The organism is Rhizobium leguminosarum, assembly GCF_019798305.1.
GTDB classification, from domain to species: domain Bacteria; phylum Pseudomonadota; class Alphaproteobacteria; order Rhizobiales; family Rhizobiaceae; genus Rhizobium; species Rhizobium leguminosarum_U.
Genome location: NZ_JAAXDD010000015.1, coordinates 162,964 through 216,886 on the forward strand (window position 1 = coordinate 162,964; position 53,923 = coordinate 216,886).

The 53,923-nt window shown below is 60.2% G+C and carries 62 protein-coding genes, 1 tRNA gene and 2 pseudogenes (2 of these 65 running past the window's edge); 33 read left to right on the forward strand and 32 right to left on the reverse strand.

All coding sequences use genetic code 11. The features are described from left to right. On the forward strand, window positions 1-544 hold the 3' portion of the coding sequence (locus HFO99_RS25570) for an SDR family oxidoreductase (RefSeq protein ID WP_222364374.1). 335 nt of this gene lie to the left of the window's left edge; only the last 544 of its 879 coding nucleotides appear in the window; its start codon lies off the left edge, out of view; it ends in the stop codon at window positions 542-544. A 223-nt stretch (window positions 545-767) separates the two neighbouring features. After that, entirely contained in the window at window positions 768-1,568 is an 801-nt protein-coding gene (locus HFO99_RS25575) for an SMP-30/gluconolactonase/LRE family protein (RefSeq protein WP_222364375.1), read from the forward strand. Between the two features lie 193 nt (window positions 1,569-1,761). On the opposite strand, the gene HFO99_RS25580 is transcribed toward HFO99_RS25575, so the two are convergent. Further along, window positions 1,762-2,130 (reverse strand): hypothetical protein, encoded by a 369-nt coding sequence (locus HFO99_RS25580; protein ID WP_222364378.1) that lies wholly within the window; start codon window positions 2,128-2,130, stop codon window positions 1,762-1,764. 145 nt (window positions 2,131-2,275) lie between these two features. On the opposite strand from HFO99_RS25580, the gene HFO99_RS25585 reads away from it, so the two are divergent. Beyond that, window positions 2,276-3,343, forward strand: a complete 1,068-nt coding sequence (locus tag HFO99_RS25585) for a cyclic nucleotide-gated ion channel (protein WP_222364380.1) — start codon at window positions 2,276-2,278, stop codon at window positions 3,341-3,343. Window positions 3,344-3,787: 444 nt separating this feature from the next. On the opposite strand, the gene HFO99_RS25595 is transcribed toward HFO99_RS25585, so the two are convergent. Further along, window positions 3,788-4,312 (reverse strand): hypothetical protein, encoded by a 525-nt coding sequence (locus HFO99_RS25595; RefSeq protein ID WP_222364383.1) that lies wholly within the window; start codon window positions 4,310-4,312, stop codon window positions 3,788-3,790. A gap of 518 nt (window positions 4,313-4,830) precedes the next feature. Here HFO99_RS25595 and HFO99_RS33995 point away from each other — a divergent pair. Then, window positions 4,831-5,138, forward strand: a pseudogene (locus HFO99_RS33995) (adenylate cyclase); the annotation flags it as partial. Between the two features lie 824 nt (window positions 5,139-5,962). Here the strand turns inward: HFO99_RS33995 and HFO99_RS25600 are convergent. Together HFO99_RS25600 and HFO99_RS25605 are read right to left on the reverse strand one after the other, a co-directional pair. After that, window positions 5,963-8,107 carry a mechanosensitive ion channel family protein gene (locus HFO99_RS25600; RefSeq protein ID WP_222364385.1) on the reverse strand — a complete coding sequence of 715 codons (2,145 nt, stop codon included), beginning with the start codon at window positions 8,105-8,107 and terminating at the stop codon, window positions 5,963-5,965. A 649-nt stretch (window positions 8,108-8,756) separates the two neighbouring features. After that, window positions 8,757-9,266, reverse strand: coding sequence for an AAA family ATPase (locus HFO99_RS25605; protein WP_222364388.1), 510 nt, complete (start codon window positions 9,264-9,266; stop codon window positions 8,757-8,759). A gap of 555 nt (window positions 9,267-9,821) precedes the next feature. Between HFO99_RS25605 and HFO99_RS25610 the strand changes: the two genes are divergently transcribed. The 4 genes from HFO99_RS25610 (at window position 9,822) to HFO99_RS25620 (ending at window position 12,942) form a co-directional block, all read left to right on the forward strand. Next, window positions 9,822-11,345 carry a winged helix-turn-helix domain-containing tetratricopeptide repeat protein gene (locus tag HFO99_RS25610; RefSeq protein ID WP_222364391.1) on the forward strand — a complete coding sequence of 508 codons (1,524 nt, stop codon included), beginning with the start codon at window positions 9,822-9,824 and terminating at the stop codon, window positions 11,343-11,345. A 336-nt stretch (window positions 11,346-11,681) separates the two neighbouring features. Continuing rightward, complete coding sequence (locus HFO99_RS33650) at window positions 11,682-12,026, forward strand: hypothetical protein (RefSeq protein ID WP_261323325.1); 345 nt, start codon at window positions 11,682-11,684, stop codon at window positions 12,024-12,026. 177 nt (window positions 12,027-12,203) lie between these two features. Then, window positions 12,204-12,440 (forward strand): hypothetical protein, encoded by a 237-nt coding sequence (locus tag HFO99_RS25615; RefSeq protein WP_222307798.1) that lies wholly within the window; start codon window positions 12,204-12,206, stop codon window positions 12,438-12,440. A gap of 286 nt (window positions 12,441-12,726) precedes the next feature. After that, complete coding sequence (locus HFO99_RS25620) at window positions 12,727-12,942, forward strand: hypothetical protein (protein ID WP_261323326.1); 216 nt, start codon at window positions 12,727-12,729, stop codon at window positions 12,940-12,942. 17 nt (window positions 12,943-12,959) lie between these two features. On the opposite strand, the gene HFO99_RS25625 is transcribed toward HFO99_RS25620, so the two are convergent. Next, window positions 12,960-13,775 (reverse strand): methyltransferase domain-containing protein, encoded by an 816-nt coding sequence (locus HFO99_RS25625; protein ID WP_222364397.1) that lies wholly within the window; start codon window positions 13,773-13,775, stop codon window positions 12,960-12,962. Window positions 13,776-14,109: 334 nt separating this feature from the next. Between HFO99_RS25625 and HFO99_RS25630 the strand changes: the two genes are divergently transcribed. From HFO99_RS25630 to HFO99_RS25645, 4 genes are read left to right on the forward strand one after another with little or no spacing between them, the layout of a single operon-like run. Further along, on the forward strand, window positions 14,110-14,415 hold the full coding sequence (locus tag HFO99_RS25630; protein ID WP_222364398.1) for a DUF2282 domain-containing protein: 306 nt from the start codon (window positions 14,110-14,112) through the stop codon (window positions 14,413-14,415). A 42-nt stretch (window positions 14,416-14,457) separates the two neighbouring features. After that, window positions 14,458-15,384: a DUF692 domain-containing protein gene (locus tag HFO99_RS25635; RefSeq protein ID WP_222364400.1), complete on the forward strand. Its 927-nt coding sequence runs from the start codon at window positions 14,458-14,460 to the stop codon at window positions 15,382-15,384. Next, on the forward strand, window positions 15,371-16,171 hold the full coding sequence (locus HFO99_RS25640; protein WP_222364402.1) for a DUF2063 domain-containing protein: 801 nt from the start codon (window positions 15,371-15,373) through the stop codon (window positions 16,169-16,171). Before HFO99_RS25635 ends, HFO99_RS25640 begins: the two co-directional genes overlap by 14 nt. Further along, window positions 16,171-16,689 carry a DoxX family protein gene (locus HFO99_RS25645; RefSeq protein ID WP_222364403.1) on the forward strand — a complete coding sequence of 173 codons (519 nt, stop codon included), beginning with the start codon at window positions 16,171-16,173 and terminating at the stop codon, window positions 16,687-16,689. Before HFO99_RS25640 ends, HFO99_RS25645 begins: the two co-directional genes overlap by 1 nt. 208 nt (window positions 16,690-16,897) lie before the next feature. Here the strand turns inward: HFO99_RS25645 and HFO99_RS25650 are convergent, their stop codons facing one another. Then, window positions 16,898-17,653, reverse strand: a complete 756-nt coding sequence (locus tag HFO99_RS25650) for an AraC family transcriptional regulator (RefSeq protein WP_222364406.1) — start codon at window positions 17,651-17,653, stop codon at window positions 16,898-16,900. 92 nt (window positions 17,654-17,745) lie between these two features. Here HFO99_RS25650 and HFO99_RS25655 point away from each other — a divergent pair, with 92 nt between their 5' ends. Then, window positions 17,746-18,282: a peroxiredoxin-like family protein gene (locus HFO99_RS25655; protein ID WP_222364408.1), complete on the forward strand. Its 537-nt coding sequence runs from the start codon at window positions 17,746-17,748 to the stop codon at window positions 18,280-18,282. Here HFO99_RS25655 and HFO99_RS25660 read toward each other — a convergent pair. The 4 genes from HFO99_RS25660 to HFO99_RS25675 all read right to left on the reverse strand — a co-directional run bounded on the left by HFO99_RS25660 (window position 18,279) and on the right by HFO99_RS25675 (window position 20,877). After that, window positions 18,279-18,902 carry a DNA-3-methyladenine glycosylase I gene (locus tag HFO99_RS25660; protein WP_222364410.1) on the reverse strand — a complete coding sequence of 208 codons (624 nt, stop codon included), beginning with the start codon at window positions 18,900-18,902 and terminating at the stop codon, window positions 18,279-18,281. The genes HFO99_RS25655 and HFO99_RS25660 overlap by 4 nt on opposite strands. A gap of 4 nt (window positions 18,903-18,906) precedes the next feature. Next, window positions 18,907-19,194: a YciI family protein gene (locus tag HFO99_RS33655; RefSeq protein ID WP_131666216.1), complete on the reverse strand. Its 288-nt coding sequence runs from the start codon at window positions 19,192-19,194 to the stop codon at window positions 18,907-18,909. 11 nt (window positions 19,195-19,205) lie between these two features. Next, on the reverse strand, window positions 19,206-19,814 hold the full coding sequence (locus tag HFO99_RS25670) for a TetR/AcrR family transcriptional regulator (RefSeq protein ID WP_222364412.1): 609 nt from the start codon (window positions 19,812-19,814) through the stop codon (window positions 19,206-19,208). A gap of 148 nt (window positions 19,815-19,962) precedes the next feature. Continuing rightward, the gene (locus tag HFO99_RS25675) at window positions 19,963-20,877 is read right to left on the reverse strand and encodes a sterol desaturase family protein (protein WP_222364414.1); all 915 of its coding nucleotides are present in this window, start codon (window positions 20,875-20,877) and stop codon (window positions 19,963-19,965) included. 76 nt (window positions 20,878-20,953) lie between these two features. Here HFO99_RS25675 and HFO99_RS25680 point away from each other — a divergent pair, with 76 nt between their 5' ends. Next, a complete protein-coding gene (locus HFO99_RS25680; protein WP_222364416.1) occupies window positions 20,954-21,493 on the forward strand; it encodes a TetR/AcrR family transcriptional regulator in 540 nt (179 codons plus the stop codon). A gap of 214 nt (window positions 21,494-21,707) precedes the next feature. Here the strand turns inward: HFO99_RS25680 and HFO99_RS25685 are convergent, their stop codons facing one another. Further along, a complete protein-coding gene (locus tag HFO99_RS25685) occupies window positions 21,708-23,480 on the reverse strand; it encodes an adenylate/guanylate cyclase domain-containing protein (protein ID WP_222364417.1) in 1,773 nt (590 codons plus the stop codon). A 400-nt stretch (window positions 23,481-23,880) separates the two neighbouring features. Between HFO99_RS25685 and HFO99_RS25690 the strand changes: the two genes are divergently transcribed. Both HFO99_RS25690 and HFO99_RS25695 read left to right on the forward strand, forming a co-directional pair. Next, on the forward strand, window positions 23,881-24,384 hold the full coding sequence (locus tag HFO99_RS25690) for an AAA family ATPase (protein WP_222364418.1): 504 nt from the start codon (window positions 23,881-23,883) through the stop codon (window positions 24,382-24,384). Between the two features lie 407 nt (window positions 24,385-24,791). Then, entirely contained in the window at window positions 24,792-26,219 is a 1,428-nt protein-coding gene (locus HFO99_RS25695) for a DUF1254 domain-containing protein (protein WP_222364419.1), read from the forward strand. On the opposite strand, the gene HFO99_RS25700 is transcribed toward HFO99_RS25695, so the two are convergent. Further along, window positions 26,213-27,787 (reverse strand): carboxylesterase/lipase family protein, encoded by a 1,575-nt coding sequence (locus HFO99_RS25700; protein ID WP_222364420.1) that lies wholly within the window; start codon window positions 27,785-27,787, stop codon window positions 26,213-26,215. The two genes, HFO99_RS25695 and HFO99_RS25700, sit on opposite strands and share 7 nt — an antisense overlap. Window positions 27,788-28,243: 456 nt before the next feature. Between HFO99_RS25700 and HFO99_RS25705 the strand changes: the two genes are divergently transcribed. Continuing rightward, the gene (locus HFO99_RS25705; RefSeq protein WP_222364486.1) at window positions 28,244-28,801 is read left to right on the forward strand and encodes a dihydrofolate reductase family protein; all 558 of its coding nucleotides are present in this window, start codon (window positions 28,244-28,246) and stop codon (window positions 28,799-28,801) included. 224 nt (window positions 28,802-29,025) lie between these two features. Next, window positions 29,026-29,847, forward strand: a complete 822-nt coding sequence (locus HFO99_RS25710) for an aminoglycoside phosphotransferase family protein (protein WP_222364421.1) — start codon at window positions 29,026-29,028, stop codon at window positions 29,845-29,847. Between the two features lie 408 nt (window positions 29,848-30,255). Here HFO99_RS25710 and HFO99_RS25715 read toward each other — a convergent pair whose 3' ends face one another. Continuing rightward, window positions 30,256-30,582 carry an NIPSNAP family protein gene (locus tag HFO99_RS25715; RefSeq protein WP_222336388.1) on the reverse strand — a complete coding sequence of 109 codons (327 nt, stop codon included), beginning with the start codon at window positions 30,580-30,582 and terminating at the stop codon, window positions 30,256-30,258. 250 nt (window positions 30,583-30,832) lie between these two features. On the opposite strand from HFO99_RS25715, the gene HFO99_RS33660 reads away from it, so the two are divergent. Further along, window positions 30,833-30,955: a hypothetical protein gene (locus tag HFO99_RS33660; protein WP_261323328.1), complete on the forward strand. Its 123-nt coding sequence runs from the start codon at window positions 30,833-30,835 to the stop codon at window positions 30,953-30,955. Window positions 30,956-31,102: 147 nt separating this feature from the next. On the opposite strand, the gene HFO99_RS33665 is transcribed toward HFO99_RS33660, so the two are convergent. The 10 genes and pseudogenes from HFO99_RS33665 to HFO99_RS25765 all read right to left on the reverse strand — a co-directional run bounded on the left by HFO99_RS33665 (window position 31,103) and on the right by HFO99_RS25765 (window position 35,297). Next, window positions 31,103-31,264, reverse strand: a complete 162-nt coding sequence (locus HFO99_RS33665) for a hypothetical protein (protein WP_261323329.1) — start codon at window positions 31,262-31,264, stop codon at window positions 31,103-31,105. Between the two features lie 343 nt (window positions 31,265-31,607). Continuing rightward, window positions 31,608-32,426 (reverse strand): hypothetical protein, encoded by an 819-nt coding sequence (locus HFO99_RS25725; RefSeq protein ID WP_315860502.1) that lies wholly within the window; start codon window positions 32,424-32,426, stop codon window positions 31,608-31,610. Window positions 32,427-32,486: 60 nt separating this feature from the next. Next, the gene (locus tag HFO99_RS25730; RefSeq protein ID WP_222364422.1) at window positions 32,487-33,080 is read right to left on the reverse strand and encodes a hypothetical protein; all 594 of its coding nucleotides are present in this window, start codon (window positions 33,078-33,080) and stop codon (window positions 32,487-32,489) included. A gap of 13 nt (window positions 33,081-33,093) precedes the next feature. After that, window positions 33,094-33,291: a response regulator transcription factor gene (locus HFO99_RS25735; RefSeq protein ID WP_162118238.1), complete on the reverse strand. Its 198-nt coding sequence runs from the start codon at window positions 33,289-33,291 to the stop codon at window positions 33,094-33,096. Next, a complete protein-coding gene (locus HFO99_RS25740; RefSeq protein ID WP_222364423.1) occupies window positions 33,288-33,587 on the reverse strand; it encodes a GcrA family cell cycle regulator in 300 nt (99 codons plus the stop codon). Before HFO99_RS25740 ends, HFO99_RS25735 begins: the two co-directional genes overlap by 4 nt. Continuing rightward, on the reverse strand, window positions 33,584-33,982 hold the full coding sequence (locus tag HFO99_RS25745) for a hypothetical protein (RefSeq protein ID WP_180694243.1): 399 nt from the start codon (window positions 33,980-33,982) through the stop codon (window positions 33,584-33,586). The genes HFO99_RS25740 and HFO99_RS25745 overlap by 4 nt, the downstream gene beginning before the upstream one ends. After that, window positions 33,948-34,313 (reverse strand): hypothetical protein, encoded by a 366-nt coding sequence (locus HFO99_RS25750; protein ID WP_222364424.1) that lies wholly within the window; start codon window positions 34,311-34,313, stop codon window positions 33,948-33,950. Before HFO99_RS25750 ends, HFO99_RS25745 begins: the two co-directional genes overlap by 35 nt. 51 nt (window positions 34,314-34,364) lie before the next feature. After that, window positions 34,365-34,641 (reverse strand): annotated as a pseudogene (locus tag HFO99_RS25755) (sigma-70 family RNA polymerase sigma factor). Between the two features lie 273 nt (window positions 34,642-34,914). After that, window positions 34,915-35,109, reverse strand: coding sequence for a hypothetical protein (locus HFO99_RS25760; protein ID WP_222364425.1), 195 nt, complete (start codon window positions 35,107-35,109; stop codon window positions 34,915-34,917). Continuing rightward, the gene (locus HFO99_RS25765; protein ID WP_222364426.1) at window positions 35,106-35,297 is read right to left on the reverse strand and encodes a hypothetical protein; all 192 of its coding nucleotides are present in this window, start codon (window positions 35,295-35,297) and stop codon (window positions 35,106-35,108) included. Before HFO99_RS25765 ends, HFO99_RS25760 begins: the two co-directional genes overlap by 4 nt. A gap of 142 nt (window positions 35,298-35,439) precedes the next feature. On the opposite strand from HFO99_RS25765, the gene HFO99_RS25770 reads away from it, so the two are divergent. From HFO99_RS25770 to HFO99_RS25790, 5 genes are all read left to right on the forward strand, one after another. After that, complete coding sequence (locus HFO99_RS25770) at window positions 35,440-36,087, forward strand: S24 family peptidase (protein WP_222364427.1); 648 nt, start codon at window positions 35,440-35,442, stop codon at window positions 36,085-36,087. A 116-nt stretch (window positions 36,088-36,203) separates the two neighbouring features. Beyond that, window positions 36,204-36,671, forward strand: coding sequence for a hypothetical protein (locus tag HFO99_RS25775; RefSeq protein WP_222298862.1), 468 nt, complete (start codon window positions 36,204-36,206; stop codon window positions 36,669-36,671). 682 nt (window positions 36,672-37,353) lie between these two features. Next, complete coding sequence (locus HFO99_RS25780) at window positions 37,354-37,617, forward strand: hypothetical protein (protein WP_168257994.1); 264 nt, start codon at window positions 37,354-37,356, stop codon at window positions 37,615-37,617. Window positions 37,618-37,628: 11 nt separating this feature from the next. Beyond that, window positions 37,629-37,865 (forward strand): hypothetical protein, encoded by a 237-nt coding sequence (locus HFO99_RS25785; RefSeq protein ID WP_222364428.1) that lies wholly within the window; start codon window positions 37,629-37,631, stop codon window positions 37,863-37,865. After that, the gene (locus tag HFO99_RS25790; protein WP_222336396.1) at window positions 37,862-38,086 is read left to right on the forward strand and encodes a hypothetical protein; all 225 of its coding nucleotides are present in this window, start codon (window positions 37,862-37,864) and stop codon (window positions 38,084-38,086) included. The genes HFO99_RS25785 and HFO99_RS25790 overlap by 4 nt, the downstream gene beginning before the upstream one ends. A 26-nt stretch (window positions 38,087-38,112) precedes the next feature. Here the strand turns inward: HFO99_RS25790 and HFO99_RS25795 are convergent, their stop codons facing one another. After that, window positions 38,113-38,352: a DUF982 domain-containing protein gene (locus HFO99_RS25795; protein WP_222295577.1), complete on the reverse strand. Its 240-nt coding sequence runs from the start codon at window positions 38,350-38,352 to the stop codon at window positions 38,113-38,115. Between the two features lie 181 nt (window positions 38,353-38,533). On the opposite strand from HFO99_RS25795, the gene HFO99_RS25800 reads away from it, so the two are divergent. The 3 genes from HFO99_RS25800 to HFO99_RS25810 all read left to right on the forward strand — a co-directional run bounded on the left by HFO99_RS25800 (window position 38,534) and on the right by HFO99_RS25810 (window position 41,551). Beyond that, window positions 38,534-38,722: a hypothetical protein gene (locus tag HFO99_RS25800; protein ID WP_222364431.1), complete on the forward strand. Its 189-nt coding sequence runs from the start codon at window positions 38,534-38,536 to the stop codon at window positions 38,720-38,722. 9 nt (window positions 38,723-38,731) lie between these two features. Further along, a complete protein-coding gene (locus HFO99_RS25805) occupies window positions 38,732-39,754 on the forward strand; it encodes a helix-turn-helix domain-containing protein (RefSeq protein ID WP_222364433.1) in 1,023 nt (340 codons plus the stop codon). Window positions 39,755-39,964: 210 nt separating this feature from the next. Further along, the gene (locus tag HFO99_RS25810; protein WP_222364434.1) at window positions 39,965-41,551 is read left to right on the forward strand and encodes a hypothetical protein; all 1,587 of its coding nucleotides are present in this window, start codon (window positions 39,965-39,967) and stop codon (window positions 41,549-41,551) included. A gap of 267 nt (window positions 41,552-41,818) precedes the next feature. Here the strand turns inward: HFO99_RS25810 and HFO99_RS25815 are convergent, their stop codons facing one another. The 3 genes from HFO99_RS25815 to HFO99_RS25825 all read right to left on the reverse strand — a co-directional run bounded on the left by HFO99_RS25815 (window position 41,819) and on the right by HFO99_RS25825 (window position 42,917). Beyond that, window positions 41,819-42,190, reverse strand: a complete 372-nt coding sequence (locus tag HFO99_RS25815) for a hypothetical protein (protein WP_222298868.1) — start codon at window positions 42,188-42,190, stop codon at window positions 41,819-41,821. 184 nt (window positions 42,191-42,374) lie between these two features. Further along, window positions 42,375-42,611, reverse strand: coding sequence for a hypothetical protein (locus tag HFO99_RS25820; RefSeq protein WP_222364435.1), 237 nt, complete (start codon window positions 42,609-42,611; stop codon window positions 42,375-42,377). 57 nt (window positions 42,612-42,668) lie between these two features. After that, window positions 42,669-42,917: a hypothetical protein gene (locus HFO99_RS25825; RefSeq protein WP_222364436.1), complete on the reverse strand. Its 249-nt coding sequence runs from the start codon at window positions 42,915-42,917 to the stop codon at window positions 42,669-42,671. Between the two features lie 220 nt (window positions 42,918-43,137). Here HFO99_RS25825 and HFO99_RS25830 point away from each other — a divergent pair, with 220 nt between their 5' ends. Beyond that, window positions 43,138-43,377 (forward strand): DUF6894 family protein, encoded by a 240-nt coding sequence (locus tag HFO99_RS25830; protein WP_222364437.1) that lies wholly within the window; start codon window positions 43,138-43,140, stop codon window positions 43,375-43,377. A gap of 1 nt (window position 43,378) precedes the next feature. Here the strand turns inward: HFO99_RS25830 and HFO99_RS25835 are convergent, their stop codons facing one another. Continuing rightward, on the reverse strand, window positions 43,379-44,104 hold the full coding sequence (locus HFO99_RS25835; RefSeq protein WP_222336420.1) for a Crp/Fnr family transcriptional regulator: 726 nt from the start codon (window positions 44,102-44,104) through the stop codon (window positions 43,379-43,381). 292 nt (window positions 44,105-44,396) lie between these two features. Then, window positions 44,397-44,561 (reverse strand): hypothetical protein, encoded by a 165-nt coding sequence (locus HFO99_RS25840; protein WP_222364438.1) that lies wholly within the window; start codon window positions 44,559-44,561, stop codon window positions 44,397-44,399. A 537-nt stretch (window positions 44,562-45,098) separates the two neighbouring features. Between HFO99_RS25840 and HFO99_RS25845 the strand changes: the two genes are divergently transcribed. Then, complete coding sequence (locus HFO99_RS25845; protein WP_315860503.1) at window positions 45,099-46,244, forward strand: GSU2403 family nucleotidyltransferase fold protein; 1,146 nt, start codon at window positions 45,099-45,101, stop codon at window positions 46,242-46,244. A 76-nt stretch (window positions 46,245-46,320) separates the two neighbouring features. Here the strand turns inward: HFO99_RS25845 and HFO99_RS25850 are convergent. Then, window positions 46,321-46,397 (reverse strand) — tRNA-Pro (locus HFO99_RS25850). Between the two features lie 262 nt (window positions 46,398-46,659). Here HFO99_RS25850 and HFO99_RS25855 point away from each other — a divergent pair. Further along, window positions 46,660-47,067: a hypothetical protein gene (locus HFO99_RS25855; RefSeq protein WP_222364490.1), complete on the forward strand. Its 408-nt coding sequence runs from the start codon at window positions 46,660-46,662 to the stop codon at window positions 47,065-47,067. 786 nt (window positions 47,068-47,853) lie between these two features. Further along, window positions 47,854-48,189 carry a DUF982 domain-containing protein gene (locus tag HFO99_RS25860; protein ID WP_170263667.1) on the forward strand — a complete coding sequence of 112 codons (336 nt, stop codon included), beginning with the start codon at window positions 47,854-47,856 and terminating at the stop codon, window positions 48,187-48,189. Window positions 48,190-48,276: 87 nt separating this feature from the next. Here the strand turns inward: HFO99_RS25860 and dinB are convergent, their stop codons facing one another. Further along, on the reverse strand, window positions 48,277-49,365 hold the full coding sequence (dinB, locus tag HFO99_RS25865; RefSeq protein WP_222364442.1) for a DNA polymerase IV: 1,089 nt from the start codon (window positions 49,363-49,365) through the stop codon (window positions 48,277-48,279). 180 nt (window positions 49,366-49,545) lie between these two features. On the opposite strand from dinB, the gene HFO99_RS25870 reads away from it, so the two are divergent. Both HFO99_RS25870 and HFO99_RS25875 read left to right on the forward strand, forming a co-directional pair. Then, on the forward strand, window positions 49,546-49,854 hold the full coding sequence (locus HFO99_RS25870; RefSeq protein ID WP_222253740.1) for a hypothetical protein: 309 nt from the start codon (window positions 49,546-49,548) through the stop codon (window positions 49,852-49,854). Between the two features lie 179 nt (window positions 49,855-50,033). Continuing rightward, window positions 50,034-50,297 (forward strand): hypothetical protein, encoded by a 264-nt coding sequence (locus tag HFO99_RS25875; RefSeq protein ID WP_222364444.1) that lies wholly within the window; start codon window positions 50,034-50,036, stop codon window positions 50,295-50,297. 604 nt (window positions 50,298-50,901) lie between these two features. Here the strand turns inward: HFO99_RS25875 and HFO99_RS25880 are convergent. Continuing rightward, window positions 50,902-53,923, reverse strand: the 3' portion of a protein-coding gene (locus HFO99_RS25880) for an acyl-[ACP]--phospholipid O-acyltransferase (protein ID WP_222364446.1). The gene runs 374 nt beyond the window's last position; only the last 3,022 of its 3,396 coding nucleotides appear in the window; its start codon lies beyond the right edge, outside the window; it ends in the stop codon at window positions 50,902-50,904.

Here is a 53,923-nt window from a genome sequence, read left to right on the forward strand (position 1 = left end):
ATTTGCGGTCAACTTCTTCGGCGCCGTGCGGGCCGACCGCGCCGTTCTGCCGCATATGCGTGCCACCGGCAGCGGGTTGCTCGTTCATGTGACATCGCTGATGGGTCGGGTGGTCTTTCCGTTCTTCGGCACCTACTCCGCGAGCAAGTTCGCGCTCGAAGCGCTTGCCGAAGCCTATCGGTACGAACTGAAGGGATTTGGAATCGATTCCGTCATCGTCGAGCCGGGGCCGTTCCCCAGCAACCTCATCTCGTCGAGCCCGGAGCCCTCCGACCAGACCGTGCTTGCATCCTACGGCGAGGTTGCGGCGATACCGGGTCAGATCAAGGCCCACGCCAACGACGAACATGACGAGGCTAATCCGCCGCGGCCCCAGCGCGTGGCCGATGCCATCGCACGACTGGTCGAGGCCACGGAACGACGTCCATTGCGCACGGTCGTCATGCCTGAGGGCATGGACCTCGGTGTCCAGCGGCTGAACGAGGCGGTAGGCCCAATTCAGAACGACCTGCTCAGCGCCCTCGGCATGTCGAGCATGATCTGACACTCTGGGGTGGGCGGGTGGTGCCACCTGCCGCCCTTTGAGGGGGCACTCCGGACCCGTTTGCGACGCCGCATACCGGTAAGGCTTGTGGCACTTTCTGCGTAACCAGTCGCGGCCGTGATTGCCCTTTTCGCCAGACACGTGTCGGCATTGGCTTTGCTTGTTCGTCTTTACACCGTGGCTCCGTTCGACGGGCCAAGGCGCGGAACGACAGGAGGCCGAAATGAACAGGGCAATGGTTCGGTTGGAAGACCGGGGGCTGGTCGAATGCCCAAGATGGCATGACGGCGAGCTGTGGTTCGCGGATTGGACAAGCGGCGAAATCCTCGCCTTCAGCGAGCACGGAACTGTCAGAGTGGCGACAGCGGCGAAGGCCCCGCCCCTGTCATTCGACTTCGGACCACAGGGCGACATGTACGTCGTCGCGTCCGGGGCATCGCATTTGCTGCGGTTCAACGGCTCCAGACTGGAAGAGTTCGCCGAGTTGGGAGCGAATGGCTGGAACGAGATCGTGATCGGTCCGCAAGGCCGGATCTACGTCAACGGCCCGGCGATCCTGCTGATACGTCCAGACGGGACGGTCGAAACACAAGCGGAAGGCTTTCAGTTTCCGAACGGAATGGCTCTCTCTCCGGACGGGCGCACACTGGTTTGCGCCGAAAGCTGGGCGAAACGGCTGACATCGTTTGATGTCGCCGCCAACGGGCAACTTTCCCATCGACGAGTTTGGGCCGATCTTCCCGGGCCGCCCGATGGCATATGCTTCGACGCTGAAGGCGCGATCTGGTACGCCGACGTCCCCAATGCCTACTGCCGCAGGGTTCGTGAGGGCGGCGCGCTCCTTGACGAAGTGAAGCTCGATCGCGGCGCCTTCGCCTGCATGCTGGGTGGACCTGATCGCACCACCCTATACATAACTGCCGCCAGATGGTTCGGGATGGACAAGATGGGCCAGATAGGCGGAACTGGCCAGCTCTTGTCCGTCGAGGTCGAGACAGCCGGGGCGGGTTGGCCTCACGGCTAGAGCAATTCCAGCAAAAGTGCGGAGCGGATTTGCGTCGGGAAATTGCCTGAAACAAAGAGATAGAGCATTTCCGTGATTCGGAGAAAACGGAAATGCTCTGGTCGGCATCTAGCCGCATCGGGACACAAGATCGGATCGTCGCGCGCTCCAGAAGAGCCTTGCGATGGAGTTTGTGAAAGCTCTCACTGCGGGGTCAAATGGCCCTCGTCCGGTAGGCACGGATTGATTCCGCCAAGGCTTTCTCCTTAGCGTTCGCGGCCGTGAAGCGACCCAACATCAGACCGGCTGCAATATCATACCAGCCAGAGAACCATGGTAAGGCGAACCCCAGCACCACAAGAGCCGGGATTGAAAAGAGAGCCAACATCAATTCGCCGAGCTTGCCGAGGTTCTGGAGCAATAAAATCGGGAAAAGAATCGGCAACGGAGCAATCACCCACCAGAACAAGACGACTATTCCGATCGGAAGCATAGCCAGGCAAGGCGCCCGCTTCGCCAAAGCGAGTGCCCAGAGTTCGCTGCGATGACGGCAGTAGGTGATCCGCTGCCAAAGTTTACCCATCTCATCAAACCCATATCGCGTTGTGCGGACGGACATAACAAATCTACGCTGCTTTTATCTTGCACATTGCATCAGTCCCCCGTTCCGTTGCGTATGGCCCGAAGGGATCTATTGTCGACGAATGCCGGGCAGTTGGGAGTATGTAATGTCGGCAGTGCCTTTCTCAAAGATTTCGACGCCGCTCAACGCGCTGTTCGCTACAATCGGTCTCTTGGTCGTCGCCACACTGACGACCCAGGGCCTTACTGGACAGGAAAGGCTTGTCTTTGAGCTGCTACTTGCGGCAATTTGGCTGGCCTATGTCCTCCAATTGAGCGGCACATTGCTTTCACGGCGACACCGCTTTTCGGGCGGGATCCCGGCCCTCGTGATCGATTTGCTCGCGGTTCTGGTTCCGGCTGCTGCATTCTTGATCGTTGGGTCCCGTGATCGAAACCTCTATTGCGCCATTTGGCTTCTCAAGCCGTTGCGCGACTCGACCTTCTTCAGGCTGCTGGCAAAGGTGGTCGCGAATGAATCGCGCAATCTGCTTGGCGTGACATCGGTGTTCGGCATCGTTCTTTTTGGCGCTGCGTTGGCCGGTTATATCATCGAGCGAGACGTCCAGCCCGATAAGTTCGGCAGCATTCCGCAGGCGATGTGGTGGGCGGTCGTGACGCTGTCGACGACCGGCTACGGTGACGAGATCCCGCAGAGCCTTGCAGGTCGAGTTCTGGCGGGTTTGGTGATGATGAGCGGGATCGGTATTTTTGCACTTTGGGCCGGCATCCTCGCCACCGGCTTTTACGAGGAGGTTCGCCGCCAAGACTTCGTTCGCAACTGGCAACTGGTCGCTGCGGTACCCTTGTTTCAGAAGCTTGGTTCCGCTGCACTGATCGAGATCGTTCGGGCGTTGCGACCGCGCATTGTCCCCGCCGGTGCCGTGATCTGCCGCAAGGGCGATGTTGGCGATCAGATGTTCTTCATTGTCGAGGGGCAGGTCACCGTGGCTATACCCGATCATCCAGTGGAACTCGGTGCCGGAAATTTCTTTGGCGAGATGGCGCTGATCAGCGGCGAACCGCGCTCAGCCACGGTCAGCGCAGCAACGGAGGTATCGCTGCTGTCGCTCTACGCCGTGGATTTCCAGATGTTGTCGAGCAGTAGTCCGGAGATCGCGGAGACCATCCGCAAAACGGCGCTGGAGCGGCGGGGCGGGCCGCCGAAGGAATAATCCAAGCCTGATGGCTGCGGCATTGCCGCAGCCGGTGGGGGTTACGCGACCTGCCACGGGTAATTTCCTCCGCAATGAATTGGGATCCGGCCTATTGAAGGACGGACGCATGAAGAAGCAGCGATTTACGGATTGGAGGCGAGACCGGCGGCTCGCCGGAACCAGATTATTGCGGTGCTGAAGGAACAGGAGTCGAAGGCGGCTGGTCTGTACCGCGAGCATGCCGCCGCACTCCGCGAGCTTCTTGCAAATAAATGGTAGAGCCCGCCAAGTGTGAAGCCGTCGCGCATCTGAAGGCCGTCATGGGCCTCTCGGAGCGGCGGGCCTGCTACGCCCGCCAGCTCTGCCAAAACTCAATGACGACGACAGACTCCGTTCCGTCCCGCCCCACAAATCCTCATGCTCCCCATGAAAGGCAAATGAGTGATCAGAGCGAGTGGGTCACTAGGAGAGGCACTTGCGGCCCATTGCCATCGCCTTGTAAGTCCCTTTCAGATCGACGACGAAGGTCCCCTTGGTTTCCGGAAACACGATCATTTCATATTGCTTCGCCACGTCGCGCTTGAAATTCGGGTCGTCTGTCAGGATGTAGCCGCCGGAATATCCGCCCTTGAGTACGCCGCTCGTGCTAGTGGCCACACCACTATAAAGATGGCCGGCGATGGAGACAAAGATTTGCGATTGGTTCCCGTTCTGAAGGCCGATATCCGCTTTCGTGAACACGCCAAGATATCCGACCTCCTGATTTGCGGTAACGCCCATTTGCACCGAATTTGGGCCATCTGAGCGCACGATCAAGCAATCTCCGCGGGTTCGATTTGCATAGACCGTCCAGCCCTCGACGTCGTCTCCGTATCGGACAAGCACATCGCTAGCCTTGGGAAGGGGACTTTGGTCTTGTGCGTAGGCTGCCATCGCAGACGAAAGTGCTACAGACGTTGCCGCGATGAGTCTCATGAAGTTTCGCATTGATAGTCTCCTCTGGTGTGCTGGGTTGAATTGTTTTGTGGATTTTTCGTGCCACCGACGCGTTATGCGGGGGCTGACCGCATGGGAGTGCGCCATGGTTACCGAGTCGTTCCAATCATGTTGGCCGGTTCGACTTTGAGAGCTTGGATCATTCCCGCCACATCGTCCGCCATCGTCTGTAGTGGGACCCCGTTGTTTGAACCGGTACTCTTGCCCGAACGCCGGACGTTGATGCCGACCATCCACCTCAGGCGGTCGGGGCAAAACGCTCATTCGGAGCCGCGATGATACCGGGCGGCTGCCACGTCCCTTGGCCGGAGCGAAGTAGATCTCGCTTCGTCAACATTTGCCGTACTCTTGTATTATTCGATGAGTTAGAGAAATTCCCCTCGGCAGCACTTCCCGCCCTATCCAACCAGGAGACACGGGAGTTGCCTTCGACCGCGATCCTGACCGGGCACTGTAAAAGCGCAAGTATGTAACGGTAACATACGAGTATCGCGCCGGGCGTTTCGGACATGATGCCATCCGGTCTTGGAGCTGGCATCATCCTCGGCGTGGTCATGGTGGCGCTGGCCGTTTCTGCCTATTTGCTATCCATAAGGTTGGACTCTAAATCTCAGGAATCCATCGAGGATGGTCCGACGCTCTCGTCGCCCCGTTCGCCGATCTCGGAGACGGGCCGCAGGCTGCCCTTTATACGGCGGGACTGACCGAGGAGCCTCTGACCGCCCTTCCTCGCTTCAAGGAAATCAGGGTTTTTGGTCGTGAGACATCGAAGTCCTTGCCCTCCGGCGTCGAGGCGTCCCAGGTCCGTGGCGAGCTGGTGACCCTTGGCAACGGAGTCCTGGGGATCCGGCCAAGACAGCCCCAATCTCCGTCATTCCAGGCCTTGAGCCTGGAATCCATGCTCACGGCTGACGGCGGCGAGAGTGGATCCTCGGGTCAAGCCCGAGGAGGACTGAGCGGGGGGTGAGCTTTGGAGCAAGGACAGCGACGCATCGGCGCCTGCCCCTCATCCGGCTGCCGCCAGAGACCGGGGTCGAGCCACGGGTCTCGCCCCGTCCTTCGGACCCCCGCTTGCGGGGCGAAGGGACATGCCGCGACCTCCGCGTTCCCCACCCGACCTATGCATTGCACGTCCGCTCGCGCCGTTTACGCTGGTCCGACGCGGCGTTTGGCACGTCCCCTCTCCCCGTTTTTACGGGGAGAGGGTTAGGGTGAGGGGCAGTTTTCGGCGTGAACCGAATAGCGCGGGAGTCCGGGCTTTCGCGGCACTTGCTTGCTGCGATCGTCGAGGTCGATGCGTGAAGGTCGGCGACACGCACCATGATGAGCTGTTAATGCGGTTGAGAATTGGTCCGAAGTCGTCACTGTTGGTGGTATCAAGTGCCGATGCACAGGCATCCTCGAACAGTCCTCGGAAAGGGAAAAACTTGGCCGAGAATGATCGCCGGCCAGACCGCGCTCGGCCAATGCGATCATTCGCCTCGATCTTACCGGCGATTTTGGACATGAGGTCGGCACTCTCAAGATCGCCGCCAACGCAGGCGGCCTGATTCAGCGCATCGACGCCGACCTCGAATAGGCACTGCCTTCCAATGAGCGGGCGGGATCAATCCTTTCGCAATTTTACCTCTGGCGCTCTCGTCATGCTGCCACCGGCTTCTGTGGCGTGGCGGCGGCGTGTTGCGCCGCATCCGCATTGATTGCCGCTCCTGGTTGTTGTCCGATAGCGCTGGGAATCTGTACGCTTCTCAAGGCGAAACAGATGCCATTTTCATCAAACGCTGCCTTGATCATGACGAGGGCGCGACGGCGGACGGCCGCCTGCTGTCCGGGCTTTGTCTTGAGCGTCAGCGTCAACTTAATGCCATACTCTCCGAATTCCTCGACGCCCTTCATCTTGAGCGGTTCGATGGTGATTGCCTTGAGTTCGGGATCTTCGGCCAGTTCAAGTCCGATCTTCTTGATGAGCTTGCGCGCCTTCTCCAAGTCGGAATCATAGTTGATGGTGATCGACAGCTTCTCGACCACCCAATCGCGGCTCATATTCTGGACAGCCCCGAGGACGCCGAACGGCACTGTGAATATTGGTCCCCGGCTGTGCCGCAGCTTCACCGAGCGCAGGCTGAAAGACTCAACTGTACCCTTATAATTGCCGCTCTCGATATATTCACCGACACGGAAGGCATCATCCAACAGATAGAAGACGCCGCTGAGGATGTCTTTCACCAGCGTTTGCGCACCGAAGCCAATGGCAACACCGGCAATACCCGCGCCGGCAATCAACGGCCCGATCTGAACCCCCATTGCCGACAAGGCCATCAGTATCGCAACGATGGCGAGCGTGGCCCAAAGAAAATTCCGCAGAATGGGCAAAAGCGTGTTGAGCCGGCTGCGCCGCTGCGTCTCCTCCGTTGGAACAACCGCCGTATCGCGCACTTTTGCAATTTGATTATCAATGAGGGTGCGTAGGACCCGCCAGACCAAGTCGGTGACCAGAAGGATGATGACAGCAGAAATGATGCCATGAGCGACCCGGACGGGGGGCGTGTCAGCCGCGCTGAGCGCGACAAGGTCGATGTTCCACGCCCAAGCGAGGAGCAGCAACCCGGAAATGATCAGAATGAACCGGATGCCCCGACTGAGAAGAGTTGCGCCTGCACTCGGTGTTGCCGCGCCGATCCCGGACGAAGCAGGCTGTTGCAGCAGGTGGACAACGATCCGTTCTGCAATGGCGATAACCCAAACGAGGCCGATCGCTATTGCAGCAAGCCAGAATAGCTGTACTGCGCCGAACGCCCACAAGCACCACAACAGGACGAAATAGGCCGAGATGAGACCCACGGATGTCTTCGTGCGGACAAAAACCTCTCCATCCGCTGCAGCATCCGCGATCGCTGGCCCCGGCGCTCGCCTGACCGTATCGATGCCGACACTGAGGAGGCCCAATCCCAACGAATATGCGACAATCTCGCGGGCTTCGACTGAGAAGCCGAGAAGGCTCAGCGATAGCGTTGTTGCGTAGCTGACGGCAAGGATGATGACAACGAGACCGAGGCGCTGGGTCCAGAACCGAGCCGACTCGCCGTCCATCGGTACGATCCGAAGATCGTTCGCGTCCTTTCCCGGCGGCGACAAAAGAAATCGTAACACAGCGCGCGCGAGGAGCACGATGATGAAGGCGAGTAGACAAGCGAGCACGATCTTCTCGATGACCTCAGGCCAATAGTGCAGGGCCACGAAGACACCGATGCCAGCCGCCGCGATGACTGCGACGCGCCCGACCTCATGGCCGAGGCGGCTAGCGAGGACCATCAGTTGACCGCGCCTTGTAGCAACGTCCAGCTGCGCCACTCGGGTCATGAATCCTGATGTGGCACGCCGATACAGCCGCTCGGCACCGAAAGCGGCAGCTGCGAATAGTCCGAAAAGGCCGACAAGGCCAGCCAGACCAACCTTCTCAGCATCCGCAACAAGGATGGACCAGGCTGCTGCGAACTCATCAGGCAGCGTCGTCAATGCCCGGGCGAGGCCATGGATATGCGTCCGAACGGCCCTGACATAGTCGGCCAGTGGATGGGAGAGAGCCTGGGTGCTTGCCGGAGGGACTTGCGTCGTCGCCGTCGCTGCCTTGTGGGTCTCAAGCCATTTTTGAACTCCAGGATCGGCCAAAAGCGACAGAAGTGCCTCGACATTGGGTGGCAGCTGTTCGCTCGATGGTGCGGTATCGGCTCGCGCCACCAGCGTGACCCCAAGCAGCATGAGGGCAGCAAGAATCAACACACGCATCGTGTTCGTCTCCAGTTAAACGAATATAGTCTAGCTTCCGCCATCCATCCGTGCCGTAGATCTCGCGGCATAGTCGCGTGCGGATAATCTTGCGACGAGTAGGTTACACTAACCAACGCCCGGACGCGACATTTCGAGGCCGTCATCGGCGTGCTGTTGTCTTTGGTTACAGTGCCTGCTCGAGGATCAGCGCCTTTTCCTCATCGGGCCTGGCCTTGCCGCCAAGTTTTATCCAATCTTGTGTTCGCTCCAGCGGTTTTTTGGTTGCGATATTTGAGGTGGTAGCGGCGGGTTGCGGTGCGCAGCCATTTCGGCTGCGCAGCACCGCAACCGTCGAGGAGTTGGCGCTTTACGATCGGCAAACCCATCCAGCCATCACCGCCTTGGATGAAACGCCACGGCGCCGGGGTATTCCCAGTCTGCGTAGCAGGCGGGTCCGGACCAGCTCGCACGCGAGGACGGTCTGCCTTCTGCCTATGAGCCCTTCAGGCTGCTAGAGCGCCGCGCGTCTTTTCAGACGCGCTAAGGACGCTCTAGCGCTTTGATTCCGCGCATAATCCTTTCGGAAAATCGATTCCGTTCGGGGTTATGCGCTAGCGTTCCCGCAATAATCGACTGCTTTCCATCCCATCTTGGTACTTTCAGGGCGTCAGGTGAGTTGAGCGAGGATATCGTCGACGACACTGGGGACAGTCCCCGTCGTGTCGATATTGATGCCGACGGGGAGATATTCCCGGGTATGATGGTAGCGGAGCACCAGCGCCCGCTCGGCCGGTTCGAAGCCCGGCTCATTTGGCCGCCCATCCAATCGTCGGTTCAAGGTCTCAACGTCTATATCGAGCACGAAAACCTTGTCGAAAAGGTCCAGGAGTTTGTGGAAATTGCGCGAGCCGCCACAGAAGAAGGTGACAGGATGGGTGGTGTCGGCAGCAATAGCGCGGACCTTGTCGACAGGCCAGATCCAGTGGGCGTATCCCCAAACGATGCGGTCCGCGCCTGCGGGTGGTCCTGCGAGTGCCTGGCCCGTCTCGGGGTCGCCGACATAGGCCAAGACCCGGTCACCATGGACGACATGGTAGCCCCGCCGCTCCAGTTCGGTAGCGACAGACGTTTTCCCAGTGCCGGAACCGCCTTCGATCAGATAGTTTTTGATTCCCATAGGCGCCGCTTATCATGGCCTTCGATCTGGTGAGAAGACACTCTACCTGGGAAATGCTTCGCCAACGAAATGACGGCCCCTCTCACTGCTCGCAGACGTTTTCCAAGCGGCCAACCTTTGGCCGAAGGATAACTCAAATGGGTATTGCACAATACGATCCAACTGCCTTCCCCGGGGCCCCGGAGCATGAGACGGTGGCGGAGCTGTTCCTGCCGTTGACATAGCACGGCCGGACGGCGGCTTGCCCCTTCTGGTCGCCAGAAGCGGACAAGCCGTTGTCCACCCGGTGAAGGTTTTTCGTCATCGAAGAATAAGGCTGTTTTGCGCGCTAGGAGGGTCACGGAGCGACCGGACAAGATCGGGCGGTAGACATCCTTTTTCGCCTCCTGCGCGGTCGTGCTTCATTGCGACCACACACCACGCCGCGTCCGAGTAACGAGCGAGTTCCGGTCGTTTGCCAAAATTGCGCCGGCCAGACCCCTGAAAGAATGAAGAGCCGTCGGCGGAGACCTGGTGTATGCTAGGCGACGGGATCCGTCACACCTGAGGATCGTCATGGTCGGTTCGCCAGCAACTGCCACCCTTATCCTCAACGACAAGGTTGTCGTCGACCTGGAAGGCGAGACGCTCCGTCTTGAGAACGGCGATGCAATCGCCCTCAGGCCGCAGGCCTTTGCGGTCCTTCGCCACCTCGTCCAGAACGCGAACAGGCTGGTCACCAAAGCCGAGCTGCTTGAAGCCGTCTGGGGAGGCGCCGCCGTTACCGACGACAGTCTCGTTCAATGCATCCACGAGATCCGGCGAGCGCTCGGCGACGAGCGGTATGCGGTCTTGGCCACCGTCTCGCGGCGGGGCTACCGCCTGTCGCTGGAGCGTAGCGACGAGAGTGCGCTCGGCGGCCCTTCGATCGCCGTGCTGCCGTTCGCCACCATGCGCGACGAGCCCAATGACTACTTCGCCGATGGCCTGGTCGAGGACATCATCACCAACCTCTCGAAGATCCCGGGTCTGTTCGTCATCGCACGCAATTCCTCCTTCGGCTTCAGGGGCGAGAAAGCCGATCTGCGCACAATTGCCGCCGAACTACGCGTTCGCTATCTGCTGCAGGGCAGCTTGCGGCAGTCCGGGGGGAGGCTGAGGATCAATGCCCAGCTTGTCGACGGCGCATCGGCCACCAATGTCTGGGCCGACAGGTTCGAGGGCGCGGCAACGGACGTGTTCGATCTCCAGGATCGATTGACTGAGCAGATCGTGGGCTCGATCGAGCCGAGTGTCCGCCGTGCGGAGATCGAGCGTGCGCACCGCAAGCGGCCCGAAAGTCTGGACGCGTACGATCTCTACCTTCGGGCGCTGCCGCACGCCCACGCGAACACGCCCGTCGAGACAGACAAGGCCCTGCAATTGCTGGCGCGCTCGATCGAGCTTCAGCCCGACTATGTCGCTGCGCATGGCTATGCCGCATGGTGTTACGAGCAGCGCTACCTGCGCAACGGGTTGGATCCCGCAGACAAGGCGGCCGCACTCAGCCACGCCGACATTGCGTTAGGCATCAACAGCGACGACCCGCAGGCGATGAGCATCGGCGCGTTCGTCCGCGCCAACCTCACCCGGGACTACGACGCCGCCGTCGAGGTGCTCGACCGGGCTCTGGCATTGAACAACAATTCGGCCCTGGCCTTTGGCTTCAGCGCTTTGGTCAGTGCCCACAGCGAGCGACACCAGCGGGCGGTGGAACATGCGCACAAGGCGCTGCGGCTGAGCCCGCTCGACGATCCGCTGAGCTACCATCCCTACTGCGCACTCGCCCTGACCCATCTCTTTGCCGGCGCCTTCGCCGACGCAGCCAGATACGCCGCTCTGGCAGTCCGGGCAAATCCCGGCTTCAGCATCCCGTACGCCTATCTGGCGGCCAGCCACGTCGGCCTTGGCAATGTCGAAGCCGCGCACTCTGCGGCACGACGACTGATCGAGGTGGCGCCGAATTTCTCGGTCGGCGGCTACGTGCGAGCGAACCTGTTTCAGCCGTACTTGATGGACGCGCTGGCAGCGGCCTTGCGAACGGCAGGGCTTCCCGAATGAGGCCGGCCAGCGGCGACCAAACCGCGCGTCAGATGCGGCGCTGTCAGAAGCCGCCGGTCCCCAGATCATATCCGTTGGACGGATAGACCAGTCGAGCCGCGATGCGAACAACATCTGCGTCATGAAACGTCCATGACGCATCTCCTGCCTTGGTCGGCGTCGAGGAATTCGCGGGCGACCATATCAGCAAATGCTTTTCTAATTCGAAACAGGGTCGGGCAAAGATGCCGATCGGGGAAATATCGTCATTTGATCGGAGTCCGTTCGTTACATGCGACAGGACCTCGCTCACAATTGCCGGCAGATTTGCGACCTGCCGCCCCCGGAACACTGAAGATGAATCGCGCTTTGTATTTCTCAGCTATCCTATCGACGCTGTCTTGCTGGAATGGCGCGACCGCCCACGACACCGAGTCGGGATGGACCTATCCACCCGCTTGCTGCCGAGGGGACAAAGAACGAGGCGATTGCCACGAAATTCCGAGTACCAGCGTGAGCACCGGTCCTGACGGTTTCAGAGTGCTGCTCAATCCGGGCGACCATCACCTCGTCACAAAACAACACTTCTTCCGAATTCCGTATGGTGACACCATTCCGTCCGGAGACAGTCATTTTCACATTTGCTTGCACCCAACCGAAGACCACGCGAACTGCTTCTTTGCCCCTCCTTACGGATCTTGATTTGCGAGGCATCGGAGGCGCCGCGTGCGGGCGGGATGCTGACAGTCAGCTTATTGTTGGAGGCACCACAAAGCAGCCTTCGAAAGCGGACGAAATGTTCCAATCCATTGTCACCCATTGACGTGAACAGGTTTCACCCCAATACGGTCAGGCCAGCCAGACGACAACAGGAGTGCAATGGTGAGCGAACCGACCGTAGCAGATGCAACAAACCGCATTTATGAGTCGCTCCAGGCGGACAATGCCGACATCGACGTGCATATCGCGACCCTAAAGGCCGCGTTGACGCGGGCGGGTTTGAAAGAGGCCGTATTCGACCCGGCCAGGCTCGTGCAGAATAACCGTTCCGGCAGGAAGCGAATGCAGGCCTACTTTCGCCAGCGCGGCGTCATGGTGAAATTCTCAGACTCGTGAACCTTCCTATGACGCCAGACGGTGTAATGACCCTCAGTGGGGGCTGACACCACGCATTGGCGTCGGACGCGAATGAAGGTCGCGTCGAAGTTAACCTGCCTCGTATTGGCCTTAGTGGCCGAGAGGGGCTGCTTGCCCTTTCCCGACGCTCGGCGAGCGGGTGGACCATGAGAGTTGACCGAATGTGGGCTCGCTGGAATAATGAGCCGAGCAGCGTGACGTCGGGGGTATTTGCGACACTGCGGCTCGTGCTCACCCGTTTGATATTCCTGTGGGGGAGACCTCGATGTCTGTCATTTACAGGCCAGCCCAGGCCGAGGATTTGGCAGCCACCGACGTACTGGTGGTCGCCAGCATCTTTGTCGACACGTTCATCGTCGACCGTGCGAAGCAGGAGGACGTCGTCGATGCAATCATCGCGGAAATCGACCCTGATCCTGCGGATGATCGTCCAGGCGCGGAGGCTGAAGCCGTCCAACGAAGGGCCGGGAGCCTGCCGTGATCTCAGGGCTGCCGACGTCAGCGGGGCCGAATCCCTTCCGCCCATGACATGCCGAACCACACCGCCGAATCCGACGCCTTGCTCCATGCGATCAAGGTGTCGAGACCTGCCGTAACCGCGTCTCGTGAAAGCCCGGTCGCAACGATGTCGTCGATCGCTTCGTCGACGATGCTCGCAATGTTGCGAACCACATCCACGAAATCGGGATCACCCGCGCAACCGCCGAAGAAGACAAGCGTGTTACGGCGAGGCCGTAGATCCGCCTGGTGAAGCAACTGCACCAGGCGACGCCCGACGATAGGGTCGTTGCAATGCCTATCATAGGTGCGCTGATAGGCGCTCCAGACCGACCAGAATCCTGGGGGTTCCGGCCATAGCCGCAGGCCGTCGTAGTCGTCATCGGACAGGATCACACGGCCACCCGGCCGCACCGCGCGCGCCATGTTACGGACGACCTGCAGCGGGTCGGGCATGTGCTCAAGGACGAAGCGAGCGTGAGCGACGTCGAACTGACCCAGTTCGTCGTCGCGAAGGGGCGGATCGAGGACGTCGCCCTGCCTCATCTCGATCATTGCGGTCTCGTCGTCGGCCGCCGCCTGGCGCAATGCCTCGGCGATCTGTTCGGGGCTTCGCTCCAGCCCGAGCACCGGGACGCCGGTGACCCGCGCCATCATCCGCGAGTACTGACCGAGGCCGGCTCCGAAGTCGACGACGCGTTCACCGGCGGCGAGCTGCGCGGCATCGATACACCGCTCGTTGAGCCGCCTGTTCAGTGCGGTCAACCGCTGTTGCTCGGCCTCGCTCGATCCATGCGTATAATGGGATGATGACATTCGCTGCCCCCGCTGAATGGCGCGACAACGGTGCCAGAATTCGGGCGGGGGTCAATCAGGTCGACCACATGTCCGCGCGCTCGGCCGACTTGTCCATCGGCGCGACTTTTCCCGTCTTGACGAGCAGCCCTCCAAGCGCTTCCGACGCGGCCACCCCTTGTTGCCGGCAGGCGTACGAGAAGCGATTGCAGGCCTTTCCGCGCCCGTGCCGGTTTCCGGTGAGATGGCGAGCTTTCACGAACTCGTGATAGCGACTGATGTAACGAATGTCGGGGAGATTGCGAACCTGAATATGCGCTCAACGAGAGCGTCCATCCATCATCGGGAGAACGCAATGTCCATCAAATCCACCATCAACTCCGTCGTCCTCGCCGGCGCTGTCACCACGGCCCTTGCTTCGATGGCCGGCGCCGCGCCGCTCACCAAAGCCGAGGGTGCTGCTGCAATGGCCGCTCACAAGGAAAAATGCTTCGGCGTTGTCCTGAAGGGCCAGAATGATTGTGCAGCCGGCGCCGGCACGTCCTGCCAGGGGACCTCGACGGTCGACTTCCAGGGCGATTCCTGGAAGTTCGTACGGGGCGGCACCTGCACCTCCATCGTCCTGCCGAACGGCAAGCACGGTTCGCTGAAGGCAATGTAACTTTTACGCCCGACAGCGACAATGAGGAGGCGGAGAGACGCCATGACCACCGATCAAATTTCAACGACCGCGTCTGCGGCAACTACTCTCCGCTTTCCCCGCCATCCGATCGAGGGGCTCGCGGGGACGAGCTTCAAGCATGAGCATTTTGCCGCTATAGCCGCGGAGGGGCCTCATCGCGGGTTCTTCGAAGTCCATGCCGAGAATTATATGGGGGCCGGCGGGCCGCCGCATCGTATTCTCGAACAGATCCGCTGCGACAATCCGGTGTCGCTCCACGGCGTGTGCATGTCGATCGGCGGACCTCAGCCGCTCGACCGGGCCCATCTTGAACGGTTCCGCTCTCTCGTCGAACGCTACGAACCAGCTCTGGTGTCCGAGCACCTGGCTTGGTCGACGCATCGGACGACCTTCCTCAACGACCTCCTTCCTCTTCCCTACACACGAGAAAGCCTGGCGCGGGTTTGCGAGCATATCGAGGACGTGCAGGAGACCATCAGACGCCCGATCCTTCTGGAGAATCCGTCCACCTATGTGACGTTCCGCCAATCGACGATGAGCGAGACCGACTTCATCCGCGCCATCGTCCGGCGCACCGGCTGCGGTCTTCTGCTCGACGTCAATAATGTATTCGTCTCTGCCACCAATCACGGGTTTTCAGCGCTCGACTACCTGTCCGATTTTCCCATTGCTGCGGTTGGTGAGATCCATCTCGCGGGCCACGCCGAGCAGACGGACGACGAGGACGAGCTGCTGCTGATCGACAGCCATGACGGTCCGGTCGCCGATGCCGTCTGGAAGCTTTACGAGATCGTCATTGGCCGTGGTGGCCCCATTCCAACGCTCATCGAGTGGGACAGCAACATACCCGATTGGCCGATACTGCGTGGCGAGGCCCTCGCAGCGCAGGCGATCATGGATCACCATGGTTCCATCGCGTTGCAGGATCAAAGTCATGCTGCGGCTTGATCCTCCATCTCGCCGCATAGAGCCCCTGACTTATGCGGCGGATTTTGCGCCGGCACTGACCAACCCGGACGCTGCGACGCCCGACGGCGTTGTCGGGCCGAACGGCAAGGGAGCGATCAAACGCTACAACGTCTACCGCAACAACGTCACCGTCAGTCTGATCGATGCCCTCGCCGGGATTTTCCCGGCAGTGCAACGCCTGACGGGGGCGGAGTTTTTCCGCGCCATGGCGCGCTTTCATGTGCGCGCCACGCCACCGGCATCGCCGCTTCTCTTCGAATATGGTCGGGATTTTCCCGCTTTCATCGAACAGTACGAATATGCCCGGTCCTTGCCCTGGCTTGCCGACGTCGCCCGGATCGAACGGGCTTGGCTGGACGCCTACCATGCAATGGATGTCGAGCCGCTTGCCGCTGATGCTCTTGCTTCCGTTCCGCCGGACCGTCTCGGTGATTTGGTCTTTGCGGCGCATCCGGCAACAAGGATTGTGCGGTCGGACTATCCGGCGCTGACGATTTTTGCCGCCAATCGCGGTGACGGCTCCATAAGCCCGATCGAAGTGGTCGACCCGGAAGACGCGCTTATAACGCGGCCGGATATGGAGGTGGCGGCGCGTCATCTTCCTTTGGGCGGCGCAGAGTTCCTGATTTCCCTCATTTCCGGCGAACCGCTTGGTGTCGCCGCAGCCAAGGCCATCGACGCTTGGCCGTCGTTCGACATCGCAGCCAGCGTGGCCGGCATGATCGAAGCGGGGGTATTTTGCGGCATCACTCTCGGAGACGCATGATGATATCGACCAGCACCCAACAGACTTCGATCAAAGGCAGGTTTCAGCCGATCGTGACACTTGTAGAGATGGCACAGAGACTGGTTCGGGCCTTTGCGCAGCCGAGCGTGGTTCAGGCGGTTGTGCGCCTCGCTCTGGCCGTGCCCTTTTGGAAGTCGGGCATTCTGAAGTGGGATGGTTTCCTGCAATTGAACGATACGGCGATCACATTGTTCACCGACGAATTCATGCTCCATCTGCCGGGCGGTCCCTATGCCTATCCGGCGCCAGTCACCATGGCCTTCCTGTCCGGCGCTGCCGAGATCACCTTTCCGATCTTGCTGGTTCTGGGCTTCGCTACCCGGTTTGCGGCGACCGGCCTGCTGTTCATGACGTTGATCGTCGAGCTCACGGTGCCGGACGGATGGCCGATCCACATTACCTGGGCTGCGATGGCGCTGTCGCTCATGGCATGGGGGCCGGGAAAACTGTCGATCGACCATTGGCTTGCACGTTGGTTTGGCCGCCGGGCTGCCTGATCCAGCTCTTGCGGTCAAACTGTTAGCAAGATCGAGCGCAGAGGTTTTGCTAACGCTTGCCATGACACGGCCGTCGTGATGCGACGGCTGGTTCAGCTTGACCACAAAGCTCTCGATAACCCGGAAATGGATGCTGCGATTGACCAGCCTCGACATATGCAACGATCCGAAAGCGACGGTCCGCAGAATATGATTTAGATGCTCAGTGCTACGATCGGACTGATGGCCACACCCCGAACTTCCGGAAGTACGCGCGAGAAAATGCAGCAGCACTGCCAAAGCCGACCTGACGCGCCACCGCCTTCACCTTCGCTCCTTTGGTGAGTTTCCGTCGAGCAACAGTCAAACGCCATCCGGTCAAGTAAGCCTGCGGCGTTGTGCCAACCACCCCGCGAAACAGCGCCATAAAATGGCTTCGTGACATTCCGGCCTCCGCAGCAAGGTCTTCGATGTTCCAAGCGCGAGTCGGAGCATCATGCATAGCTACCAATGTCCGGTGTAAAGAGGAATGGGACAGGCCTGCCAGTAAGCCAGGTCCGGTTGCACCACGGTCGATCGCTGTCCGTAGAATAAGCAAAACCATCACTTCGCAGAGGCGGTTGAGGGCGGCGCTGCGCCCGCAACGGGATCCCACGGCCTCCGCCAGGAAAGCGGCTGTCGTGTCCCGAAGGGTTGGAATGTCGTTGATTTCGACCAGAACTTGATCCGGCAGCGCGTTCAAGAGCGGGTTGTGTGCCCCCTCGAAATCGACCGTCGCTGTGACCAAAGCTGGCGGTTCAGGGGTCGTGTCGCCGCGCAGGCAAAGGATGATCCTTTCCGCAAGTCCCCCCGGTGCGCCGATGACAAATAGCCTCGCTTGTCCGTCGCTGGCCCGCGTCGGTTCTAGCGAGGCTTCCAGCTCGAACGTCTCGAAGAAGGCTGAGAGGCGATCCACTTTCGGAGGGATTTTCGGATTCTCGATCATGCTTTCCGGACCATTGATGGCCCTGACTATGGAATGTTGAAGCACCAACGTCAACTTGGGCGTCGGAAGCATCACACAAGCGGAGTTGATCGATGGTAGTCCCGAGAACACTGGCCCCTGATTTGACCGTCAGAACCCTCCAGCACGGAGAGTTCGATCTCACCCGCGAAAACCCATCGCTTATGACGCTCGTCTGCTTTTACCGTGGTTTCCACTGCCCGGTCTGCGGAATCTATCTCAAGGAGCTGGAGCGGATGACGCCATCCTTCGACGAGCGCGGAGTCAGTACAATCGCCATAAGCTCTGATGGAGAAGACCGCGCCCGGCAAATGGCCGGTAAGGTTGGTGCTGAGCACTTGCGTATTGGTTACGGCCTGTCTTTGAGCGTGGCCCGGCAATGGGGCCTCTACATTTCATCCTCGCGCGGAAAAACCTCAATCGGCATCGAGGAGCCCGAACTGTTTTCCGAGCCGGGGGTCTTCCTGATCAAGCCGGATCAAACGGTCTATTGGCTCTCGGTGCAATCCATGCCATTCGCTCGACCAAATTTCGTCGAGATGGTGCAAGCTTTGGATTTCGTCATCAAAAACGACTACCCGGCACGAGGTGAATATACCGGCGAGGTTTAAGTCCGGTTGGCGGCCCTGGGACGCTGGAACGCAGCTCTAGCCGCCTCGGCCCTGTCTCGGAATACGCAGCCTTCGGCGTGATCATTGATCAGTCCCATCGCCTGCATGAAAGCATAGACTGTGGTGGGGCCGACAAATGACCAGCCGCGCTTCTTCAGGTCTTTCGACAGGGCGATGGACGCGGCTGAGGTGGATGCAGTCTGCGGAGCAGCAAGCTCTGTCGCCTTCGGTTCGAAGCGCCAGACATAGGCGGCGAGCGATCCCTCCTGCTTCACCAGTTCCTGGGCACGCTGCGCGTTGTTTATGACCGCCGCGATCTTACCGCGATGGCGCACGATGCCATCGTCCTGGAGCAGCCGCATAATGTCGGCCTCCGTGAATTGGGCGATGCGGTCAAAGTCGAAACCGAGAAAGGCAGCCCGAAAATTCTCGCGCTTGGACAGGATGGTGCGCCAGCTCAAACCCGACTGGAAGCCTTCGAGGCAAAGCTTCTCAAATAAACGGTGATCATCATCTACCGGAAAGCCCCACTCGGTGTCGTGATAGGGCATGAACTCCGGAGCGGCTGCGCACCAGCGGCAACGCGGCTGCCCATCCGGGCCGAAGATCGTCGCGCTCATTTTCTCACGCCCTAAGAAAGGCCAAGCGGTCGTCGGTGCGGCCCGGTGCAATTTCAAGTATGTCTGCGCTTACGACACCCCCCACAACGAAAGGATCTTGCTGGAGGCGCATTTCGAGATCGGCGCGGGATGTGTTGTGGGCGAGAACCGCTCCGCCCGCACTTTGCTGAAGGCTTCCGGTAAGGAGGAAGATACCATCGTCAAAGCCCTGTTTGATCCAGGCATTATGCCCTTCCATAAGGGCGGACGCTCGGGCCTTGTTGGCGGAGAATTTAAGTGTAACGACGAACAAACGGGGCCTCTTCAGGAATTCTGGATGGAAACGGATTCGGGATGATTGGATAGATTGGGTCGCTGCACTGCCAACCATAGGCACATATCGTCGGCTTCACGGCGGACGAAGGCTTCGTCGCGGAAGGCGGTCGCGAGTGTGGCGACGCCCTGGCTTCGCATCAGGATGTGCATGGCAAGCGCGTCGGCATCGGTCTCACGGCCAAGTGCGGCAAACTGGCGCGAAAGCCAATTGCGAAACAGAGTGAAAAGCTTGGTCGCCTCGTCCTTGGCAGTGTGGTCGAGTTTGGCGAGTTCGTTGCAAAGCGTGCCGACTGGGCAGCCAAAGGCCATGATCTTTGTCTGGTTCATGATGAGCATGTGGATGAAGCTTTTGATCCGTTCGCTGGGGGCTTCAGCCCCAGCCTCCCACGCATCTAGCATCGCCTTGGTCTTTGAAAGACGATGGGCGATTACCGCATCGAGAATCTCATCTTTCGTCTTGAAGTGATAGTAGAAGTTGCCTCGCGAAAGTCCGACGACTGCCGCAATGTCGGCGAACGACGTCGCCTCGAATCCCCGCTCATAAAAGAGCCTGTCTGCAGCCTCAACAATCTGCAGTCGTGTGGTCGCTGCCCCCAAGTGCCCGGTTCTCCATCGCCATCGCTCATCGAGTAGGACAATTGCCCTACAAAACTCTTTAGGACAATCATCCTAAAGACGTCAAGAGTTAACCGCCAGACGAGATTTGGAACAGACGGCCTGCGATCAGCGCCGAGATCTCACTTATCTAAAACGTGGTCCGCTTGCTCAAGGCTTTCCTGACCAGAGCGTCGGAAGGGCAAGGCCAGGACTGACGGAAGCTGCTGATAGGGGGCAGGTTTGCGTCCGGAGAGACGCCCAGCTCCTGTGGTGCAAGGCCCGGATGAAAAACGAAGGTGCCGAAGATCTGGTCCCAAAGTGTCAGGGTTGCGCCGTAATTCTTGGCCTCATTCACGTCCGCAGAATGGTGGTAACGATGCACTTCCGGACCAACGAAGATGTAATTGGCCCATCCCAGGCGCAGATCAACGTTGAAATGGCTGACGATGCCATGAAAGGCATTGATCACGAGAAAGATCAGAACCGCGTCGGGTGAGTATCCCATGAGCCAGATCGGCAGAATGATCGCAAACGCCTGAACGAGCACTGCGTTGAACGGATGCGAAACGGCGTGCATCAGCAGATAAAGCCGTTCCGGCAAGTGATGCGCAGCGTGGATACGCCAGAGCAACCCTCCCAGTGGCCCCCGCAGTTCATGCATGCCTCGGTGGATGTGGTAATTCATGAACTCGAAGACGAGGAACAGGACCGGCAATTGAATCCAGACCGGCCAATCCCCTGCTGGGCCACCGGTTTTGCTGGAAATGGTGATCGTCAGCATTGCAAGTCCGGCGGAGACCAATGCCACGGTCGCCCCGGACGATACGATATAGGCAAGGTCCGGCAACAGTGTTCGCCAAGTCATCGACCAGCGTTTCTGCATCGGCAACGTCAACTCGATAACCAGATAGGTCAGCAGGAGTGGCAGGGTGATCAATATCCAGGCGGGGCGCTCGTCCACGCCCATCGCCAGGAACCGGTTCAGCGCGTAGATGACCCAGATCCACGAAACCGGGTACAGTCCCCAGCGGATGATCCGCCGAATTTTATTCTCGATAGCCATGTTCGGTCCTCCTTGAGTTCTCAGACAGGTGTCTGATAAGTTCGGGAGAGGTAACAAATTTGAGCAGAAGAGCCAGATGAGCCGTGATCATTACGGACAGGTGGGGACCAATATGTCCGATGATCCGCGCGCCGTGCGCACGCGAGCCACCTTGAAGCAGGCCCTGATGCACTTGTTACAGCAGGGTGATTGGTCCGAAATCACTGCAAGCGCCATCTGCCGTCGAGCGGGCGTTGCGCGCTCCTCCTTTTACGAGCATTTCGACACCAAAGCTGACCTGCTGGACGAAATCTTTTCCGATATGTTGGGTGACATAAAGCCCTCAACGCGGCCAAGCGAACCGTTGGCGACGCTGGACTGGCTGGTTTCGCACGTGCGCGCAGTACCGGATTTCTTCGCCGGCGCAATGGCGGGCAAGCGTGGCGATGCTTTACTGCCCCGGTTTCGGGCGGCGCTTAAGGTGCGGCTCGAACTGGAGCTGTCTCTCCGCGGAATGCAAGATGCCTCGGCAAAAGCTGCCTATATCATCGGCGGATCGATGTCCTATCTGGCGGAAGCAAAGGGCGGCGAGGTGCGCGAGACGGTCCAAAAACTGGCAATGCGCTTGCTCGTATGACCGGATCGACTGTGATGCGGTGACTATGGCAACACACCTCCGATTGGCCGCGTCTTGCGGCCTTCAGCCAAGCGCAGTCCTGCACGACACGCAGCTTCCTGAAAGCAGATCTTGCTGGCGATCACGCTGGAGGTCGTCGTTGCGCCGGCACCGGCTTTTGCTCATCCTCTGTGCAAATGGCGGCAACCGATTCAAGATCGGACAGTGATCACCGTCATTGCACGACACCGGCCTTGCGTAGCCCGTCCACGACGAGCTCGAAATCGGCGGGGTTCTTGAAGGGCAGGACTTTGCGACGGTATTCCAAGGAGTAGTCGGGATTGACGCGCAGCACCTCTTGCCACGTCGCGCGAGCCTCTTCGAAACGGCCGAGGTGCCCGTAACAGGCGGCCAGAAGTGCGCGCGAGACATCGGTGACGGGGTTGCGGCTGACGCGCTGCAGCAACAGTTCGACGGCCTCTTGGTACCTTTCCAGTTGAAACAAGGCCAAGGCCTGAAAGTGAAGAACGATATCCGGAAAATACGGGTTCAGGACCCTCGCCCGATCGAAATAGGCGAGTGCCTCCTCAGGCCTGCCTGAATAGATGAGTGCCTCGCCGAGGCTGACCTGCCCTTCGGCGAAGTTCGGATTGAGGACGATCGCACGCTCGACCTCGCTGATGGCTCGATCGTGCTGTCGCGAGTAAAGCTTGACCATACCCAGCGACCAGTGCGCCACGGGATCGCTATCATCCCGCGCTACCGCCAGGGTCGCCGCCGCTTCGGCTTGCTCGAGCGAGCGCTGCGGCAACGCGCTCCACCGGTTCAGGTAGTCGAGCCCGTGGGTCAGGGCGAGGAAGGCGTGCGCCGAGGCGAAGTTCGGGTCCAGTTCGATGGCACGTTGCAAAAGGTCGCGGGCGTCGCTGTTCGTTTGCTTCGTCAGCCGGTGCCACAGCTCCCGGCCACGCAGGAAGCAGTCATACGCCTCGGGGTGCCGGGTCTGGCCCGGCGCAAGTCTTTGCCGATCGCCCTCCGTCAGGTTGACCGCCAGCGCGCCGACGATCTGCTGGGTGACATCGTCCTGAACCGCGAATATGTCGGTGAGGTCGCGGTCGAACCGCTCCGCCCATAGATGCCCGCCGGTGGTCGCGTCGATGAGCTGTGCGGTGATGCGTACCCTGTTTCCCGATTTGCGTACGCTGCCCTCAAGGACATGCCGCACGCCGAGCTTCGTGCCCACTTCCTGCACTTGGACGTTCTTGCCCTTGAAAGTGAACGACGAATTGCGAGCGATGACGAAGAGCTGCGACAGCTTCGATAGCGCCGTGATGATGTCTTCCGAGATGCCGTCGGCGAAGTAGTCCTGTTCGACGTCACCGCTCATGTTGGCGAAGGGCAGGACGGCGATCGACAGCTTCGGCGGCGCTGCCGTCGCCGGTTGGCTTGTCGCGGCTTCCGAGGCCGCGGCTACCTTGGTCCCTGCGCTGCCGACTTGCAGCGAATAGACCCGGATCGGCTCGGCGATGTTCTTGAGCTGCGTGCTGCCGAGATCGCTGACCGAGAGGTCGAGCCTCGCCTTGACCTGGCGATAGGCATCCTCGGACAGGCAGATGGCGCCCGCCGCGGCGACGCCCTCCAATCGCGAGGCGATGTTGACGCCGTCGCCCATCAGATCGCCGTCGCTTTCCTCGACGACATCGCCCAAATGGATACCGATCCGGAACTCGATGCGACGGTCCTGCGGGACGCCGTCATTGCGCTCCACCATGCCGTTCTGCACCTCAATGGCGCAACGCACGGCGTCCACCACGCTGCGGAACTCGACCAGCGCACCATCGCCGGTGCGCTTCACCACCCGGCCATGGTGCACGGCGATCGTCGGATCGATGAGATCGCTGCGCAGTGTCCGCAACCTCGCCAGGGTGAGGTCCTCGTCGGCGCCGGCAAGGCGGCTGTACCCGACCACGTCCGCGGCCAGGATTGCAGCCAGCTTTCGGTTCTCGCTCATGGCGCAATCTCCCAACGTCCAAGATAACAGGGAGACAGAGGGCAAGAAAGAACTTTTAGCCACTGCTCAGAGCGATCCTGGTTGAGATCGCGTTGTCCACGGCTGATGTGGACGCAGCCGGTGGTGCAGCCCCACGCAATGACGGCTTCGTCATGCTGCCGGCCGTCCAACGCGGTCGTTCCGAAAGCCCATTCAGGGTCAGGTCACGACGATCTCCGCACCCGCCCGAATGTCCGCCACCCATGCGCTCCGTCTTGACCCCAGAGCAGAGCGCTCCTACAAGACAGACCATGGCAACACACCTCTGATTGGCCGCGCCTTGCGGCCTTGAGCGAAGCGCAGTCCTGCACGACACCGCGGGGCCACTTCCCCTTGCCCAAGCCAAATCAGAGATTTTCCAATGCCCACGCTCTACCTCACTTGCGGTCTTCCCGGTTCGGGGAAGACGTCGCTTGCCAAGATCATCGAACATGAAGCATCTGCCCTGCGTCTGACCGGCGACGACTGGATGCACATGCTTTACCCTGGCATCTCCACCCCGGAAGCCGAAACCGGTCCGTGCCGAGGCAGAGTCGAGAGCCTGCAATGGCAGATCGCTCTGCGTGCCATCAGGCTTCAATGCAACGTCGTCGTGGATTGGGGAGTGTGGTCACGGGCAGAACGCGACGCCTGCCGGGAGGAAGCGCGCGCAGCCGGTGCCCGCGTCGTCCTCTGCTACCTCGACGTTCCCTTTGATGCGCTTTGGGACCGGGTCTCCCGGCGAAACGCCGCGCTTCCAGCCGGTACGTTCGACATTTCGCGGGCGGACCTGCTGAGGTGGTCGAAGCTGTTCGAGCCGCCAACCGTCGAGGAGTTGGCGCTTTACGATCGGCAAATCCTTCCAGCCATCACCGCCCTTGGATGAAACGCCACAGCGCTGGGGTGTTCTCAGTCTGCCTGGTCGGCGGGTCCGGACCAGTTCGCTCGTGAGGACAGCCGGCCACCCAACTCGGTCATTCCGCATTCATAAGGTCACGGCCTACCTCCTTCGAGGTAATTGCAACTTTCGGTAAAGGCACTATGGTCCGAGGTAGCAGTGCCGGTCACGGTGTTCGTCGTCCATCACCGTGACATTCCGGGGATGGACGACGACAAGCCCCAGAGTGCCGTGCGTCCTTTCGGACGCTCCAACATGTTGAATCTACGCATCGTGCTTTCCGAAAATCCATTTCGATTTTCCGGCCGATGCCATGGCCGTCAACACGCCTCCAGCATCTCACCTGAACCGCCGCCCTAGGCTTCGAACCGACTGTTGTCGATGAGGACATGATGATGATCAAACGTGCAATATCGCTCACGGTAGGACTTCTTGTCGGTCTTTCCCTTTCGGAAGCCGCTTTTGCTCAGGAGGCGATTTCGGAGCAGGAGGCGCATAACATCGGCGTGGATGCCTACGTCTACTTCTATCCGCTGCTGTCGATGGACGTCACCCGGAAGCAGTTCACCAATGTCGAGCCCGGCAAGGAGTTCGGCAAAGGGCCGATGAATATGTTCGTAAACGTTCCGGAATATCCCCCCGCCGATTTCAAAGGCGTCGTGCGTTCGAATTTCGATACGCTTTACTCTATTGCGTGGCTGGACCTTACCAAGGAGCCGCTGATCATTTCCGCGCCGGATACGGCCGGACGATATTATCTCCTGCCGATGCTCGACATGTGGACGGATGTCTTCGCGTCGCCGGGCTGGCGGACGACGGGAACGGCGGCAGGGCAGTTTCTCGTCACGCCGCCCGACTGGACGGGGACGGTTCCGGACGGTGTGACGCGGCTTGCCGCGCCGACCCCTTATGTCTGGATCATCGGACGCACCAAGACGGACGGACCTTCGGATTATGCTGCCGTGCATGCCATTCAAGCCGGCTACACGGTCACGCCGCTGTCTGACTGGGGCAAGGCGGCCCAGCCGGTCACGGCCAAGATCGACCCGAGCGTCGATATGAAAACGCCGCCGAAGATTCAAGTCGATACCATGGCGGCTGCGACATACTTCACCTACGCTGCCGAACTGCTGAAGCTGCACCCGCCCCACATGACCGACCAGCCGATCATCGCCCAGATGAAACGCATCGGCATCGAGCCCGGTAAGAGCTTCGACTTCGATAAGCTCGCCCCCGCCGTCAAGAAGGCGCTGGAAGATGTGCCCGAAGCAGCCCAGCAGCTGATGGCGTGGAAGGTGCCGACCCTTTCGCGCGTTGCGAATGGCTGGTCGATGAATACCGACACCATGGGCGTCTACGGAAATTACTACCTGAAGCGGGCGATCGTCACGCAAGTCGGGCTCGGCGCCAATCTTCCTGAAGACGCGATCTACCCGCTGAACCTGTTCGACGAAACCGGCAAGCCGCTCGATGGCGCCAACAAGTACATGATTCACTTCGAGAAGGGAGCAACGCCGCCCGTGAACGCTTTCTGGTCGATCACCCTCTACGACGGGGAAGGTTTCCAGGTGGCAAGCGTGCTCAACCGGTTTGCGGCCAGCAGCTGGATGCCGTTCAAGATCAATTCCGACGGCTCTCTCGACATCTATTTCCAGAACGAGAGCCCCGGCAAAGACAAGGAAGCCAACTGGCTGCCCGCACCCAAGGGGGCGTTCAACCTCACCATGCGTCTCTACAGCCCAAAGGCCGAAGCCCTCACCGGCAAATGGAATCCCCCTCCGATCACCAGGGTTCAGGGTTTGCCGAGTTTGGCCGCTCAGTGACGGGCCTCCCAATAGCTTTGCCAGAGGTCGAGCCTCGGTTTCAGCGGATCGGCTCCGAACGTCACGCCGTGATTGGTGAAGTCGATGACCCTCTGGACGAATGGGTCGTGGTGAGGCCATTTTGGCCGTGAGCCGCCATTGGGGTCACCGCTCGTTGCAAATTGAACCCAGTAAGCACTCGCCAATGTGGCCATGGCCCAGTCGGCAGGTGTCACCTTGTCTTTGACCAGTGCGTCTGGAATGTCGAGCGTATACGGAATTTCGAAGCCGTGCGGAGTGCCTTTCCATGCCGGATCGTTGCGCAGAGCGTCGGCGACATAGGAGAAGCGATACCACCACGTCGGCTGACCAGCACGGATCATCTCGTCAGCGAGATGGCGGGATGGTTCAACAAGCGTTTTGTCGGCCAGAACCTGCTGCTTCAGCTCATCGAGAGTTTGTTGGCCGGTGGGATCGTAGAGGGTGCGGGCTTCGGCTGCATGCTTCCCGAACAGCGCGAAGAGATCGTCTTTCGTCGCGGCCTGACCGATACCGAGATCCCGATCGTTTGTACCGACGATGACGGGAACCGGCGCTTGACGGCCGGCCGCAAAAGCCGCTTCCGGCGTTTCGAGCAAAAACCGTCCGTCGACCATCGCGCCTGAGATGCCGATGACGGGCTTGCCTGTCGACATTCCCGCCAGCACGTCTTGTGCCGATGCACCTTCGGTCAGCTTTTCCGCAGGCAGCGCCCGAAGGGCCGTGAGAGCCTCGGCATCGCTGCCATTGATTCCCAGAGAAGCCGCATAGTCCAACGCGGTTTTCTCTGCTGCTTTCAATGTTGACAAAGGCGTGCTCTCAGCACGCGCGGTCGGCAAACTCGGTGACTGTAGAATGGCGCCGCGGAAAAGCCCGCGTGACAACGGCGATATCATGTGCGCCATCACCGATCCGCCACCGGCCGACTCTCCGAATATCGTCACTTTCTTCGGATCGCCGCCGAAGGCTTCGATATTTTTCTGGACCCATTTCAAGGCTGCAAGCTGGTCCATGTAACCATAGTTGCCGACGGGCTCGTCAGGGGATTCGTTCATCAGCGCCGGATGGGCAAAATAACCCAGCCGGCCTATGCGGTAGTTCATGCTGACGAACACAATTCTCTGGGCGGCCAGCTGGCCACCGGGATATTGAGGGGTGTTTCCATGGACAAGAGCACCGCCATAAATCCAAACCATCACCGGCAGCGGCGTCCGCGGACGCTTGACGGGTGTCCAGACATTGAGGGTCAAACAATCCTCTGACTTCGGCAGGTCGTCGGTCTGCATGCAGGACGGACCGAAATCGCGGGCATCCTTGATCCCGCTCCATGTCTCCACTGGTCTCGGATTGCGCCATCTCAGATCGCCCACCGGCGGTGCCGCATAGGGTATGCCCTTGAAGCTGACGACCGTGCCCGACCTCTCACCCTTCAGCATTCCGCTGCCGATCGTCACGGTGTCGTCTGCCGCACCCGATCGCGGCGCGAACGTCAGTTGACACGATGCGACGGCCAAAAAGAGCAGGAACGTGCGACGGCCGTCCGCAAACACTGCACTCTCCAACGCCAAGTTGAGACAGTTTGAGAGCAAAATACGCCCATGGAGCGGCAACGAAAAGGGTTCGTCCGGCGTCGCTAAAGTGCGCTATCGCTCCACGGCGGGTTTCGGCTCGATCCGGTCAGAGTTTAGCGAAAACGCATCCCCAACCTCTGTGATACCAGTCCCTGGGCCTATGCGCACCGACACATCTTCCCCGAACGAGCAGGGAAACATGCCAGCGGCTTCCCGCCGCTGGTCTCCCTGATCGCCCCTATAGGGGCAGTACCCAAAATCCGTATTCTGGATGTCGGCGTCAGCGTCGCTCGAGCGTCCTTGGGAACATCAAGACTGTCCGCCCGCGCTCTCCGCTTGCCTGAACGAGCTTTTGCATCAATAGCCCACCCGCAGAGCGAATTCCCACCGCTCCATTTTGGAAAAAGACCACAGGAGATAAAAGTGTCTGCATCAGTGCTCTTCATGTCCATGTCACTGGACGGGTATATCGCGGGGCCCAACGATGAGGTGGGCAATCCCGGCGGCGACGACTTTATGCGGTTGCACGAGTGGTACGGGGATTTTTCCCGACCGACCGGACCGGTCGGACAATTGTGGGACGAATGGAACGCGCCAGGTGCGATTCTGGCGGGTCGCCGAACCGTGGAGCAGGTCGATCACTGGGGCGGTGACAATCACGGTGTCGCGATCTTCGTACCCAGTCACAGGCCGCCGGGGCCATCCGTCGCGAATTATCCGTTGGTCAAATACGTGAGCAACGGGATCGAGAGCGCAATGGCGCAGGCGAAGGCCGCCGCCGGGGACCGGGACGTGTTGATGCTTGGTGCGTATACGGCGCAACGGGCGCTGGAAGCTGGCGTGCTCGACGAACTGCAAATACACCAGGTTCCAGTCTTGTTCGGATGTGGCCGCCGAATGTTCGAAGTCTTACCATCGCGCGTCGAGTTGGAGATCGTTCGGGTGATCGATACACCCGAGGCCACGCACATCCGCTACCGCGTCCGCCGCTGAGCCCGCCGACCCAGCCGTCACTCGTTTGTCGGCGCCAGAATCAAGGCACGGAGGGACCTATGGACTATCGGCTCCTAATCAAGCTGCTCGCCATGCCCGACCGGCTTTGCGGGCTTTCGCGGCTATTGCCTGCTGCGATCGTCGATGACGTCGGTTCGACGCTCCTCGCCTTTGCGGGTATCTTGTCCGTTGACCCGTCAGTTCGCCCTCGCCTAAGCTAGGCTATGGACGAGCCAGAAATTCCTCTGACCGGCGGCAAGGATTCGAACGTCGTGCGCATCGGCGAAACGGTGCGGCGCGGCGGACGTGCGTGGTCTCCCGCCGTTCTCGACTTGCTGCGGCACGTCGAGCTCCAGGGATATGATGGCTGCCCGCGTGCGCTCGGCCTGGATGACCAGGGTCGGGAAGTCCTCACCTATATCGACGGTGACGTCGGCAACGGCGAAGGCTTCCATCCCGATAAAGGCGGTCGCTTCGATCTCCGTCTCCCGGATTATGTCTGGCGCGACAGCGTCCTCGAGCGCCTGGGACAATTGCTGCGATCCTACCACGATGCTGCAGCCAGCTTTTCATGGAAAGATCGCGAATGGCGTCTTGACGCCCGGCACCCTGTTGAAACGGTCTGCCACAATGACCTGACGCCGTGGAATACGGTGTTTCAAGCCGGGCTCCCCGTGGCTTTCATCGATTGGGACGCGGCAGCGCCGGGACCGCGCGCCTGGGACCTCGGCTTTGTTGCCTGGCGCTGGGTGCCGTTCTGGCGTGACGAGAAATGCGAGGCGCATGGCTTGCAAACGGGCGTCCGCGAGAAAGCCCGGCGCTTTCAATTGCTGCTCGACGCCTACGGGATAACGCCGGAGATCGGCATCATGCAGGCCGGAATCGAACGGGTTCGGCAAATGCAGCAACATATGCGCAACCTTGCTGCAGCGGGCTCCGCATGGGAGATGGAATTGGCCAGCCGCGGCGTGCTTGACGAGGGGATGCTTGAGGTCGCCTGGATGGAAGACCATGCGACTGACCTGATCCAGCGCCCACGCGGATGAGCGCCGGGCCGAGCAGCTCCGGCGTCACCCGGCCCTCGTCCGCCGCAAGCCACCTGCTCGCCCACGAGAACAACGGCGGCGGAATCTGGTGCAGGCGCGCTTTCGCTCTCCGAAGCCACTGAGATCTGACCGAAGCGATTTTGCCGATGGTGATGAAGAGCCGTCGGCGAAGCGCCCCATTCCGGCCGTTAGGGCAGCGTTGGCGATATCCTAGAGCATGATGCCGAAAAGTGTGGTCGGTTTTCGGACGACATCATGCTCCAACTATTTAATTTAGAACAGGATTCAGATTTTAGGCCGACCGGGCCTAAAATCATCCTGTTCTAGGAGCTGCCGTTCGTCATCGCTTCCGCGGATGACCAGATCGGGTGGAATTCCGACTGGCGGCAAGCGGGGATCGGTGGTGTCTTACTTTACTGCCGAAAAGGCGGTCGGTGACAACAGCTGGCTAGAGATATTGGAGATGATTTGCCCGTCGCGCTCTGACTCGTCGCGGGCCTTAAGCCATGCGGGATCAGTGGTGAAAGCTTTCCATTTCACCTCGCGATCGGCTAGCGATTCCCAGGCGATGAGATAGGTGAGACGCTGGCTGCTTTCGCCCACAATTGTGGTGAAGAAACCCGCCTGCTTGATGCCGTGCTTGTCCCATATTGTCAGCGTATGTTCGGCAAAGCGGTTGAGCAGCGCGGGCAATCGGCCGGGCAGGCAGTCGTAAATTCTGAGCTCGTAGATCACAGTTTTGCTTCCTTATGTCCCTTGAGAACGACATGTGTTTGGCACTTGCTCCGCTGCGCCCACAATGTCCTCAAGACTTGCAGCAACGTCAATTTCACGGTGGATCCGTCAATATCCCTATTAGAACAGGCGCTGCAGGTATGTGCGAACCGCTAATCTTCTGTCAATCCGATCGCCTGTGTTTAGGCGTGTGATGAAGATCAGCGCTTGGCCTGCCCGGCGCTGGCCGGGGTTGCAGAGGGTGGGCCAAATGCGGGTGCTGATCGTCTTCGGCTTTGGCTTTGAGCAACGGCATCCGGCGCAGGTGTTCGGCTCGATTGGCCAGGAGTCTGGCGAAAACACACGCCCCACCCTCCGTCATCCCAGGCCTTGAGCCTGGGATCCATGCCCGTTGCTGATGGAGGCCGGCGTGGATCCTCGGGTCAAGCCCGAGGAAGACGGAGGGTGGGTTGAGCTCTGCGGCAAATACAGCGACTGCAGACGGCATATGGAAGAATTTCGCTTCCGTCGCTGTACCGAGTCATTCGAAGTCGAGGACATTGCCGTGAGGTTTACCACCGCGCTCCTCGGCAACATACCATTGCAGCCATGCGGGCTCGTCAATCGCGCCGTGTTTTTTCAGGGCTTCAAACAAAATCCCGGCAAGCCGCTCCGACTTGGGAACCCGGCTTTTATCGATCACGAAACAATCGAGCCTCTTGTGGCGGAAAACGCCTTCCGCAGGAATCCTGGGGTCAGTGATGAAAAAACGTGCGACAAGCGCAGAGAACCGAGCACCGTCTTTGTGACGTGTGACATGATAGATGACGCCGGAATCAGAGCCTCATCCGCGAGAAAATTCGACGTAAAATTCCGGCGACAGGTCGATGTCGTTCATTCGCAAATCCTACAGCAGAAGCGCAGCGCAGGCTGAAGGGTTAGCTCAAAAAGCCCCGGCCTTCCATATGTCGGGCTCGGCAAAGCCAAGGCCGCTTGTCTTTGACCCCGAATCCGGATCCAAAGGTATTGCGAATGGTCATGGATGCTCATCCAGCGTAAGCGAAATAAACCTTACCCCGGCCCGGATCAACTATCGTCACACTGCCGCCTTCTCCGTAGGAATAAAACGATCCACTTGACTGGATCGACTGGTTGGCTTCGTCATCGCGGCCGTGCTCAATTGAGATCGTGAAGCCGTACTTTTCCAGGTATTCAAATATCGTCGCAGGGTGGCGCTTAGGACGCTCTACCGCCATCATATCCGAATCACGGTCGTAGGGATGCCATTGGCCTATCGCTGTTTCGTCGCTTCGGTCGTCGACCGGTGTTTCACGCCACGCTCCTTTTGCCCCTTTCAGCATTTTGCCCAGTTGGCGGCCCTGTTTCCGTGCCCAGTCTGCACTGACATCGGTCAGCCGATAGACAACGAAACCGGTCTCGTTGTCTCCGGGCATGAAACCGACACCCCAAGATTCTTCCAGACGGTATTCGATCTCCGCCACTTCGAGTGGTTTGGGAACGCGTGCGAGCAGGTAGTTTCGCTCTCCGATTTTGATGGCAACGTAGGGCAATGCGATAGCCCCCAGACCCAAAGCTATAATGAGAGTTCTCAGGAGGCGCTGGTTGGGTCGCGTCCGCCGCCACATGCGTCGCAGCCCAAAAAAGAGAGCTGCTATGGCTGCTATGATCAGCAGAGCACAAATGGCGAGCACACCCAATATCACAGCGAAGAAATTCATACGTACTCGTAGGTCGTTGAAGATATGATTGGAATTCTCGACGAGCGTGCGGATATTGAAATTGCGTATGCCTAACAACGTTCTACAATGGAAGTAATGTCCGTTTTGTGGCTCAGCTTCGAACACCGCCGGACACAGCCGTAGCCGCAAATCCGACGGCTCAACACACGGGGGTGAACCACCGCATCAACCGCTCCTCGCCCCCCGCAACGCCGTCAATCCCCGCCGCAGCCACAGCAACTGCTGCGGCGGCATCTGGCGCAGGTGGGCGTAGTCCATCACTATGACGTTATAGACCACGCTGCGCACCTGCGGGCCATCAGGGCAGCGCAGCAGGATGCCCTGCAGCGCCATCATGCGGTTGCTGGCTTTGCGGGCGCGGTCGGCGAAGGTTTCGGTCTGCTCGCCTTCATGGCCTTTGACGGAGAACAGCGATTGCGCTCTCGGGCTCGGGGCCGGGATGCCTGTGGTCTTGTGGTAGCGGGCGATCGTCTCGGCATAATCGTCGCCGGCCTGGCGCTGTTCGGCGGTGATCAGTCCGTCGAGGAACATGCGGCCGAGGGTGTAGCCGGCAAAGGGGCTCTTGACCGTCTCGTCATCAACCGTCCGGCCGAAGCCGTGGATGCGGCGGCGGGCTGAGATCGCGACGCTGATATTGTCCTTCTCGGTTTCGAAGGGCTTGATCTTGCCGCAGGGAAAACGCTCGACATTTTCCTTGCGCGGCCGGCCGGCGCCCTTGTTGACCCGTCCTGTCTTCACCTTGGTGGCTTTGCCGCCCATGCTGATCGTCCTTCTATCGAATGATGCCGTTTCTGAGTGCCGCAGCGACCAGCGCCGTTTCCTTGAAGACGCCGAGCTTCATCTTGGCGTTGGCGATGTGCGTATTCACGGTGATCGGCGAGATGCCGAGAATGGTGCCGATCTCGGCGGCCGTCTTGCCCGCCGCCATCCAGCGGATCACTTCGGTTTCGCGTGGGGTGACGTGGCTCATGGCTCTGCAGGCCCATCGATGGTGGGCACGCGCGGCATCGTCACATGCGCGCCCGACAGGGTCACCCGCGTGACGCGGTCGGGGTGGCGGATCGGCTGGACGGGCGGGCCCGGCTTCGGCTGCGGATGCCAGGTGTCTTGCCTCGAGGGGAACCTGTCGCGGTTGCGGTGCGCCATGTTGATGACGGTGTTCTTCTTCGAGCCGAACAGGGTGGCGATTTCTCTCGCCGACAGCCCTTCCTTCCAGAGCTTTTCCGCCCTGACGATCTTGTCTTCCGTCCAAAAGGTGATGGTCACTTGGCTGCCTCCTGTGCATCTCGCGCGGCGCGGGCGATGATCGGGTTGTCGGGAAACATGCGGGCGAGCTCCCGCTTGGCGTTGCGGCTGCCATTGGCCGCATCGCGCAGCAGCTGCATCTTGTAGGCCGGCACTTTCGGCCGCGGCACCTCGGGTTCCGCTTCCAGGCGCGGCCGGCGCTCGGCCTCGATCGCCGCCTGCTGATGGCGGCACTCTTCGGCAAAGCTCGCCGAGCTCGGGGCGAAGGCGCGGTTATGATCCCTGACCTTTCCGGAGATGAAGCGTTTGGCCGCCCGCCAGACCGCCTCTGCCGGCAGGCCCTCGACGGCGACGAGATAGGCGCGGATCTGCATGTCGGGATCAGTGCCTGCGGATGCCGGGAAGCCAGAAAGCATCCCCGAAATGATCTTCACCAGAGGGGAAATCTCGTGCGGCATCCACTGCTGTCCTTCTCGTGCTGCTGTTGATCGACCCGGCCTCCCTCGCCTTCTCCTTGAGGTACCAGTCGCATTTGATCGCCTGCCAGCCGCGGAAGATCTGCATTTCGGCGGCACCGACCGGATCGCCGGTCATGAGATATTCCCTGGCCTGCATCCGGGCGGCATAGACCGTCAGCGGCTTCTTCAGCGTGCGCTTGCGATGCACGATGATCGCTGCCGCCAACTCCTCGCCCAGCACCGGGCGGAGGATCTCCATGATCTCCTCACTCACCGTGTCCTTAGCCATGCGATGTGCCTTTCCGGCTTCCGGCCGCCACGGCCCCACGAATGGTTGGCCTCAAACCCGCAGCCTCCGTCGTCCGCCGGGCGAAATTGACCGGGGCGCCCGGCCTGGCGGGGCGGCGGGGAAACCGCCGGATCTCGCCGGTATGGTCCTGCTGGGCGGTGTCGCCCTTTTCGGCACTTCGTAGCCGGTGGATTTCGCTTTCCACCGAGGGCACCGACGTGCCGAGGATGGCTGATATTTCGATGTAGTCCCGGCCGGTGCGGAAGAGTTCGAGCGCGTTTATGGGAGCGCCTTGCTGCGCCGGGGCGGCCTCGGCCTGGAAGCTCATCGCTTGATCCTTCTTTCCGATTTCGAACGCGGCTCGCCGTTCCCGCCGGAGCGGGGCTAGCCTCATGCTTCATTTTCAAATTCATCGATGACGACCGGAGCCGGCTCTTGCGCGAGCAAAGGCTCCGGTCGTCTGCCAGGCCGCCGCCTGGGTCGGACACGACATCGTCGCGCCGGTGGGCACGACACAGTCGCGCCCGGTGGGCGCGACAGAGTCGCGTCCGAGATGCTGGCGTCGCCGAGGGAGGGCAACGACGCCAGCGGCCGATAGCCTTCAGGGAGGGGCTGGGCTATCGGGGTTGGGGATCGGCAGAGCGCCGGGCGGGATCATCGTCTCCCGCATGTCTTCCGGGCTGGTCGGCCGATCGCAATTCTCGCAGTGACGCTCGATCACCTCGGCAATCGACAGCGCCTTGCTGCACATCGGGCAGCCGCTGTAGCGGGCGGGTGTCGCGGTGGAGACGGTCATAGTGATTCCACCTCCCGGTTGGCGTTCAGCACCTGCTGCAGGGCCTTGGCGAGGAACGGGATATCCTCGTTGCGAACTGATATCACCGATATCCGCCCACCCCTTGGGCCGCGCGGCCGATGAATGATGACGCCGGTCGGCATGACGTCCATGGCGAGCCGCTCTTCCGAGGAAATGGTGAACCTCATGGTGCCGTCTCCTCCAGTCCGATAGGCTGGCCGTTGTTGATGATGTCGCTGTTTGTCATGGCGATTAGGGTACATTTAATACCCGATATGTCAAGCACATTAGGGCATGACATGTACCTTATTTTAGGGTATTTTCTATATCATGTTGAAAGAGCAGGAACAATTTGAGCGCGAAGAACGCGCAAAGCGCCTCGTCATGGCCCGAAAAAATGCGGGCTTTGCTGGGCCGAAGGCGATCGTCGGTCGGTTCGGCTGGAATGCGAATGTCTACAAGGCGCATGAATCCGGCCGCAACGGCTTCGGCATTGCCGATGCGAAGAAATATGCCCGCGCTTTCAAGGTCAATCTCAACTGGCTGCAGTTCGGCGCCGGCAACGCGCTCGATCCGGATGAGCTGCCGGTCTCCGTCGCCGACGTCCCAAAAATCTCCTGGGTCAGCGCCGGGCAACTGAGCGAGCAGGCGCCGATCACCGATTTTTCGGAATTCCCGACGGTCGCCGCCCTCGATCTGCCCGATGGCGAATGGATCGCGCTCGAGGTCGAAGGCAATTCGATGAACAAGATCTCGCCGCCCGGCTCGATCATCTTCGTCAATCTGCGCGACAAGCGCCTGGCGCCGAACGCGCTCTATGTCGTTGCCGACGAGACGGGGGCTGCAACCTACAAGCGCTATCGCCCGAACGACGACCCGCCCTTCCAGCCGGCTTCCTACGAGGACGTGCCGCCGCCGGAATTCCAGGGCGCCGTCACCATCGTCGGCCGCGTCCGCCGATCGATCATCGAGATGTGAGGTTCCATGCCGGGCGCGCTCGAGGATCTCACCGTTTTTGGGTGTACTACCGGCACCCGGGTGCGCACATCACCAAGCTGCCGGGCAGATCAGCAGAAGATAACATTGGAGGGGAAATGCTTGCTTTTATGGGAACATGGCCAGCGCCGGTTGTTTACGGCCTGGTTGGGGGGATATTCGGGGCGATCGGTGCGGCTGTCGGCCATCTGGCGGCCAAGCGATTTCCGAACGCGAGAACGATCATTATTGTTCTGTTTCTTGCCAGTTCAAGCCAAGTCACCAAACTGATCGTCATTCCCAAAATTCAGAATGACGAGGCGAACGCTAACCTGCCGCAGAAGATAGACGCCATTACCACTCTTGAGCGCATCTCTGTCGAGGGAAAGACGGTCCGATATTTTTACCGTCTGGACGATTCGCTCCCTTTAACGGATGGGGCCGTTATGAAATCAGGCATTGCCCCGTCCGTATGCTCTTTCTGGAAGCCGAAGCTTGATTCGGGCGAGGCAGAACTCGCCGTCTACAACTACGCCTTCAAGGATGGGCAGTCGAGTTTCTATCTGAAGGCGAGCGATTGCCAATAACGGACATCAGGTCGTCCATTAATCTCAATGATTCAACTGTCTTATAAAGGGCAAAAGATGCTGAAACCGACATCGCGCGCCGGCAGAATCTGGTTCTATATCGTGACCTTTGCGGTGTTTCTCCTGGCGTTCAGCGCCGCGCGGGAGATCTATGGTCTTTAGGATTTTTCTCTGAACCTTGCCGGATGGCATCCAGGCCCGCCTCGATCACCTCGTCGGTGATTTCGATTTCATGCGCATGGCCGGCCTCTTTTTTCTCTTAGCTTCATACTCAGTTCTCTATCCTCTCTCTTCAGCTTAGGAGGAGAAGGTTCCTGAAGGCTGGTGAGGGAGGGTTCCGGCCAAAGCTTCCCCCTACCCCATGAGCAAAGCCCATGAGGCCGGGGGAGCATTGGCCAAGTCCTGAAGGCCGGAGCCGGGATGGGACACGTGCCAGAGGGGCCATTCGCTTCGCCCTCGTCCTGATTTTCTGACAGCGCACTTAAGGACTTTCGCTTCCCGCGCCGCTGGGCTTCGTCAGCTCGGGAGTTGCACCCGGTGGCCCAATCACTGGCCCAGAATAGACCTATGATTCGTACCTCGTCAATCGTTGAGGTATTTTTTATACCTTTCATTATTGACGCGATCAGGTATGATATATACCTTTCTCTCAAGCCGATCAAAGGGGCAAGAGGACAGGGCGATGCAGCACATTCGCAAGATCGAGACCGAGGAAAGCAGGCGGGATGCCCGCTGGAATGGCGCGCAGACGATCGGCGACTGCCGCGCCTATATGGCGATCGAGGCCCAGCGCATGGGGGCGCTCGGCTTCGCCTTCCTCCGCCGTCCCGAACATTTAATCCGCGGCCCGTCCTGGCTGCGCGGGGCGGCGGCGTCCGTCGAGGAGCACTACCGCTATGCCCGCGAGATCATGGGCATCGCCAACAACGATCAGTTCTACGCCTGAGGGGAACGCAGATGCCTGCCGCCAAGCTTACACCTGCTTCAACCGAGAGCCCTTCCCTTCCTGCGGCCCCACTGGCCGGAGCAACCGAAAAGACCCGCGCCAAGGCCCGCTTCACCGCCGGGGCGCCCGATCTCCTGAAGGCGCTGGTGGAGGCCGAACGCTTTTTCGATGGCAGCGACGATCGCGGCTGCCCGCTTCACCAGAAGATCCTCGCCGCCATCGACACGGTGAAAGGCGGCGCAGCATGAGCGATTGCCTGATCAAGGCCCTTTCCGGCTGCGCCTGCCCGCCCCGCGAATGCGTGGAAAAGCCCACCACCCCGGCGCCGGTCACCTTCGTCTCGTGGCGGACCCAGGCGATCATCTGCCTCGCCTTCGGCTCCTTCGCGGCCATTGTCACCGCCGCCTGGATGGAGACGCCGTTCAAAACCCGGGATCTGCGAAACCAGGAACAGGTATCATGGAAGTGAGCCAGGGCTCTTGCCAGCACTGTCGCTCAGGAGCTGAACTTGATGTCGCTCGCCTTCGCCGCGGTGATGAATGCCCGCCGCACCTGCTCCGGCCCGGCGGCATCATTGAACACATCAAGCACAAGCCGCTCGGCCACCTTGGCCGCCGGCGTCTGCTCGGGCCAGTCATTCAGCAAAGTGTTCCCCGCCTGCACCACATTGTAGACGGTTCTGGTCTTCCCATTGATGGTAATTTTCACCGGTTTGAAGCTTCGTCGCTTTGTCATGATACAGCCCCCTCACGCTGGACACGCGACTCAACGAATCACTTCGGGACTCGTTCCGGTTGAGGTGATTCTTTGTTCGCCAGCCGAGTGCCGAGCCCGATGTCCTCCGTCTGCATGACAGAGCAAGGCGCGGATGCGTGCGAGAATGGGGCAGATGAAGCCCGAACCGGGAGGCAACACAATGGACCTTCAGAGTCTCGTCGCCGCGCACATGCCAAACCGCCGCCGCCCGACGCCGATGGATGCTTCGGCCGAGGACCGATACTACCGCAATCAGATCACCCTGCCGCGCCTGCGGCTTCGGCTCCTCGGGCTGGCTGCCGCGACCGCCAGCGTGACGCTGCTTCTGGCTGGCGTCATCAAGGCATGAGGTGCCGTCATGCTCCGACAGAGCGATCATGCTATGCTGCGATCCGTTGTCACGGGGGACCGCGCGATGGATGACGGCGAGGCTGACCGGGCGGCGATCATGGTCGTGATCCGCGCCGAAACCGAGGCCTGGCTGCAGCGCGACTTCGAGGCGCTGGCGGGCCACTGGGTGCAGTCGCCGCAGACCAGGCGGATGGAATATTTCGCCTCGCTCGGCGTCCGGGTGGACGAAGGCTGGGACCCGATTGCCGCGCGGATCAAGAAGATCGTCGAGCGATTCCCGGAAAAACACGCCTTTTCGGAGCGCGTCCGCTGGGAAAAGGTCAACATCGTCGTCGACGGCAACATGGCCTGGATGACCTTCGATCAGATCGGCAGCGACACCGGCGAAGATCGCAAGCGCCAGCTGCGGATCCTCCACCGGATCGACGGCGCCTGGAAGATCGGCTGCATGGTGATGATGGAGAGCAGCGTCGAGGAGGCGAACTGCCCACTGATCGAGGTCGACGCAGACGCGAAAATCCTCTGGACGAACCGGCTGGCGCGGGAGCGGATGCATGACCATCCCGGGCTCGTCACTGCTGCCGGCCGCCTGCGCGCAAGGCGGCGCGAACGTGACCCTGCGCTGCGCGAGGCGGTGCGCCTGGCATTTCGCGAACTGCAGAGCCAGAGACCGCTGAACATCGCGCCGAAGCAGGCCTGGTCGGTAGCGCTCGGCGAGGACACGGCGGGGATTCCGCTCCACTGCTGGGTTCTGCTCGAGGACGGCAAGGCGCTGGTCTCCTTCGACGACGCCGAGACCCTGGTGCGCCGGATCGCGAGCGCGCGGGAGGTCTTCGGCCTCTCGCCGGCGCAAACCCGGCTTGCCCGGCTGATCGTCGATGGCCATGACCTCGCCGCCGCCGCCGATCTGCTCGGGGTCAGTGTCAACACGCTGCGCACTCAGCTACAGCGCATCTTCGACAAAACCGGCGTCCGCAGCCAGGCGGCATTGGTGCGAGTGCTGTTGAGCGCTGGGGGGCCGAGCGCATAGGCTCGACCGCTGGCGTCTGCTGGGCCAATCCCGCCGCCACCTGCACGAGTTCGGCGGCATCGTTGAAGACATCAAGCACAAGCAGCTTGGCAGCGTTGACCGCGGCGCCCGCTCATGGCGCAGCACCTCGCGCACCGATCTGAACCTGATCTAAACCCGACCTTCCAAAGAGATCGTGATATGGTTGGAGTCCAATTTGGAGGGGGAGCTATGCTGAAAAATCCTATAGTTGGACTGGCGTTTGGCGCGCTTATGGTTTTTGCGCCCCACGCAGGTGCGACTGCCGATCCGCTCCCCAAAGGTTTTGAGCGCCACAAGTTCAACGGATCGGTCAGACCGGAGGTCAAGGACGGCGTGACCCGGTTTGAGATATTCGACCGTCAGTGTTCCCATGTCGACTATGGAGATGGGCGCGGCGAAAATGATTGTCTCAATGGCAACGTCCGCTCAACGATTCGCTATACGCGAGACATGAAGGTTGGCGATAGCGTCGAATACAAGTTCGATTTCCGGCTCGATCCGACTTTTGCCTACAAGGGCTGGCAGAACAACTCCGCAAATGGCTTTTATCCCGATGGCTGGGACAGCCATTTGCGTTTCGCGTCCTGGGAAGGACCGGCAATCCACAATTTCATCTACATGCTGAAAGCCGACACGCGCAACGGCGTGAACTTTCTCGCCCGCCAGTGCCAAAAGCCGGAAGATTTCGGCAAATGGGCGAGATTCTCGCTGAAAATCCGATGGGCAAACGATGACAGCGGCTGGGTTACGGCAAGCTGCGACAATAAGGTGATCTACGCCGCCGAAGGCGAAGCCACCAACCAGGCTCCGCATTGCTGGGAATCGAACGAGTGCGAGCCGCAATCAAACCGCGACCCAAAATCATTCAACTTCATTCTCGGCCCGGTGATGATGGGTTGGGGCAATGACTGGAAGAATTATGACCATCATATGTCCCAGTTTGACGTGGTGCAGCCGGATGGCATCGGCATCGATGTCCGCAATGTCAGTGTGACCCGGGGTGTCAGCTACTATTCCGCCGAACAAGCCGCTTTGCTCAAGAGGTTGCAGCAGCAACTGGTTCATTTGGGCTGCAAGCCGGGGAATGTTGAAGGCAAGGCCGACAAGGCAACACGGCAAGCCGCGCTCTCCTGCCGCAAGTTCGAGAGCGGTTCGCTTCCCCAAGCGCTCAACCTCATGACGCTGCAAGCCTTCGCTGACGCCTATGCCAAGCCGGAGACCGCCAGTCTGCCTTCAGGCAACGCCGCGGCCGCTACCGAAGATGTTTCGCCAAAACCGAGGACCTATATCAAGCTGGGCGAAATGCTTGCGATGAAGACAGGCAAGGACACCAAGGTGAATTCCAACTTCTTCGGCAAGATCAAAGGCGCCAAGAAGGGGCAGAACGAACTGGACTTCATCGTACTGGGGCAGTTCGACTACACCGACAACAGTTTCAGCCAGCTGTCATTTCTTCTGCAAGACAATCTCTCCAAGGCCGAAGTGCGTGCCGCGGCCAAGTGCGGCTATGGGACGATCAGATTTCCAGACGGCACAGATCATCTGGAGATCGGCATGCAACGTTCGGGAAACACGTTCTCGTCGCCGCCAAGAACTGACTGCTTGATCCAGGCGCTCGGCACACGACCGGCATCGCAGGTTCCCTACCTCACCACCGGGTTTGCCGATCTGGCTAAATCAATGGTTTCCGACGGCGGCTGGAAGAAACTCAGGCATGAAGGTTTGAAGATATTTGTCAAACGTGTTGCGGATGGTGAAATCACAGTCGGCGGCTGAGATCGCAGCACAGCGCCGCATTCCATCGGCCGCGGCTTCTTCCCCACCGCGTTCCGGTCGGAATAATCGTGACCGACACTGCGTCCCCGATCTCTGCTTCTGACCAGCATTTGGAATCTAGTAGATGATGTCGCGAGGAATGGCGCAGCATTCGGCGGAGGCCGGTTTGTCGGCGAAAGCCGTAGAGAAGGGATATGTAGTTCCAGAGGTCGGTCTTGCGGTTCAAGGCGATCCGACGACCGCCCGTTCAAACGGTCGCCGGTTCGGCTATTTGACCACGTGCCAAACTCCCCCAACGCCATCGCCCTTGACTTCACCGGCTTTCTTATCCTCGACATAGGTGTAGAGCGGCTTGCCCTCGTAGGCCCACATCTCTTTGCCATCCGCAGCTTTGACGAGAGTCCATTCGCCTTCTGCCTTGGCCTTGGCTCCGGCGTGGAACGCCGGCCACTTCTTCAGGCAATCCTTATCGCAGTTGGATTTGCCTGTTGTATCTTTGTCGAAGGTGTAAAGAACCATGCCTTTTTCAGTAGCCAGGACCTTGCCCATTTTCGTGTCCACCATCTTGGCAGGCTCGGCCGCAAAAGCGGACCCGGCTAAAGCAGTTAACGCACCCATCGCGATCAATATCGTTCTCATGATTTTTCTCCCTTTCGGCAGTGCCGGCGGACTGCCAGCAGTACCCGACTAACTGACAAAAACGCCCGACGGTGAAAGCAGTTCCGTCCACGGGGGGACGAACACGACGGGCCAGCAATGATTATAACGTCCGCGAAGCGCCAATGACGGTTATTAGCCCCTAGATGGAGGCACTCATTGCTGGTCAGCCAGCGCCGGAGATTTGCGCGTCCATCTCACCGGACCGGGGGCCAAGGCGCTCCGTCAAGTTCTGGAGGAGCCTATCCCGGGCGGAGTTCTGGACGAGATCGATGGCCACGGTCAGGGCGCGGCGGCCATCGTTGCTATCGATCTCACAGTGGTTCTTTGTACACCACTGCCGAACCGCAGTGATGACGACTTCGATGTCTTGATCGGACAATGTAATGAGGGACTGAAGCATTTCGATGCCTCCAAAATCCGAGAGCGCCTACGGTCCGCCAAGGGATGAAACCGATTGCTAATGATGAGCAGTGGACGTCGCTGCGTTAACCTTCAGCGAATGAGGGCTGTCAAACCTGGCGATCAGCAGCGTAGCCAGTTCCTCCGGCGTCCTGTGCCCTTGGCTAAAAAGATCGACAGCCGCACTACAGAGCAATTGCGTTGCTCGTTCCGTCGGTGTGACATGATTATGCCGGTACCAGGTCCGAATAGCCTCCGTAAGCACGTTCACGTCTTTCGTCCGGAGCGAGAGATTGAAATCGATCATATCATCCTCCTACGCCTCGCCGCTCCGGGTTAAACTTGAATTCAAGTTCATGCTAAAATTTAATCCATTGGCTCCTCGCCGCCAACTATCAGTGCGGTTGCGCACAGTGGCCGCAAGGGCATCGGCAGCGATGACGAAAGCATGCCCCAATGCTGTTGATCTGAACGCTGCGGAACGGCAAAATAAGTGACTTATCCTGCCGGGCTTTGAAGGATTTCGAATGCCACGCTTCTACTTCAACATTCTGTCTGAGGCAGGATCGCTCGACGACTGGGAAGGAACCGAGCTTCCTGATTTGGACGCCGCTCGCATGGAAGCGGTGCGTGATGCTCGCGCATTGATGAGCAGTGCCGTGCTCCTCGGATATGACATTGCGTCAAGAAGCATCGAGATCAGAAACGAAACAGGCGATATCCTGCTCGTGTTGCCTTTTTCGGAAGCGGTTAAGCGAGTGGGCTAATCTACCTGGCGCCGAGCGGAAGACCCAGCACCTTTTCGTATTCGCGCTCCGGCACTCCATAGCAGCCACCGGCAATTTCGATCAATTTGTCCCTGTCCATTATTCGCACGTTCCCGCGGGTCGATCGGATGGCGTGGACGCCCTCAAGCACGTGTAGTTCATTGGTGACGCCCGAACGCCGGACGCCGAGCATCAACGCCAGAAATTCATGGGTAATGGCCAGGTTGTTGCCTTCAAGGCGGTCGTGACACATCAGGATCCACCGCGCCAGCCGCTCATGCATATTGTAGCGCGCATTGGCGAGCGCCGAATGGGCGAGCTGCAGCACGGTTGTGTGAACATAGCGAAGGAAGAAATCCTTCATCTCGGGATCATCGGCGAGCGCGCGCTGAAACGTCTCCATCGGCACCATAATTCCGGACCCTGCGACCTGCATGAAGGTGCGCGTGGGGGTGGTCTCTACCGCCAGGACGACGTGCATGCCGGATGCGCCTTCGCGCCCGATATGGCCAATTTCCACCACCTCTTCGTCTATGCTGCTGACAACCATGGATGCCAGGCCTCTTTCCAGGAAGCAGACATGCGTGGTTGGGACGTCGCTGGCAACAAGAACGTGCCGTAATGGCAGGTCGACGCGCTCCATCCCTTCCGAGAGGCTTACGAAGCGGTCCGCGCTCAACATTTTCAGCAGGGTATTTTCGACAGTCGATTGGTCAATGTGAGTCATAGCGGCTCCGCATGGGAGCTTGGATGTCAAAACCAAACGCCTGTGAGTTGGTGAAAAACTAAGGGACGGCCGTTGCTTTGGCCATAGGTCCCCGGGAAGTGTGCGTTTATGACAAAACCGCACATAAGCCGCTGAAATTGTTGATGATCAGCGGCGATAAACCGGTAGCGGTCTTTCGATACCGGCCAAAGACCCTAGCACATTTTGCCTCGGCATGCGCGCTCATTGCGAAAGGACGAGCGATTCACAATATAAATATCTGCCTTTTGTGGATCGTTGATATAAATCGCAATCAATCTCGCCAGCCAAGTCGGCGGCAATGCGCTTCGGCGGTCAGGACGGCCGCTTTTCGGTCGGCATAGGGACCTGGCAGATAGACCGTGACTCCGCGGAAACTGACGATCACCGCCTTTGTCGCGCTATCGAAGACGATAGCCATATCCGCCTCGTAGGCCATTTGTTTTCCTGACGGCGCTTACCCCATCGAGATGTGCTCTTATTCGAATGAAACAAGGTGCCGACTGCAATCCTTCAGGCGCTGGCTTTTCACGGCTTGTGACCGAAGCGGTGGAACGACTGGTGCGACGAGCGATCCAGCTGACAATTGGTGCGGAACCGCACAGGAACTTTTCCGAGTATCAATGGGTTAGTTCAAAAGGATCGCACAGGTGCCCCCTCTTGTGACCGGGCCGTACGCCAACCCTTCCTTCCTGTGCGATCCGTCCGTTCCCAATTGCCCCGTTTCGGCGGGGCTCCTTTTTGATCCATAGCGCGCAAGCCGCGAGGACGGTCAGGGACGCGGCAAGGTTTGGCGACGATGCCACACGCAGGTTCTGCGCCGCACGGAGCCGATGCACCGAGCTTCCGCCAGCCGCGCTCGGTTATAACTTTCCTGCAGCAAAATTATAATCGAGGAAGGATAGCCTTTCGGTCGGTTGAGCCCGGTGTTATAATCTTTTTACAGGAAAGTTATAACCGGAGAAAATCCGTGCCCATCCGCGAGATCGATTTGATGTACCAGACCATGCTGGCCGAGTTGGGCCAGCGTTCGCTGGACGGAAGTTTTGTCGCCGAGTTCCCGCTGGAGGGTCGGTTCGTCTCTGTCCCCGTGAAGGGCAAGGAATACTGGTATTTCGATCATCCGGGCCAAGACGGCGTCAAACGGTCTTATGTCGGGCCAAAGAAGGATGAGGAGCTTACGAAAAGAGTGACCAACTTCGGCGCGATCAAGGATGATCTCCGAAACCGCCGGCGAATGGTGGCCACTCTTACGAGAGAAGGCGGCATGAACGCCCCGCCCAGGTTTACGGGCGACATCATCGAGGCACTTGCCAATGCAGGGCTCTTCCGTCTGCGCGCGGTTCTCGTCGGAACCGTGGCATTCCAGACCTATTCCGGCGTTCTCGGCGTTCGACTGCCGGCGTCGCTTATGCAGACGAGCGATGCCGACTTCGCCCAGTTCCATTCGATCTCGACGGCTGTCAACGACAGCATCCCTCCCATAGGCGAGGTTCTCGAAAAACTGGACCCGACATTCCGGGAGGTGCCGCATCTCAATCATCCCACGCGCTCGACCCAGTTCGTGAACGCGAAGAACTACAGGGTCGAATTCCTGACGCCGAATACGGGCAGCGACGACAATCAGCAGAAGCCCGCCGACATGCCGGCCCTTGGGGGAATTTCCGCAGAACCGCTCAGATTCCTCGATTACCTCATCTACAACCCGATCAGGACCGTGATCCTTCACAAGAGCGGCATTACGGTCAATGTTCCCGCTCCCGAGCGCTACGCCGTTCACAAGCTGATCGTCGCCTCGCGGCGTGAGAACGACGACAATGGCGTGCTCAAGCGCGAAAAGGACGTGCAGCAGGCCTCCCATCTTTTCGAAGCGATGGGCGCGACACGCCGCCATTCCGATCTTGCGCTGGCCTATTGCGAGGCGTGGGAACGAGGCCAGTCGTGGCGTGACGCAATTGCACGCGGACTGTCGTTCCTGCGACCGGACCGCCGTCCACAGCTCATGTCCGTTCTCGCAGAAGGCATGGCGGAAATTGGTGAAGACGCCGTCCGCTACGGAGTTGAAACGGAGCCTGACGGAGTCGGAGGAACTTCGACACTTGAGCCAAAGTCCCGCGGTTAGGAGATTGGTAAGTGGGGAGGAGACAAAGGCTGAGATCAGCAGAATCGAAAAACCCCGCCGGAGCGGGGCTTCAGACTGGTCGGAGTGGAGTGATTCGAACACTCGACCCCCACGTCCCGAACGTGGTGCGCTACCAGACTGCGCTACACTCCGTGACCAGCGGCGCTTCTATAGAACAGCCTATCTGGTTGCACAAGCACCAAATTCCAAAAAGCCGGCGGAAATTTTGACAGGGTTGTGACGGGTTTACGGATGAGCGGCTGCAGCAAAAAGACACACCTGCTGCAAATCGAACTTAAGTCTCAATGGGGCAATTTTCTTTTGCCGGGTTCCGCGCTAAAGGGCAGACGGGACAGGCGAAACCGCTCATGAGGGCGCCTTGCCAGCCAATGCGCTAGAGATCAGGGACGACACGATGAATTTCCGCATGATGACCGCGGCCGGGCTTGCCATTGCGCTCGCCGGATGCACGACCATACCTTCCGCCGGCAACCCGATCGAAGCCCGCTGGGTGGGCAAATCGGCCGGCGTCTTCTTTGCCGCCTACGGGCCGCCGATCAGCGACAGCGAGCAAGGCTCGAGCACCATCTATACTTGGCGCGGCGGCTACAAAACCCTGCGCATTCCGGCGAAATATGCCGAAGGCGCCGATGGCAAGCGCGGCAAGCAGATTTCCTCCGCCCGCACCGCCTATCTGCGCTGCCAGGCCGAAATCACCACCAGCTCCGACTACACGATCCGCGACATCCGCACCGTCGCCGACATCCCGGGCGTGAACGGCCCGTCCTATTGCGCAGAGTTTTTGGCGCCCGAACAGAAGTAACGGACGGTTTGTCCGAGATGCATAACAGGCGGCCGGGTGCCGCCTGTTCTGCTGCTGACGACGTCTCGGCGCGGGCCGCTGCTTTCTGGTTTGTGCCGGGGGTCGCCCGTCATGCGGCAACCTCTCGGTTCCTCACAACCTCTCGCTACCGGAATAGCCACGGCGGTGCTTGGATACCCCCCCGCCCTGCCGGGCATCTCCCCCACAAGGGGGGAGATCGGCAAGAAGCGGCGTCTCGCCCTCAATTTACGATCCTTGTGACGGCCAGTTGTTTGTGGAAGCCATCGCGCCCAGCCGATCTCCCCACCTGTGGGGGAGATGCCCGGCAGGGCAGAGGGGGGTGCCACACGGTCCGCACAAGCCCTCACGCCGCCTCCCCCGCCTGCACCGCAGCTTCCGCGCCGCGACGAAATCCACTTTGCCGGAGCCGAGCACCGGCACCTTGCCGATCGTCACCTCGGCCGGCACCACCATATCCATGGCGCCCTTGGATTTGGCGTATCAAATGCATGTGAAATTCTGCTCGTGCCGCAAACTTCGGAGATCCGACGAGGTTCCTGCCCAGCTCGAAATCGCGGATATCCGGGTGGATGAAATCCAATGCGGCGACGGACGATCGTCGCGGTCGTCCAAGGATGTGCACCGGGGCGCCTGCGGCAGCCGGAGACGCAAGGTTGCGTCGTCGGACCGATCAAAAATTGGGCTGGTCCTGGGCTCTTGAATGGTCCGCTGTCACCCACAATATCATTTCGATCAGGATCATTGGTGGCATGAAAGGAGGAAAAAATGCCGCTGAACGATGTCCCATGGGTTCGGCCGGTGAGGCTCCGGTTGCAGTGCGGTTTGGAGCGCGCCTTCACAAGCGTCTACGACGCCCTGGATTTTCTCGAGAACGAGTGGCCGCTGCGTCATGGAGAGCGCCATGATCGGGCGGTGAAGACGTGTCGCGGCGCCCTCAACGGCATCATACCGAGCATGGTCGCGCGGGAGGCTTTTGTCGCAGCCTGCCTCGAAGCCGGCATGCCAACGGTGCTGGCCCCCTGGAAGGCCAAACCCGCCGCGCATCCGCCCAGGCCGGCGCGTCACGTTGGCGACCGATATCAAAGACGCCACGCACATTGACGCGAGGAGAGCGCGAGCAAAGCTCAGGATGTCAGCGAAGATCCGATCAGGCGTTCGAATTCGCGCTCGGCAATGCGGCGCCACGGTCTAAAACGTCAGCCGCAGCTGCGGTTCCGCGGCCGGTGCTCGTCCTTCCAGCGAGGAGAGGGTGACGCCGAGCAGCCGTATGCCTTTTGGCGGCGGAAAGATCGGCGCGAGCAGCAGGTTGACCAAATCCTCGAGGTCGGCGATTGCCGGCAGGGGTGCCAGAACCGTCTTGCTGCGCGTGATCTGGCTGAAGTCGGCATATTTCACCTTGAGCGTCACTGTCTTGGCGGCGATGCCGTTGGCCTCGCAGTAAGCCCACACCTTTTCGATCAGCGGCTGGAGCCCTTCGCGAGCAGGCTCAAGGGCGTGGAGGTCCTCTGAGAAGGTATCTTCCGCGCCGACGGATTTGCGCACCCGGTCGGGCTTGACCTGGCGCTCGTCGATGCCGCGGGCGATGCCGTAAAAATAAGGCCCCGACTTGCCGAAATGCTCAACGAGGAACTCGAGTGTCTTCTCCTTGAGATCGGCGCCTGTGTCGATCCCGAGTTGATGCATCTTCTCAGTGGTCGCCGGCCCAACGCCATGGAATTTCCGGACGGGAAGTTGCTCGACGAAGGCCGGCCCGTTCTTCGGCGTGATGACAGCCTGGCCGTTCGGCTTGTTGAGGTCGCTCGCCATCTTGGCAAGGAACTTGTTGTAGGAAATCCCGGCCGACGCGTTGAGGCCGGTGACTTGCTTGATCTTGGCGCGGATCTCCAGAGCGACCTCGGTGGCGACCGTCATGCCTTTCAGATTTTGCGTCACATCGAGATAGGCCTCGTCGAGCGACAGCGGCTCGATCAGCGGCGTGTATTCGGCAAAGATCTCACGGATCTGCTGCGACACCGCCTTGTAGACGGCAAAGCGCGGCGGCACGAAGATCAGGTCAGGACATTTGCGCTTGGCAGTCACAGACGGCATTGCCGAGTGAACACCGAATTTACGGGCTTCATAGCTCGCCGCCGCCACCACACCCCGGGCGGCCGACCCGCCGACGGCAATCGGTTTGCCGCGCAAGTCCGCATTGTCGCGCTGCTCGACCGACGCATAAAAAGCATCCATGTCGACATGGACGATTTTCCGGATAGGGGGTGAGCTTGTCTCGTTCATGGCGGTTTCAGCGATCGCGATGGGATCGGCCTCTGAAATTGCGCGCCGAAACAAAAACAGAACATAACAGCCTTGGGACGCGATATCAACGATTCCAATCGGCGGCCGGGACCTGCCGTCGAAACTACCAGCCGCCCAAGGCGTTCTCATCCTGTGGACATCGATATCAGGAGGCAGCCAATGGCGGACGACAGCACGACCACGATCCGAGCCAGGTTCGAAACACGCGAAGCCGCTGATCTCGCGGTCGAACATCTGGTTCAGCAGCATGGGATTTCGAGGCCCGACATCTTTATCCAGTCGGCAAGCGACCGGAACAGTGCCGGTTCGGCGCCATCAGGCGGGGATGCCTCTCATGACGATGGCGCCCGTCGCGATGCGCCACTCGAAGGCGAGATCGAGGTCTCGGTGGATAGCGCATCCAGCAAGGTCGCCGCCGTCCAGCGCAGTCTCCGAGCTGCCGGCGCAGTGCGTGTATCGAGCCGCTAGCATGTAGATGCCGCTCACTGAGCACGTTACCGTGATCCTGGCGAGCGGCATCTCCTGACGCGAGAGATCAGCAGGCGTTGGCCGCACCGGATTGCGCTGAGCTGGTGGGAGCAGGATTGCCGGTGCCACTTCCCGTCGCGCGCTGGCAGTCATTCGGATCCCCACCGGAGGCCCCGGGATTGGTGCTGCTCGTCGTGGGATTGCCGGCGTCGGCTCCAGAGCCAGTGGAGTTGCCGCTGCTATTCATATTGCTCCCGGATGCATCGCTGCCCGACGATGAGCCGCTACTCGACGTCCCGCCGCCAGCACCTCCAGAGCTTCCGGAGCTTCCGGAGCTTCCCGACGACTGGGCCATGGCAGATGTGGCAAGTGTGAGTGCGAGGGCGGATGTTGCAAGGATCTTCAAGATCATCAGTATCACCTTTGGGTTGGATCATCGTTGAGATGGCTCAACCTCAAAAACACGGCCGGGTTCCTGCAAGGCAGCCCGCCAACTGTATGTGTCCGTCAACGTACAGAAGAAGGCGCGGTCAGGCCTATATCGGCAGGGGTGGTTGTCCTTCGCGGACCTGGCCGTCCGCGTCCGTCCTCGACGGCGGGTGGTCTATAGGAGACGAGGTGAGGGTATCATGTACCTGCTCGGCTCCCGAAGCCAGGCGCTGATCCTTCCTCATTCCCTTCCTCGGGCTTGTGCCCGAGGGATTCACAGGAATACAGTGCGCCAAGTCCTTGGGCGCGGGAGAACCTGCCGACGCGCGGTGGCTAGATTCCTGTGACGAGCACAGGAATGAGGGAGGATGGAGTAGCGTTCTCGCTGGAATTTTCGTTGGCGTGCCGTGGTACCCCCCTCTGCCCTGCCGGGCATCTCCCCCACAGGTGGGGAGATCACAAGTGGCTTGAACTTCCTGCCCATCTACCGTTTCGCCGTGCTGCGACACCAGTTGTTTGGGGAAGGCAGTGCGCCCAGCCAATCTCCCCCCTTGTGGGGGAGATGCCCGGCAGGGCAGAGGGGGGTGCCACACGAAACGCCCGAATCCTACACCCGCTCTACGCCGCCTCCCCAGCCTGCACCGCACTCTCCGCCAGCTTGCGCGCCGCGACGAAATCCACTTTGCCGGAGCCGAGCACCGGCACCTTGCCGATGGTGACTTCGGCCGGCACCATCATGTCCATGGCGCCCCTGGATTTGGCGAAGGCGAGGAATTCGGTGCGGGTGGCGGTGGGGGCGTCGGTGAGCAGCACCAGGCGCTCGCCCTTCTTGGCGTCGGGCAGCGAGGAGACGACCGACAGCGCGCCCGGCCAGAGTTCGGCGGCGAGCATCTCGACGGCGGCGAGCGAGATCATTTCGCCGCCGATCTTGGCGAAGCGCTTGGCGCGGCCGCGGATCTTGACGAAACCGTCCTCGTCGATGGTGACGATGTCGCCGGTATCGTGCCAGCCGTCGACAAGCGGCTCGAGCACGCCGGGCTTTTCGGCACGGAGGTAACCGGCCATGACATTGGCGCCGCGCACATGCAGCCGGCCGCCCTCTTCGATGCCGGGCACCGGTTCGAGCTTCCATTCCATGCCCGGCAGGATTTTGCCGACCGTGCCCGATTTGTTGTACATCGGCGTGTTGATCGAGATGACCGGTGCCGTCTCGGTGACGCCGTAACCTTCGAGGATGCGCAGGCCGAATTTTTCCATATAGGTCTGGCGGGTTGCGGCCTTCACCGGCTCGGCGCCGGAGAAGATATAGCGGATCGAGCGGAAGTCGTAAGGATGCGCCGTCCTGGCATAACCGTTGAGGAAGGTATCGGTACCGAAGATGATCGTGGCGTTGGAGACATAGATCAGCTCCGGGACGATGCGGTAATGCAGCGGCGACGGATAGAAATAGACCGGCACGCCCGAGATCAGCGGCAGCACCGTGCCGGCCGTCAGCCCGAAGGAGTGGAACACCGGCAGGATGTTGAACACCTTGTCGCCGCTGTGGAAATCGATGCGGGCAGCCGCCTGGGCGGCATTCGACAGGATGTTGCGGTGGGTCAGCACCACGCCCTTCGGCGTGCCTTCGGAGCCGGAGGTGAAGAGGATGACGGCCGGATCATCCGGCTGGCGCTTGACCAGCGGCCGCGCCTTTCTCACATAACCCAGGATCTTGTCCTTGAGTGAGATTTCGCCCCGGAGATCATCGAGCCAGACGATCGTCACCTGCTTTTCCATCTCGGCGATCACCGGGCCGAGTTTGGCCTGGGTGACGAAGGCGCGTGAGGTCAGCACATGCCTGACTTCGGCGGCCTTGCAGGCGGAGAGGATATTGGCGGCACCCGCGGTGAAGTTCAGCATCGCCGGCACCTTGCCCGCGCTCATCACGCCCAAAAGGGTGGCGGCGGCGCCATTGGCATTCGGCAGCATGACGCCGAGATTTTGTTCCGGGAACATCGTGCGGAATTTGGCGCCGAGCACGGCAGCCCCGGTCAGGAGTTTGCCATAGGTCAGCCGGCCGGTGACCGGATCTTCGACGGCAAGTTTCTTCATGCCGAATTCGTGGCCGGCCTGAATGACGCGGTCAAGCACGGTCGACGAGGTATCGGCGGTCTGGAACAGCAGGTTCGACATCACCTGATAGAGCGCGGCCCCTGCCGCCGTGCGGCGCTTGCGGCCTTTCAGCTCTGAGGGCACTTCGAGCTTCACCGGCTCGAGAATGGTGACCTTGACCTTGGGAAACAGCCGGCGGCGGATCTTGCCGTTGTCGAGATAGGAGAGATAGCTCTTCTCCAGCCCGTCGATCTTCACCGGCACGACCATCGAGCCGGTCTTGTCGGCGACCATGGCGGCGCCGTCATAGACCTTCATCAGCGTGCCGGTCACCGTCAGGCGGCCCTCGGGGAAGATGCCGATCGGGTTGCCGTCCTGCACCACCTTGATCAGCGAACGCGTCGCCATCGGCTTTGTCGGGTCAAGCGGCAGGAATTTGCACATCTTCAGGAAGGGCCGCACCCACCAGGCCTGGGCGATCTTGTAATCGACGGCAAAGGTCGGCTCTTCCTCGGTGATGGCGAGCGCCAGGGCGCCATCGAGCAGGCTGACATGGTTGAGCGCGATGATCGGCGCGCGGCCGGCCTTCTTGATATTCTCCAGCCCCTCGACCTCGAGGCGCATGAAGGCGCGGAACAGGATCGAGATGAAATCGCGGAAGGGATTGGTCGGCAGCGTCTTCAGCATCAGCCAGGCAACAGTGAAATTGAGGATGCCGAGGCCGATCAGAATCTGAGGAATAGAAGCGCCGAGCGCCTGGACGGCGGCAACGAGGCCGAGGCCGACGGTGATGAACAGGGCGGAGAGCACATTAGCGGCGCCGATGACGCGGGCGCGGCGGTCCTCATGCGCCCAGGTCTGCAGGGCGGCAAAAGTGGGAACGGCGATGAAGGCGCCGGAGATGGCCATGCCGGCGAGATCGATGGCGACGCGGATGGTATTCTGACCAGTGAAGAAGCCGGCGATCGTCGTTGCATGGCTCACCGAAGCCAGGCCCCAGAGGTTCCAGGCGAGATCGAGGCTGAAGAGGCCGAGCAGCGCCGTGCCGACAGGGGCCGGCAGCAGCACGATGCGGCCGGAGGACATCCAGGCGGCAATCGCCGATCCGACGGCGACGGCAATGGCAAAGACGGTGAGATAGGCCGGCACGACGATCTCGGAGCCGCCGAGCAGCTCGGTCACCGTGGTCGGCAGAATCGAGAGGACGAAGGCGCCGACCAGCCAGAACCAGCAATTCATCAGCGCCGAACGCCACAGGCGCTTGTCCTGGCGAATTTCCATGACGAGGGTGTAGCTGGAGCGGATGACATTGCGGTCGATCTGGAGATCCGGCGCCTTGGAACCGGTGGCCGGGATCATCCGGCTGGCCAGCCAGCAGAGCACCGAAAGCCCCATCATCATCGTGCCGAAGATCAGCACATTGTCGCCGCCTGAAAAGGCGAAGGCGGCGATGATCGTGCCGGCAAGGATGGCAATGAAGGTGCCGCCCTCGATCCAGGCATTGGCCTTCGGCAGGTCGCGGCGTTCGAGATGATCGGGCAGGATGCCG

Bases quoted from the DNA above. Each gene is read 5' to 3' on its own strand.
- HFO99_RS25625 (WP_222364397.1), bottom strand. From the start codon at position 13,775: ATGTCATCATCCCATTATACGCATGGATCGAGCGAGGCCGAGCAACAG.
- HFO99_RS25775 (WP_222298862.1), top strand. From the start codon at position 36,204: ATGCTTGCTTTTATGGGAACATGGCCAGCGCCGGTTGTTTACGGCCTG.
- HFO99_RS25815 (WP_222298868.1), bottom strand. From the start codon at position 42,190: ATGAGAACGATATTGATCGCGATGGGTGCGTTAACTGCTTTAGCCGGG.
- HFO99_RS25855 (WP_222364490.1), top strand. From the start codon at position 46,660: ATGAATTTCCGCATGATGACCGCGGCCGGGCTTGCCATTGCGCTCGCC.
- HFO99_RS25690 (WP_222364418.1), top strand. From the start codon at position 23,881: ATGCCCACGCTCTACCTCACTTGCGGTCTTCCCGGTTCGGGGAAGACG.
- HFO99_RS25730 (WP_222364422.1), bottom strand. From the start codon at position 33,080: ATGGGCGGCAAAGCCACCAAGGTGAAGACAGGACGGGTCAACAAGGGC.
- HFO99_RS25695 (WP_222364419.1), top strand. From the start codon at position 24,792: ATGATCAAACGTGCAATATCGCTCACGGTAGGACTTCTTGTCGGTCTT.
- HFO99_RS25680 (WP_222364416.1), top strand. From the start codon at position 20,954: ATGAGCCGTGATCATTACGGACAGGTGGGGACCAATATGTCCGATGAT.
- HFO99_RS25660 (WP_222364410.1), bottom strand. From the start codon at position 18,902: ATGAGCGCGACGATCTTCGGCCCGGATGGGCAGCCGCGTTGCCGCTGG.
- HFO99_RS25710 (WP_222364421.1), top strand. From the start codon at position 29,026: ATGGACGAGCCAGAAATTCCTCTGACCGGCGGCAAGGATTCGAACGTC.
- HFO99_RS25745 (WP_180694243.1), bottom strand. From the start codon at position 33,982: ATGCTTTCTGGCTTCCCGGCATCCGCAGGCACTGATCCCGACATGCAG.
- dinB (WP_222364442.1), bottom strand. From the start codon at position 49,365: ATGAACGAGACAAGCTCACCCCCTATCCGGAAAATCGTCCATGTCGAC.
- HFO99_RS25585 (WP_222364380.1), top strand. From the start codon at position 2,276: ATGTCGGCAGTGCCTTTCTCAAAGATTTCGACGCCGCTCAACGCGCTG.
- HFO99_RS25655 (WP_222364408.1), top strand. From the start codon at position 17,746: ATGGTAGTCCCGAGAACACTGGCCCCTGATTTGACCGTCAGAACCCTC.
- HFO99_RS25770 (WP_222364427.1), top strand. From the start codon at position 35,440: ATGTTGAAAGAGCAGGAACAATTTGAGCGCGAAGAACGCGCAAAGCGC.
- HFO99_RS25790 (WP_222336396.1), top strand. From the start codon at position 37,862: ATGAGCGATTGCCTGATCAAGGCCCTTTCCGGCTGCGCCTGCCCGCCC.
- HFO99_RS25735 (WP_162118238.1), bottom strand. From the start codon at position 33,291: ATGAGCCACGTCACCCCACGCGAAACCGAAGTGATCCGCTGGATGGCG.
- HFO99_RS25825 (WP_222364436.1), bottom strand. From the start codon at position 42,917: ATGATCGATTTCAATCTCTCGCTCCGGACGAAAGACGTGAACGTGCTT.
- HFO99_RS25675 (WP_222364414.1), bottom strand. From the start codon at position 20,877: ATGGCTATCGAGAATAAAATTCGGCGGATCATCCGCTGGGGACTGTAC.
- HFO99_RS25810 (WP_222364434.1), top strand. From the start codon at position 39,965: ATGCTGAAAAATCCTATAGTTGGACTGGCGTTTGGCGCGCTTATGGTT.
- HFO99_RS25610 (WP_222364391.1), top strand. From the start codon at position 9,822: ATGGTCGGTTCGCCAGCAACTGCCACCCTTATCCTCAACGACAAGGTT.
- HFO99_RS25650 (WP_222364406.1), bottom strand. From the start codon at position 17,653: ATGATCGAGAATCCGAAAATCCCTCCGAAAGTGGATCGCCTCTCAGCC.
- HFO99_RS33660 (WP_261323328.1), top strand. From the start codon at position 30,833: ATGCGGGTGCTGATCGTCTTCGGCTTTGGCTTTGAGCAACGGCATCCG.
- HFO99_RS25820 (WP_222364435.1), bottom strand. From the start codon at position 42,611: ATGCTTCAGTCCCTCATTACATTGTCCGATCAAGACATCGAAGTCGTC.
- HFO99_RS25635 (WP_222364400.1), top strand. From the start codon at position 14,458: ATGACCACCGATCAAATTTCAACGACCGCGTCTGCGGCAACTACTCTC.
- HFO99_RS25630 (WP_222364398.1), top strand. From the start codon at position 14,110: ATGTCCATCAAATCCACCATCAACTCCGTCGTCCTCGCCGGCGCTGTC.
- HFO99_RS25640 (WP_222364402.1), top strand. From the start codon at position 15,371: ATGCTGCGGCTTGATCCTCCATCTCGCCGCATAGAGCCCCTGACTTAT.
- HFO99_RS25800 (WP_222364431.1), top strand. From the start codon at position 38,534: ATGGACCTTCAGAGTCTCGTCGCCGCGCACATGCCAAACCGCCGCCGC.
- HFO99_RS25805 (WP_222364433.1), top strand. From the start codon at position 38,732: ATGCTCCGACAGAGCGATCATGCTATGCTGCGATCCGTTGTCACGGGG.
- HFO99_RS25835 (WP_222336420.1), bottom strand. From the start codon at position 44,104: ATGACTCACATTGACCAATCGACTGTCGAAAATACCCTGCTGAAAATG.
- HFO99_RS25600 (WP_222364385.1), bottom strand. From the start codon at position 8,107: ATGCGTGTGTTGATTCTTGCTGCCCTCATGCTGCTTGGGGTCACGCTG.
- HFO99_RS25840 (WP_222364438.1), bottom strand. From the start codon at position 44,561: ATGGCCTACGAGGCGGATATGGCTATCGTCTTCGATAGCGCGACAAAG.
- HFO99_RS25620 (WP_261323326.1), top strand. From the start codon at position 12,727: ATGTCTGTCATTTACAGGCCAGCCCAGGCCGAGGATTTGGCAGCCACC.
- HFO99_RS25580 (WP_222364378.1), bottom strand. From the start codon at position 2,130: ATGGGTAAACTTTGGCAGCGGATCACCTACTGCCGTCATCGCAGCGAA.
- HFO99_RS25645 (WP_222364403.1), top strand. From the start codon at position 16,171: ATGATATCGACCAGCACCCAACAGACTTCGATCAAAGGCAGGTTTCAG.
- HFO99_RS25830 (WP_222364437.1), top strand. From the start codon at position 43,138: ATGCCACGCTTCTACTTCAACATTCTGTCTGAGGCAGGATCGCTCGAC.
- HFO99_RS25685 (WP_222364417.1), bottom strand. From the start codon at position 23,480: ATGAGCGAGAACCGAAAGCTGGCTGCAATCCTGGCCGCGGACGTGGTC.
- HFO99_RS25860 (WP_170263667.1), top strand. From the start codon at position 47,854: ATGCCGCTGAACGATGTCCCATGGGTTCGGCCGGTGAGGCTCCGGTTG.
- HFO99_RS25795 (WP_222295577.1), bottom strand. From the start codon at position 38,352: ATGACAAAGCGACGAAGCTTCAAACCGGTGAAAATTACCATCAATGGG.
- HFO99_RS25760 (WP_222364425.1), bottom strand. From the start codon at position 35,109: ATGACCGTCTCCACCGCGACACCCGCCCGCTACAGCGGCTGCCCGATG.
- HFO99_RS25605 (WP_222364388.1), bottom strand. From the start codon at position 9,266: ATGGGAATCAAAAACTATCTGATCGAAGGCGGTTCCGGCACTGGGAAA.
- HFO99_RS33650 (WP_261323325.1), top strand. From the start codon at position 11,682: ATGAATCGCGCTTTGTATTTCTCAGCTATCCTATCGACGCTGTCTTGC.
- HFO99_RS25785 (WP_222364428.1), top strand. From the start codon at position 37,629: ATGCCTGCCGCCAAGCTTACACCTGCTTCAACCGAGAGCCCTTCCCTT.
- HFO99_RS25575 (WP_222364375.1), top strand. From the start codon at position 768: ATGAACAGGGCAATGGTTCGGTTGGAAGACCGGGGGCTGGTCGAATGC.
- HFO99_RS25615 (WP_222307798.1), top strand. From the start codon at position 12,204: ATGGTGAGCGAACCGACCGTAGCAGATGCAACAAACCGCATTTATGAG.
- HFO99_RS25595 (WP_222364383.1), bottom strand. From the start codon at position 4,312: ATGCGAAACTTCATGAGACTCATCGCGGCAACGTCTGTAGCACTTTCG.
- HFO99_RS25870 (WP_222253740.1), top strand. From the start codon at position 49,546: ATGGCGGACGACAGCACGACCACGATCCGAGCCAGGTTCGAAACACGC.
- HFO99_RS25750 (WP_222364424.1), bottom strand. From the start codon at position 34,313: ATGGCTAAGGACACGGTGAGTGAGGAGATCATGGAGATCCTCCGCCCG.
- HFO99_RS25765 (WP_222364426.1), bottom strand. From the start codon at position 35,297: ATGAGGTTCACCATTTCCTCGGAAGAGCGGCTCGCCATGGACGTCATG.
- HFO99_RS25780 (WP_168257994.1), top strand. From the start codon at position 37,354: ATGCAGCACATTCGCAAGATCGAGACCGAGGAAAGCAGGCGGGATGCC.